Origin of the sequence: Sphingoaurantiacus capsulatus, from assembly GCF_042648405.1 — a bacterium.
Lineage (GTDB): Bacteria > Pseudomonadota > Alphaproteobacteria > Sphingomonadales > Sphingomonadaceae > Sphingoaurantiacus > Sphingoaurantiacus capsulatus.
Window position 1 is genome coordinate 275269 of record NZ_JBHRXV010000011.1, and the last position, 53688, is coordinate 328956.

Here is a 53688-nt window from a genome sequence, read left to right on the forward strand (position 1 = left end):
CAGGCAGTGATGCAGGCGGTGGCCTTCGCGTTCAGCCAGCTGAAACTGGTGGTCGAGCCGGGCGGGGCGGTGTCGCTGGCGGCGGCGCTGTCGGGTGTCGTCGACCTGAAGGGTAAGACGGCGGTGCTGACCTTGTCGGGCGGAAACGTCGACCCGGCGGTGTTCGAGCGCTGCCTGCGCGAAGGCTAGGCGGCGCGACGGCGCCGCGTGCGAACCGGCTTCAGCGTCGATTCGAGATCGGCGGCAACGATGGCGGCGCCATCGCCGAGCGTCCTTAGGTCGCGGGCATAGAGCGCGGCGGTGACGCCGGGCAGGGCGGCGGCGGCGCTGTCGAGCAGCGCATCGAGCAGGCTGACCGACGTGGTCAGCGCGGTCGCAGAAATATCCTCGGTTCGCATGACCGCTCCCATATGCGGCGCAGCTTCAAGCAAAAGCGCTTAACGCTTCGTAAACGCTGACATCCAGGCGTCGACGCGGTCGCGATCGCCGGCGTCGAGGTGCAGCCCCATCTTGGTGCGGCGCCACAGCACGTCCTCGCCGGTGCGCGCCCATTCCTGTTCGGCAAACACCCGCAGCTCCGCCTCGAACAGCCCGCCGAAATTTTCGCCGAGCGGCGCGGACAGCAGCGTCTCGGCGCGGCGGCCGTGGATTCGGGCGAGGCGGGTGACCAGCGTCGGATCATGGTCGGGATGCCGCGCCACCAGCTCGCGCAGCCAGTCGGCAAAGGCCGCCTGGCCGGTCTGGCCGCGGCGCTTCGGGACGTCGCCGCCGGGCAGCGGCACGCCCCTGGTCCACGGCTTCGACTTGGGCGCAACCAGCTTCAGCACCGCCTCGGCGAGCTTGCGATAGGTGGTGATCTTGCCGCCGACGACGGTCAGCGTCGCGTCGTCATGTGCGACGAGCCTCCAGTCGCGCGTCGTTTCCTTGGCGTCCTTGCCTTCCTCCAGCACCAGCGGGCGAATGCCGGCGAAGCGGTGGACGATGTCGGCGGCGGCGATCGGCTTGGCGAGATAGCGGTTCACCGCGTCGAGCAGATAGGCTTCCTCCGCCGCCGTGATCGCCGGCGCGTCGGGCCGGTCGACGGGCGTGTCGGTGGTGCCGATCAGCGAATAATCCTGCTCATAGGGCAGCATGAACACGATGCGGCCATCCGGCTGCTGCAGCATGAAGGCATCGTCGCTGCGGTTGATGCGGCGGATGACGATGTGGGCGCCCTGCACGAGACGCAGCTGCAGCGGGTTGGCGAGGCCGAGCAGGTCGCGCGTCACCACTTCGGCCCACGGGCCGGCGGCGTTGATCAGGTGGTTGGCGCGCAGCTTCTCGCCGCTGTCGAGCTCGACCGCCCAGTCGTCGGCGAGCCGCGTCCCCGCCACCGCGCGGGTGCGGGTGCGGATGAGGGCGCCACGCGCCGCGGCGTCGACGGCGTTCAGCACCACCAGCCGCGAATCGTCGATCCAGCCGTCCCAGTAGCGGAAGGCGCGGGTCAGCGAGCGGTCGAGCGTGCGGCCGGCCGCGTCACGATGAAGATCGATCGCCGATGATCCGGGCACCTGCCGCCGCTTCGCGAGGTGATCATAGAGAAAGAGCCCGGCCCGGATCATCCACGCCGGACGCAGCCCGGTGGCGTGCGGCAGCACGAAGGCCTGCGGCCAGCTGATGTGCGGCGCGGCGTCGAGGATCACCTCGCGCTCGGCGAGCGCCTTCGCCACCAGCGCGAAGTCGTAGAATTCGAGGTAGCGCAGGCCGCCGTGGACGAGCTTGGTGGAGGCGGAGGACGTTCCGCTGCCGAGGTCACCGGCCTCGATGAGCGCGACGCGCAAGCCGCGGCCGGCAGCGTCGCGGGCGATACCGGTCCCGTTTACGCCGCCGCCGATAATGAGGATGTCGTAGCGCTGGTCGTCGAGCACGGCTTTGCCTAGAGGAAGCCCGCTGGCTAGAAAAGCCCCATGACGGACACACCGCTTCTTCTCGCCATCGACGAGGGCACCACCTCGACCCGCGTCGTCGCCTTCGATCTGTCGGGGTGCATCGTCGCGACCGAAGGCGCGCCGATCACACAGCATTATCCGCAGCCGGGCTGGGTCGAGCATGATGCCGCCGAAATCTGGACCAAGACGGAAGCCTGCCTGACGGCGGTGGCGCAGCGGGTCGGCGTCGGGCGCATCGCCGCGATCGGCCTGACCAACCAGCGCGAGACGGTCGTGTTCTGGGACCGCCACAGCGGTGAGCCGCTGGCACCCGCCATCGTCTGGCAGGATCGGCGCAGCGCCGACCTCTGCGCGGAGCTGCGCGAGGAGGGCTTGGAGCCCGACGTGCAGGCGAAGACCGGGCTGCTGCTCGATCCATATTTCTCCGGCACCAAGATCGCCTGGGCGATCGAGAACTGGCCGGCGGTGGCGCGGGCCGCGAAGGCGGGCAGCCTGGCGATCGGTACCATCGACAGCTACCTGCTGTTCCGCCTGACCGGCGGCAAGGTCCACGTGACCGACGCGACCAACGCCGCGCGCACCCTGCTGATGGACCTCGCCACCTGCGAATGGGACGAGGGCATGATCGAGCGGCTGGGCGTGCCGCGCGCGGCGCTGCCCGAGATCGTCGATTGCGCGGGTGCGCTCGGCGAGGTCGAGCTGCTGGGCCGCAGGGTGCCGATCGCCGGCTGCGCGGGCGACCAGCAGGCCGCGGCGATCGGGCAGGGCTGCCTGACGCCGGGCCTCGTCAAGGCGACCTACGGCACCGGCGCGTTCGTGCTGGCGCAGGCGGGCGACAAACCGCCGGTTTCCGCCAACCGCCTGCTGTCGACGGTGGCCTGGCGGCTGGACGGGCAGGCGGCCTACGCGCTCGAAGGCAGCATCTTCGTCGCGGGCAGCGCCATCCAGTGGCTGCGAGATAGGTTGAATATTATCGAAGATGCCGCTGAAACTGAAGGATTAGCGCGTTCGGTACCTGACAATGGCGGGGTGCATTTCGTGCCCGCCTTCGCCGGGCTCGGGGCGCCGCACTGGCGGGCCGATGCGCGCGGGCTGCTCACCGGGCTGACCGGCGGCACGACGCGCGCCCACATCGTGCGCGCCTGCCTTGAGGCAATGAGCCAGCAGACCGCCGACCTGTTCGACGCGCTCGCCTCGGACGGCGTCGCACCGGCGCGGCTGCGCGTCGACGGCGGCATGGTCGCCAACGACTGGGTCTGCCAGGACCTCGCCGACATGCTGGCGATGACCGTCGAGCGGCCGAAGGTGATCGAGACGACGGCGCTCGGCGCGGCGATGCTTGCCGGCGTCGGTGTCGGGTTGTTCGACGATCTGGCGGCAGCGCAGGCGATGTGGCAGGCGGATCGCATCTTCACCCCCGCGCTCGACGGGAAGACGCGGCGCGAGCGGCGCGCCGGGTGGAAGAAGGCGGTGGAAAGGGTGTTGCTGTGAGCGGGATGATGCCGTTGCTGCTGTCCTTGGCAGTGCTCGCCTCGGTGCTGCTGATCGGGGCGGGGCTCAACATCCTCATCCGCAAGACCGACGCGCCGAAGCGCGGCTGGCTGATGCTCGGCGCCGGCGCGGTGACCTTAATCAACGTATGGCTGTACGCGTCCTTCCCCTCTCAGCTTTGAGCAGATTGTCGGACCCGCGAAGCAGGGTAAGCTGCCCCCAATTATAATTGGGGAGGGGCCAATGCGCCGTCGTCTGCTTCGGGCAAGCCTGCTGGCGCTTGCCGCCGCCGCGCTGTCGTCGTGCAACGTGTCGGAAAAGGAGGACGCGCCGGCGAGCGCCGCGTCGGGCGTGTCCGCCGAACGGCTGCTCAACGCCAGCGCCGAGCCGCAGAACTGGCTGACCCACGGCGGCACCTATGACGAGCAGCGCTTCAGCCCGCTGACGCAGGTCACCGACGCCAATGTCGGGCAGCTGAAGCTCGCCTGGTCCTACGATCTCGACACGAACAGGGGCCAGGAGGCGACGCCGATCGTCGTCGATGGCGTGATGTACACCACCTCGGCCTGGTCGAAAGTGTTCGCGCTGGACGCCGCCACCGGCAAGGAACTGTGGAGCTACGACCCGCAGGTGCCGGGCGAGCGCGGCTTTTCCGCCTGCTGCGACGTGGTGAACCGCGGCGTCGCGGTCTATGGCGGTCGCGTCTATTTCGGCACGCTCGATGGGCGGCTGATCGCGCTCGACGCCAAGACCGGCAAGCCGGCGTGGTCCACCGTGACCGTCGATCAGTCGCAGCCCTATACGATCACCGGCGCGCCGCGCATCGTGAAGGGCAAGGTCGTCATCGGGAACGGCGGCGGCGAATATGGCGTTCGCGGCTATGTCTCCGCCTTCGATGCCGCCACCGGCAAGCTGGCGTGGCGCTTCTATACGGTGCCCGGCGACCCGTCGAAACCCGCCGACGGCGCTGCCTCCGACACCGCGCTGAAGACGGCGGCGGCGACATGGAGCGGCGAGTGGTGGAAGGCGGGTGGCGGCGGCACCGTCTGGGACGCCATCGTCTACGACAAGGAGCTTGATCAACTCTACATCGGCGTCGGCAACGGCTCGCCATGGAACCACAAGATCCGTTCGCAGGGGAAAGGCGACAATCTCTTCCTGTCGTCGGTGGTCGCGCTCGATCCCGATACCGGCGCCTATAAATGGCATTATCAGGGCACGCCGGGCGAGACCTGGGACTTCACCCAGACGCAGCCGATCATCCTCGCCACGCTCAATATCGAGGGCGCAGCGCGCAAGGTGCTGATGCAGGCGCCGAAGAACGGTTTCTTCTATGTGATCGACCGAGCGACCGGAAAGCTGATCTCGGCGAAGAACTTCGTGCCGATGACCTGGGCGACCGGCGTCGATCTGAAGACCGGCCGGCCGATCGAGACGCCCAACGCCCGCTTCCAGAAGGGTGACGAGATGGTCGCGCCCTCGGCGCTCGGCGCCCACAACTGGCACCCGATGTCGTTCAGCCCGAAAACCGGCCTCGTCTACCTGCCCGCGCAGGAGGTGCCGTTCCTCTATTCCGACCAGAAGGGCTACACGCACCGGCAGGGCGCGTGGAACATCGCGGTCGACGCGGTAAAGAACATGCCGCCCGAGGACAAGGCGACCTTCAAGGTCATCCGCGCGATGCTCAAAGGTCAGCTCGTCGCCTGGGACCCGGTGGCGCAGAAGGAAGTCTGGCGCGCGCAATATGACGGGCCGTGGAATGGCGGCACGCTCGCCACCGCCGGAAACCTGGTTTTCCAGGGCAACGCCAAGGGCGAGTTCCAGGCCTTCCGCGCCGACAACGGCCAGAAGCTCTGGACCTTCGACGCGCAGACCGGCGTCATCGCCGGCCCGGTCAGCTACAGCGTCGGCGGCCGGCAATATGTGGCGGTGATGGCGGGCTATGGCGGCGCCTATCCGCTGTCGTCGTCGTTCGTCGACAATCCGCGGCCGATGCCTAATGGCCGGGTACTGGTGTTCAAGCTGAACGGCACCGCGACGCTGCCCGCCGCCGAGCCGATCGCCAATCCGCCGGCCAACCCGCCCGCCGAAAGCTTCCCGGCGGCGCAGGTGGCGCAGGGACTGCAGATCTACGAGAGCAATTGCGGCGTCTGCCACGGCCCGGCCGGTATCTCGTCGGGCGTGCTCCCCGACCTGCGCCGCTCGGCCGCGCTCGCCGACAAGGAGCTGTGGAACGGCATCGTCATCGGCGGCCAGTTGAAGGACCGCGGCATGATCAGCTTCGCCAAATGGCTGAGCCCCGCCGATGCCGAGGCGGTGCGCGCCTATATCGGGGGCCACGCCAAGCGGTTGAAAGCCGAAGAGGGCGTGCCGCCGGCGAACCCTTGAGCCGTCCCGCTCGTTGAGAGCGGATGGCAAAGGAACCGAAAAAGGCCCGCAAGGCCGTGAAGAAGATCGAGCGCGCCGACAAGAAGGCGGCGCGCGCCGCGGCGAAGCGGGCGGACCACCCGGTCGCCAAGGCTGTGGCGGTGGTCGGCAAGTTCGGCGACCAGCCGCCGCTGCTGGCGCTGTCGGCGGGCGTGCTGGCGATGGGCTGGTGGCGCGGGGATCGCCGCACGATGCGCGCCGGCGCCCGCATGCTGGCCGCGGAGGCGGTCAGCATCGTGCTTAAGGATCTGGTGAAGCGCGCGGTGACCCGCACGCGGCCGCATCTGCTGGTCGACAAGGGCCATTACGAGCTTCGCTTCGGTGGGCCGCATGACGGGCCGTACAACAGCTTTCCCTCGGGCCACACCGCCGGCGCCGTCGCGGTGTCGCGGGCCTTGGCGCGTGAATATCCCGAGGGCGATCTCCCCGCCTATGCCGCTGCCGCGACGATCGCCGTCGGCCAGATACCGGCCAGCGCGCATTATCCGACCGACATCACCGCTGGCGCCGCGGTCGGCTATATCTCCGAATGGCTGGTCGATCAGGCCGTGCAGGCGATCGACGCGCGGCTAGAGCGGGCGCCGCATGGCGCAGCGCTGGGCGCTGGTGGGGAAGAGACGCCGCTCGTGATCGAGCCGGTCGAACAGCCCGAGCGTCATCTCGCCATCGTCTAGCACCTTGAAGCCGAGGTGCTCGTAGAGCGGCCGGTTCCACGCAATGACCCGGTCGGTGGTCAACGTCAGCGCCGCCCAGCCGCTGGCGCGGGCGTGGTCGGCGGCGGCCTCGATCAGCGCCCGGCCATAGCCCTTGCCCTGATGGCCGAGCGCCACCGATACCTCGTGGATATAGAGCGCGTCGTCGAGCGCATGGGCGAACAGGAAGCCGGCCAGTTCGCCGCTATCCTCGGCCACCCATAGCTCGCCCTTAGCCTGCGCCGGCTCAAGCTCGGCCAGCGGCGTCGGCTCGGCATCGGCCGCCCAATCCATATGTGTCCCACGAAACCGCTCGCCCGCTGAAATCTCGATGGCGGCGATGCGCGGCAAGTCTTCGGCGCGCGCCAATCTGACTGTCATGAAGCGGCTCTAGCGATCCCAGCCGACGGCAGGGCGCCCAGCGAGCATGCCCTCGACGCTCAAATCCTCATCGACATCCGGCCAGTGGATGCCGCCGCCCGAGCCGATCAACTGCCAGTTCGCGCGCTGCTCCGGCGTGGCGTCACGAAGGCGCGGATACCAGATGATCGGCGTGGCGATGGTCCGCCCGTCGCGCAGGTCGACGACGAGCTGGTCATGGGCAAAGCGAACATCCATCGCCCGCTCATCGCGCGGGCTTGCCAGAGTGGCCATGCCAAGCATCCTCCAAACGGTGGACGTTATCTTGCACCATTCGCTCGATCTTCGCCAGATCGCGAGCATTGAAACCGTCGTTGAGCACGAGGCGAACCGGCCGAAGCAGGAATTTTACCGCCCTGCCATCGCGCTCGACATGCACATGCGGGGGCGGGTGGTCGCCCGCATAGAAGAAGAAGCGATAGGAGCCTTCGCGATGGATGCTCGGCATCCGCGTCGATCGTCCTACGCCGGGGCGAGGCCGAGCTGCCGCATGATCGACAACTGATCGAACCACACCCGCTCGCAAGCGATGCCGTCGCCATCGAAGATGAACAGCGCGGCCATGCGCACCTTGAACGACTTGCCGGTCGGCGGAATGACCTGCCCGCCGGCGCTGATCGGCCCCTTGTGGGTGCCCAGCAGCCAGAATTCCGCCAGCACGCCGTCGTCGGTGTGGTGGAGCTGGATGATTTCGTTGCGCTGGTCGGGGAAGGGGGTGCGCGACAGCTGGAAATAGCGGCGCACCTCGGCATCGCCGTCGAACACCGTGTCGGTACCGATCAGCTCGTAGCGCGGGTGGGTGAAGGTCGCCATGACGCGCTCGAAATCGAGTTCCGTCTCGGCGACCATATGCTCGCGCACCACGGCTTCGCGGTGCGCGCGGACGGTGGCCAGCTCACCCATCAGTGCGACCGCGTCAGTTCGCGCATCGCGTTCTCCAGCCCGTCGAGCGTCAGCGGGAACATGCGGCCTTCCATGATGGTCTTCATCATCTGGATCGACTGGCCATGCGCCCAATGCTTCTCGGGGATCGGGTTCAGCCACACCGCCGAATGATAGACGTCGAGCATCCGGCGCATCCAGGTCTCGCCCGATTCCTCGTTCCAATGCTCGACCGAACCGCCCGGATAGTTGATCTCGTATGGGCTCATCGAGGCGTCGCCGACGAAGATGATCTTATAGTCGTGCGGGAATTTGTGGAGCACATCGAGCATGTTGTGCCGCTCGCTCCACCGGCGCTTGTTGTCCTTCCACACCGCCTCGTAGACACAATTGTGGAAGTAGAAAAATTCGAGATGCTTGAACTCGGTGTGCGCGGCCGAGAACAGCTCCTCCATCAGCTTGATGTGCGGGTCCATCGAGCCGCCGATGTCGAGGAACAGCAGCACCTTCACCGCATTGTGCCGCTCCGGGCGCATCACGATGTCGAGATAGGCCTTCTTCGCGGTGCCGCGGATCGTCTCGTCGAGGTCAAGCTCGTCGGCGGCGCCGGTGCGCGCAAATTTGCGCAGGCGGCGCAGCGCCACCTTGATGTTGCGCGTGCCCAGCTCAACGTCGTTGTCGAGGTTCTTGAACTCGCGCTTGTCCCAGACCTTCACGGCGCGGCCATGGCGGCCTTCCTTCTGGCCGATGCGCACGCCTTCGGGGTTGTAGCCATAGGCGCCGAAGGGTGACTTGCCCGCCGTCCCGATCCACTTGTTGCCGCCCTGGTGGCGTTCCTTCTGCTCCTCAAGCCGCTTCTTCAGCGTCTCCATCAGCTCGTCCCACGAGCCGAGCTTGTTGACCTCCTCCATCTCCTCGGGGGTCAGGTACAGCTCGGCGAGCTTCTTCAGCCATTCCTCGGGGATTTCGGCGGTCTCGGTGCCGTAATTGGTTTCCAGCCCCTTGAAGACCTTGCCGAACACCTGATCGAAGCGGTCGAGCAGCCCCTCGTCCTTCACGTAGGTGGCGCGCGCGAGATAGTAGAAATCCTCGACCCGGCGGTCGATGACGCCGGCCTTCAGCGCCTCGAGCAGGATGAGGTGCTCCTTCAGCGAAGCGTTGATCTTGGCGGCGCGAAGCTCGTCGACGAAGTTCAGGAACATGAGGCTTTCCTAGCTGTCGCGCGGCACGGCGGCCAGCGCCTTCAGGGTGCGGTGGGGCGGGCTCACAGTGTCGAGGCGGCCGCCGGGGAAGAAGGCGCGGGTGTTCGCCTGCGCGGGCAGGGGATCGAGCGCGGCGGCCAGCCCTTCGGGCGTCCAGGTCGCGTCGCCGTTGCTGATCAGATGCTCGCCGTCCCACGGCGCGAACAGCACGACGTCGCCGCCTTCGACGCCGAACACGCGGCCGGTAAAGCGGCAGAGCGGCGAGGCGAGGTAGACGATCAGCGGCGCGATATGTTCGGGCAAATGCCGGTCGAAGCCGTCGCGCCTGGGCATCTGCGCCAGCACGAAGTCGGACGCCTCGACCATCCGCGTCCGCCCGCTCGGCGCGATGGCGTTGGCGCGGATGCCCAACTCGGCCAGCTCCTGCGCCGCGACCTGCGTGAAGGCGGCGATGCCGGCCTTCGCCGCGCCATAGGCGGCGCCCGCCGGCATCGGGTGGAGCCCGACCGGCGAGGTGGTGTTGATCAGCGCGCGGCCCAGTTCGGGCCCGCGGTCGCGCCAGTGGGCGGCGGCGGCGCGGGTGACGGCGGCGGTGCCCTTCAGGTGAACGGCGATCTCGAGGTCGAAATCGGCCTCGGTCATGTCGGCGATGGCGGCGGGCCGGTTGATGCCGGCGTTGTTCACGACGATGTCGAGCTGGCCGAAGGTGCGCACCGCCTGCTCGACGATGGTCGCGGCACCGTCCCAGTCGGCGACCGAGGCGAGGTTGGCGACCGCCTGGCCGCCGGCGTCGCGGATTTCCTCGGCAACGGCATTGGCCGCATCGGCGTCGCCACCTTCGCCTAGCACCGAGCCGCCGAGATCGTTGACGACGACGCGCGCACCGGCGGCAGCAAGCGCCAGCGCATGCGCGCGGCCGATGCCGCGCCCGGCCCCTGTCACAACCGCCACCTTGCCGTCGAGCAAGCTCATCGCCGATCCTTCCGATACGCAAGCTAGCGCGCCTGACGCGACCAACAAGCTAGGCAAGGGGGCAGGGTGATCGGTCTCGACTTTGCAGGGAAGACCGCGCTCGTGGTCGGCGGCTCGACGGGCATCGGCAATGCGGCCGCGCAGATGTTCCGCGAGGCGGGCGCCACCGTCCATGTTACCGGCACCCGTGCCGACGCGGCGGCCTATGAAGGCACCGACGGCGACCTGACCGGGCTGACCTACCATCGCCTCGACATCGGCGACCGCAATGCGGTGACGGCGTTCGATCCCGGTATCGCCGGCCTCGACGCGCTGGTGATCGCCGCCGGCATGGTCATGTACAAGCGCGCCGAGTTCGAGATCGAGAATTTCGAGAAGGTGATCTCGGCGAACCTCACCGGCTTCATGCAGCTGTCGACCAAATTTTTGCCACAGCTACGGGCCGCCAAGGGCTCGATCGTCAACGTCGGCTCGGTGGCGAGCTTCAAGGGTGTGGTCGGTCAGCCGGCCTATTCGGCGTCGAAGGGTGGGCTCAGGACGCTCACCAGGTCGCTGGCGATGGCCTTCGCCGGCGACGGCGTGCGGGTGAATCTTGTCGCGCCGGGGTTGATCCGCACCAAGATGACCGAGGTGACCTGGGGTAACGAGGCGCGCGCCGTCGCGACCGAGGCAGCGATCCCGCTGAAGCGCCTCGGCGAGCCGCGCGATGTTGGCGGGGCCATCCTGTTCCTGTGCAGCGATATCGCGGCCTATATCACCGGCGAATCGATCCTGATCGACGGAGGAGCCACGGCATGAGCTGGGCCAAGGGCAAGATCGTCCTCGTCACCGGCGGCAGCCAGGGCATTGGCCATGCCACCGCCGTGGCCTTCCGCAACGCCGGGGCGACGGTTCATATCACCGGCACGCGCGACGCGGCGGCCGACTATGAGGACGATCTGTCGGGCTTCACCTACCACCGCGTCGCGATGGGCGAGGCGGACAAGCGCGCCGCGCTGGCCGCGGCCATCCCGGCGCTCGACGTGCTGGTCAACAATGCCGGCATGGGTGCGCCCGATGAATATACGCTGGAGGGCTTCTCGCGCGTCATCGAGGTCAACCTCACCGCGGTGATGGACCTGTGCCTGCGCTTCCACCCGGCGCTGGCCGCCGCTAAAGGCGCGGTGATCAACGTCGGTTCGCTGTCGTCTTTCCTCGCGATCAAGGATCAGCCGGCCTACACCACCTCGAAGACCGCGATCCTCGGGCTGACGCGGGCGCTCGGCGACAAATGGTCGGCGGACGGCGTGCGGGTGAACATGGTGGCGCCGGGCTTCATCGAGACGCGGATGACCGGCCGCGCGCGGGAGAACCCCGATGTCGAGAAGCGGCTGCTGAAGGCGATCCCGATGCAGCGCTGGGGCCAGCCGGCGGAAATCGCCGACGCGATCCTGTTTCTCGCCAGCCCGGCGGCGAGCTACATCACCGGCCAGAGCCTCGCGATCGATGGCGGGCTGCTGCTGCGCTGAGAATCCCTCGCCCGCTTGCGGGAGGGAGGGGCCCGCCGCGAAGCGGTGGGAGGGTGAGGGTGATCGGCCGCCGAAGGGCTCGCTGACGCTCGCACACCCTCACCTAACCTCTCCCGCAAGCGGGAGAGGGACAAGATCAGGCGCGTTCGCCGCCCGCGTCTTCCAGCACATGCTGGATCGAGGTGCCGAACAGCAGCGCCTGCGGCGCGATCATCAGCAGCGGGGCGTAGTCGGTGAAACCGCGTAAGCCCAGGCCGTAGGCGAAGCCGCTGAAGATGATGCCGGTGGCGAGCAGCAGCAGGTGGGCCATCGAGGGCAGGCGCGGCACGAAGATGCACCAGAGCGCGCAGCCGGCCATCGCGGTCATCGTCAGCGCGCGCAGGCTCATGTCGATGAAATCGGCCTGTACCGAGGCCGAGAGCAGCATGACGAAGATCGGCGCGGCGAGCGCCACGCGCAGCGCGACCCGTTCGACGAGCGAAGACGGCAGGAACATCGAATAAACCCCCTCGGTGAACGCTCCCCCGAGCGACTCGCCGAAATGCTGCTAACCCATCCCGCGCGGCGGCGTCAGCCGCGCACGCTGTCGCAGGCGATCAGGCGTTGCCCTGGCGCCGCGACATGAAGGCCAGTCGCTCGAACAGCATCACGTCCTGCTCGTTCTTCAGGAGCGCGCCATGCAGCGGCGGGATCAGCTTCTTGGGGTCGCGCGACTGCAGGACGTCGAGCGGCAACTCCTCGTGCATCAGCAGCTTCAGCCAGTCGAGCAGCTCGCTGGTCGACGGCTTCTTCTTCATCCCCGGCACGTCGCGGATATCGTAGAAGACGGTCAGCGCCTCGCGGACCAACTCCTTCTGGATATCGGGGAAGTGGACGTCGACGATGGCCTGCATCGTCTCGCGATCCGGAAACTTGATATAGTGGAAGAAGCAGCGGCGCAGGAAGGCGTCGGGCAGTTCCTTCTCGTTGTTCGAGGTGATGACGACGATCGGCCGCTGCCTGGCGATGATATTCTCGCCGGTTTCGTAGACGTGGAACTGCATGCGGTCGATTTCGAGCAGCAGGTCGTTCGGAAACTCGATGTCCGCCTTGTCGATTTCGTCGATCAGCAGGACGGGGAGCTGCTCGCTGGTGAACGCCTCCCACAGCTTGCCCTTGCGGATGTAGTTGCGGATGTCCTTCACCCGCTCGTCGCCCAGCTGACTGTCGCGCAGGCGGCTCACCGCGTCATATTCGTAGAGGCCCTGCTGCGCCTTGGTGGTCGACTTGATGTGCCACTCGATCAAAGGCGCGTCGAAAGCCTTGGCGATCTCCTGCGCCAGCACGGTCTTGCCGGTGCCGGGCTCGCCCTTGACCAGCAGCGGGCGGCGCAACGTGGCCGCGGCGTTGACCGCCACCTTCAGATCATCGGTGGCGACATAGGCGCTGGTGCCGTCAAAACGCATGATTTCTCCCTCGCTTGGCGGGCGCAAGCTAGGGAAGGGTAATCCTCACGGCAAGCTGGCAGCTTGGCGAGCCTCGAGCAGATCCCACAGGGTGCGGTGAATCGCGGTCATCTGCGCCGCACCGAAGCCGATCGCGCGGCGCGAAGCGGGGCTATGCGCGACGGCGGCAATGGCTGTGGCGATCTCGATATCGGCATGCTCAGGCACCTCTCCGGCCAGCGCGGAGCGCAGCGCCGGCCAGTCGGCGGCGAGCGCAGCGACGGCACCGAGCGCGCAGCCGGCGCGGTCGGAGCGGGCGAGCGTCAACATCGCCTCGCGCTGCCCGCGCACCAGATGTTCGTGGCGCGACAGGTCGGTGCGGCGGGGAGCGGCGACGGTAATGGTCGATCGGCCAATCCACGCGCGCTCGGCTTCGAATCGCTCGGCGAAGGACGCTAGCCACCGGTCGGGATCGACCGAGGCGGCCATCGCCGCGACGCTGGGACGCTCGGCGTGCAGCAGCGCGAAGAAGTGCAGCGCTTCGACGCGCGAAGGATCGTCGGAGCTCGCCAGCGCGACGCTGACGGCATGGGCGTGGCTGCGCGTCGCCGCTGCGGCCGTCGCGATCAGTTCCCCGGCGAATGCGTGCGGATCATCCGCGTCCGCGTCCAGCCGAAACGCCAGCGCCGCCATGCCGACTCTCCTCCCAAAGCAACTTGAGCGAAGAGGCTAACCGAAGGACGTAAAGACCGGCTTAATGGGGGTGCGGCGGTGGCGCGCAGGGTCGAGGGGTGATCGCGCGCCTCTATCGCGGGCTAACAGCCCGGTGATCGCTGTAGGTGGTCACGGTGCGCATCGAGCCTTCCTTGCCCATCATCGACCCGTGCATCTCGCTCATCTGCTCGGCGAGCACCGGACGGCCGTCGGGCATCAGCTTGTAGCGGCTGGTCGCCTCCATGCGGTCGACCTTGGCGACCAGCATCATCCGTACCGGCTTGGTGGTGACGACATCCAGCCGCTCGACGAACGGGCGGGGGCCGTCGGCGACCAGTACCTCCGCCCGCGCGCTGGCCGACAGGTCCGATTTGCCGAGCAGCAGCGCGCCTTTGGGGAGCTTCGCGGCGAGGTAGGCCGGCTTCGCGCCCGGCTTGCGCTGTGCCCCGGCGCCGAAATAGGCGGCCACGCGGCCATAGTTCGGCACCAGCGCGTCCTTCATCGCCTTGGCGTGGTCGCGCACGTCATCGGCTGGCGGCGCCTTGCCGTCGATGCTGACCAGGGTCCAGCGCTGGCCGACGGGGCGTGACGGGTCGTAGCGCTCGACGATGGTGCGGGCCTTCACCTCGCTGCCGCTGCGCTGCTCTTGCTTCGAGGTGCGCGTCCAGGCGAAATCGTCGGGGCCGACGGTTTTCGCCTCGGCGACAAGGCGGTCGAGCAGGGGATCGGCGTGGGCGGGCGATGGAACCGCAAGCGCCGCCACCGCTCCTATCGTCATACCGGCGAAAGCCGGTATCCAGGCCGACCGCCCGACTGGATACCGGCTTTCGCCGGTATGACGGAAAGGGAGGAGGCGGCTGAAAACGGTCCTCACGGCTTCACCCGGCGATAGGTGAAGCCCGCTTCGCTGGTCTTGCCGTCCTTGCTGCCGATGCGGACGAAATGGGTGACGCTGTCCGGGCCGGTGCGGCGGATGGTCAGGCCGTTGAAATACCAGACGTCCTTCTCGACCGCGACCAGCGGGAAGCGCACCACCTGCGCCTTTTCCTCCCACGCGGTCATGTCGGGATTGAAATGCTTCACCCGATATTCGAGCGAACCATCGACCTCGGCGAGCATCACCAGTTCGTAGAAGGCGGGCTTGCCGTCGCGCAGCGAGCGGAAATGGCCGACCATCTGGCCGCCGGCGGGCGGCGAATAGCTCTCCCGCACCGCGCCGCCGAGCCCTTCGCCTTCCCAGGTGCCGACCATCCACTGGAGATCGGCGAGGGTGGCTTTCGGGGATGGCGCGCCGGGGACGGCCGAGCGCGTTTCTGCGGCATAGGCGGGTGAGGGCGCGACCAGCGCTGCTACCGCCCACATCGTCATACCGGCGAAAGCCGGTATCCAGACCGATGCTCGTGCTGGATACCGGCTTTCGCCGGTATGACGGGTGGTGGTGTGGGGAGAGAGGGCCAGCTTCATCGGCGATGAGGCTAGCCCTCCCTCGATCAGGTGTCGAGGAAGCTGCGCATCTTCCGGCTGCGCGACGGGTGCTTGAGCTTCCTGAGCGCCTTCGCCTCGATCTGGCGGATACGTTCGCGGGTCACGCTGAACTGCTGGCCGACCTCCTCGAGCGTGTGATCGGTGTTCATGCCGATGCCGAAGCGCATGCGCAGCACGCGTTCCTCGCGCGGGGTCAGCGACGCCAGCACGCGGGTCACCGTCTCCTTGAGGTTCGAGTGAATCGCGGCGTCGACCGGGATGACGGCGTTCTTGTCCTCGATGAAGTCGCCGAGGTGCGAATCCTCCTCGTCGCCGATCGGCGTCTCGAGGCTGATCGGCTCCTTGGCGATCTTCATCACCTTGCGGACCTTTTCGAGCGGCATCGACAGCCGCTCGGCGAGATCCTCGGGCGTCGCCTCGCGGCCATGCTCGTGGAGGAACTGACGACCGGTGCGCACCAGCTTGTTGATCGTCTCGATCATGTGCACCGGGATGCGGATGGTGCGCGCCTGATCGGCGATCGAGCGGGTGATCGCCTGCCGGATCCACCAGGTGGCGTAGGTCGAGAATTTATAGCCGCGGCGATACTCGAACTTGTCGACCGCCTTCATCAGGCCGATGTTGCCTTCCTGAATGAGATCAAGGAACTGCAGGCCGCGGTTCGTGTACTTCTTCGCGATGGAGATCACGAGGCGGAGGTTCGCCTCGACCATTTCCTTCTTGGCGATACGCGCCTCGCGCTCGCCCTTCTGCACCATGTTGACGATGCGGCGGAACTCGTTGAGCTCGACGCCCGTCGCATTGGCGATGTCGGCCACTTCGCGGCGGATCTTCTCGACCGCGTCGCGCTCGGTGTCGGCGAACGCCGTCCACTTCTTGTCGATGCCGCCGACGCGCGCCAGCCAGCCCTCGTCGAGCTCGTTGCCGAGATATTCGTCGAGGAAGGCCTTGCGGTTGATGCGGTGGCGCTCGGCGAGGCGAAGCGTCTGGCCGCCGAGCGACATCAGCTTGCGGTTGTAGCTGTAGAGCTGATCGACGAGGAACTCGATCTTGGCGTTGTTGAACGCGATCGCGGTGACCAGTTCGGTCAGTTCCTGGCGGAGCTTCTGATACTTCTTCTCGTCGCCATCGGAGAAGTCGCCGCCGCCGTGCAGCGCAACGAGCCGCGCTTCCTGCAGCTTGTGGAACTTCTTGTAGACGCCGCCCAGCTCGGCGAACTTCTCGATCGCCGCCGGCTTCAGCAGCTCTTCCATCGCGGCGAGCGAGAGGGTGTTGTCCTCCTCGTCGTCGTCGAAGCTCTGGCGCGGAGCGCGCCGCTCGGTAAACTCGTCCTCGTCGGACGCGGCGGGGGCCTCCTCGGCCTCCTCTTCAGCGTCTTCCTTGTAAGCCGGCGCGGCGGGAAGGTCCGACGACTCGCCGCCCTCGACCTGCTCCTCGGTCGGGTCCTTGTGCAGCATGGCGTCGAGATCGAGGATCTCGCGCAGCTGCATCCGGCCTTCGTTGAGGGCGGTCGACCAGTCGATGATAGCGTTGAAGGTGAGGGGGCTCTCGCAGAGGCCCGCGATCATAGTGTTGCGGCCGGCCTCGATGCGCTTGGCGATGGCGATTTCGCCCTCGCGCGACAGCAGCTCCACCGCGCCCATCTCGCGCAGGTACATGCGCACCGGATCGTCGGTGCGGTCGAGCTTTTCCTTGGGCGCGGCGACGGTCGGTGCGGCAGCGACCGAATCGTCGGCGTCGACGCCGGCGACATCATCGTCATCGTCGTCGTTGTTGGCGGACTCGCCGTCCTCGCCCTGTTCCTCGTTCTCGACGATGTTGATGCCCATCTCGGAAAGGGCCGACATCACATCCTCGATCTGCTCGGAGGACATCTGGTCCTGCGGCAGCGCCTCGTTCAGCTCGTCATAGGTGATGTAGCCGCGCTTCTTGGCGCGGAGGATCAGCTTCTTGACGTTGCCCTCGTTGAGATCGAGCAGGGGAGCGCCGTCGCCTTCGCCCTTCGCCTCGGGAGCATCCGTCTGAGCCGCCGTGGTCTTCGCCATTCCCGGTCACCGTCCGTTTTGGGGAACGGCGGCTGCGTCGACCGCGCCAACCGTCCCGGTTTTTATATCATGGCCTTCACGGGCCTAACGCCCGGAACGCCCCGAATGTCGCTTGCCGGCCTGTCAGAAGCGCCGGCGGAGTAGCTGCCAACACATCGGCTTCACGCGCCCGCAGCGGCGGTCGCAGCCAAATGGTTGCAGATAAAGGCTTTTCTCTTGGTCCGCCGCACCTCGTCCAGTCAGGGCGGCTAATTATACCCGGCTAATGTGTTTCCGGGCGGCGGATTGTCAAGGTTCGCGAATCACCGCTCGTCTCAGGCGGCCTTTGTGCCGGCGACATCGCGGTCGTCGGCCTGCGCCGGAGAGCCCGGCTCGGGCTCCGGCGTGTGGCCGTGCGTCGATCGGGCGCGGAGGTCGGGGTCAGGGCCGTGATCCTCGTGCCAGCGCGCCAGCCGCTCGTTGATCGCCCGCTCGGCAGCGCTCAGCTCGCGGCGCCGCTCCATCAGCGCCGCGGCGCGCTCGTCGCGGTCGGAATCCTCGCCCTCGTCGAGCTCGCGCAGCTCGTTCTGCACGACGATCTTCTCGACCGCGACGTCCTGATAGTCGGCGAGCGCCTTCAGCATCGTCGCCAGCATCGAGCGGGCGCGCGCCTCGTCGGAGCGGGCCGAGGTGAAGGAATAATGCAGCGAATAGCTGTCGCGCGCCTCGTCGATGATCGCGGCGAGCCCGTCGGCGCGCAGCGTCTCGTCGAGTTCCTCGCGGGTCAGCTCCGGGTTCCAGCCGAGCGCGCTCAGCAGGCCATCGCGCAGCCGCTGCCGTTTGCGATTGCCGATGGTGAGGCGAGCGACACTCTCCGGATTGTCGGCGGCGACCGGCGGGTGGTTGAGCAGGCCGATCAGCACCGAATGCGTCGCAGCGGCGATGTCGCGCGGCCAGCGCTGCGGCTGAGACCGCGGCGGCAGCGGCGCGGCGGCGCTGCGGCTGCCCCAGCCGAAATGCCGGAAGAACAGGTCGTCGGTGAGCAGGCGATACTGCTCGCGCACGTCCTTGTCGGCGATGGTCCCGACATGCTCGCGCAGCTTCGCCTTGATCGCCGCGCGCGTCTCGGGCGTGTCCGCGCGCGAGGCGGCGACCACCGTCTGCCAGAGATACTCATAGAGCGGCGATGCGTTGGCGAGCCGCGCCTCGAAGCCTTCCTTGCCCTCGACCTTCACCAGATCGTCGGGATCCTGGCCCTCGGGGAGCGTCAGGATACGCAGCGACTGGCCGGGGGCGAGGAGGGGGAGCGCCTTCAGGGTGGCGCGCTCGGCGGCGCGCTTGCCGGCGGCGTCGCCATCGAAGCAGAGCACCGGCTCGGGCACGACGCGCCACAGCAATTGCAGCTGCCATTCGGTCAGCGCGGTGCCCAAGGGCGCCACCGCTTCCTCGACGCCGGCCTGCGCCAGCGCGATCGTGTCCATATAGCCTTCGACGACGATCAGCCGCCCCGACTTGCGCGCCAGCGGTCCCGCCAGGTCGAGATTGTAGAGCAGCCGGCCCTTGTCGAAGAGCGCGGTATCGGGCGAGTTCAGATATTTCGGCTGCCCGTCGCCGAGGATACGCCCACCGAAGCCCACCACCCGCCCGCGCGGGTCGCGGATCGGGAACATCAGGCGGTTGCGGAAGCGGTCGTAGCTTTCGTCACGCTCCTCGGCATGGCCGATCAGCCCGACCTCGGTGAGCTTGGCCTCGCCATGCTTGGCCAGCGCCGACTTCAGCTTGTTGCCGTCGGGCGCGTAGCCGAGGAGGAAGCGCTTCTGCGTCTCGGGCGTCAGCCCGCGTTCTTCGATGTAGCGGCGGGCATTGGCGCCCGACAGGCCGCCGAGCTGCTCGGTGAACCAGGTCGCCGCCGCGCTGGTGATGTCATGGAGCCCGGCCTGCGCCTTCTGCCGCTCGCGCGCCTCAGGCGATTCCTCGGGGATGGCGAGGCCCGCTTCGGCCGCAAGGCTGCGCACGGCTTCGGGGAAGCGCAGCCCCTCCTGCTCGACGACGAAGCGGATGACGTCGCCGTGCGCGCCGCAGCCGAAGCAATGATAGAAGCCCTTGTCCTCGTTGACGTAGAAGCTCGGCGTCTTCTCGTTGTGGAACGGGCAGCAGCCCTTCCACTCGCGCCCCGCCTTGGTGAGCTTCACCCGCCGCTGGATGACCTGCACCAGCCCAACGCGGGCGCGCAGTTCGTCCAGAAAGGTTTCGGGAAAGGCCATGCTGCCTGTGTAACTCGCAGGGGCGGGGCCGCCTATCCGCATATTGTCGCCGGAAGGGGGTGCGAAACGACGTTGGAAGGGCGCTTCATGCTGCCACCCACCATCCGTCATACCGGCGAAAGCCGGTATCCAGACCGACCGTCGAGCTGGATACCGGCTTTCGCCGGTATGACGGGTTGGTTTGGTCGGGCGGCGGCGGTTCTAGCCGGCGGCCGGATGCGTCGCGCTACTGCGTCAGCGCCTGCTTCACCATCAGGCTGGCGCGACTCATGTCGATCTGGCCGGCGAAGCGCTGCTTCAGCTCGGCCATCACCCGGCCCATGTCCTGCGGCCCCTTGGCGCCCAGCTCCTCGACGAGCGAGCGCACCGCATCCTGCGCCTGCGCCGGGTCCATCTGCTGCGGCAGGAAGCTCTCGATGACCGCCAGCTCGGCGCGCTCGGCGTCGGCGAGTTCGGGGCGGTTGCCCGAGAGGTACATCTCGATCGACTCGCGGCGCTGCTTCGCCATCTTGGTCAGCACGTCGGCGACGACCTGGTCGTCATCGAGCGTGGTGGCGGCGGTGCGCAGCTCGATGTCCTTGTTCTTAATGGCGGCCGTCATCATGCGCAGCGCGCTGACGCGGCGCTCGTCGCGCGCCTTCATGGCGTCGATCGTCGCGGCCTTGATGTCGTCGCGGATCATCGGAAACTCTCTCGATTCGGAAAGCGATCACCGTAGCCGGGGCGAGCGGGAAATAATAGAATTGACCGCGAGAGGAGCGCTACCTACCTAGCGGCCGTTTACCCGCCCCCCAGCCTGAAGGAACCTCGCGTGGCCGATCCCGCCGCCCAGCCCCCGCACGGAGCGACCGGCGTGCTCGCATTGGCCGACGGGACGCTCATCTGGGGCCGTGGCCTCGGCGCCGAGGGCGAGGCGGTTGGCGAGGTGTGCTTCAACACCGCGATGACCGGCTATCAGGAGATCATGACCGATCCGTCCTACGCGGCGCAGATCATCAATTTCACCTTCCCGCACATCGGCAATGTCGGCGCGAACAACGAGGACGTCGAGGCGACCAACCCTTACGCGCTCGGCGCCATCATCCGCGAGGATGTGACCGAGCCGCAGAGCTGGCGCGCGACCCGCGGCTTCGACGAGTGGCTGAAGAGCTTCGACCGTATCGGCCTTGCCGGCGTCGACACCCGCGCGCTGACCCGCCGCATCCGCATCGCGGGCGCGCCGAACGGCGTCATCGCGCACCGCCAGGACGGCAAGTTCGACACCGAAGCGCTGATCGCCAAGGCGCGGGAATGGCCGGGCCTCGAGGGCATGGACCTCGCCAAGGAGGTGTCGACCCGCCAGACCTACAAGTGGGACGACGGCGTCTGGACCTTGGGTCAGGGCTACGCGACGCACAGCGCCAACCCGGCCGGCCCGCACGTCGTCGCCATCGACTACGGCATCAAGCGCAACATCCTCCGCAACCTCGTCAACGCCGGCGCGCGCGTGACGGTGGTGCCGGCGACGGCGACCTATGACGAGATCATGGCGCATGCGCCCGACGGCATCTTCCTGTCGAACGGCCCCGGCGACCCGGCGGCGACCGGCACCTATGCCGTCCCGGTGATCCAGCAGCTGCTCGCCGCCGCGACGCCGGTGTTCGGCATCTGCCTCGGCCACCAGCTGCTCGGGCTCGCGGTCGGCGCCAAGACCTCGAAGATGCACCAGGGACACCGCGGCGCGAACCATCCGGTAAAGCGCCTCGGCGACGGCAAGGTCGAGATCACCAGCATGAACCACGGCTTCGCGGTCGAGGTGGACACCTTGCCGGCGAACGCCAGGCCGACGCATGTCAGCCTGTTCGACGGCTCGCTCGCCGGCCTCGAATTGACCGACCGCCCGGCATTCAGCGTCCAGTACCACCCCGAGGCGAGCCCGGGCCCGCAGGACAGCCATTATCTGTTCCAGCGCTTCGTCGATCAATTGAAGGTCGGTAAGTGACCCGCCGCGCCGCCCTTGCGCTGACCTTGCTGGCCGCCGCTGCGGCCTGCTCGCGCTCGGAGCCGTCGCACGAGGAGATCGCCACCGAGCTGGTGCGCGCCAAGGACAGCGTGCTGCTCGTCGCCGGCCCGCCCGAGACGCAGGCCCGCGCGATGGCCGCCGCCGCCGACCTCGGCTGGACGGTCGAGCAGGCCGCCGAGCATGCCCGGATCAAGCCGGTCAACGTAACCAGCACCGACGAGGTGACCTCGTTCGTCGCCGACCTCGACAACGGAAAATATGGCCCGGTCACCTCGCTGAAGCTCGGCTTCACGTCGCCGCCCATGATGCCCAGGGAATAGATCGCAGCCGATGCCCAAGCGTACCGACATCTCCTCCATCCTCATCATCGGCGCCGGCCCGATCATCATCGGGCAGGCGGCGGAGTTCGATTATTCGGGGACGCAGGCCTGCAAGGTCCTGAAGGAGGAGGGGTACCGGATCATCCTGGTCAACTCGAACCCCGCCACGATCATGACCGACCCGGACATGGCCGACGCGACCTATGTCGAGCCGATCACCCCGGCCATCGTCGCCAAGATCATCGAGAAGGAGCGGCCCGACGCGGTGCTGCCGACGATGGGCGGGCAGACGGCGCTCAACACCGCGCTGGCGCTCGCCGCCGACGGCACCTTGGCGAAGTTCGGCGTGCAGCTGATCGGCGCCGATGCGGAAGCCATCGACAAGGCCGAGGACCGGCTGAAGTTCCGCGAGGCGATGGACAAGATCGGCCTCGAATCGCCGCGCTCCGCCATCGCGCATACGCTCGACGAGGCGCTCGCCGCGCTCGACCACACCGGCCTGCCGGCGATCATCCGGCCATCGTTCACCATGGGCGGGACGGGCGGCGGCATCGCCTATAACCGCGACGAGTTCGTGGCGATCGTCACCGGCGGCCTCGATGCCTCGCCGACCACCGAAGTGCTGATCGAGGAGTCGGTGCTCGGCTGGAAGGAATATGAGATGGAGGTGGTCCGCGACCGCGCGGACAACGCCATCATCATCTGCTCGATCGAGAATATCGACCCGATGGGCGTCCATACGGGCGATTCGATCACCGTCGCGCCGGCGCTGACGCTGACCGACAAGGAATATCAGATCATGCGCAACGCGAGCATCGCGGTGTTGCGTGAAATCGGTGTTGAAACAGGCGGTTCGAACGTTCAGTTCGCAGTCAACCCGAAAGACGGCCGCCTCGTCGTCATCGAGATGAACCCGCGCGTCTCGCGCTCCTCGGCGCTGGCGTCGAAGGCGACCGGCTTCCCGATCGCCAAGGTCGCGGCAAAGCTCGCGGTCGGCTACACGCTCGACGAGATCGACAACGACATCACCGGGGCGACGCCGGCGTCGTTCGAGCCGACGATCGATTACGTCGTCACCAAGATCCCGCGCTTCGCCTTCGAGAAGTTCAAGGGCGCCGAGCCCTATCTCCACACCGCGATGAAGTCGGTGGGCGAGGTCATGGCGATCGGTCGCAGCTTCGCCGAGAGCCTGCAGAAGGCGCTGCGCGGGCTGGAGACGGGGCTCACCGGGCTCGATGACGTGGTGGCGCTCAAGGGCGCCAGCCGCGACGATGTCGCCGCCGAGCTGGCCAAGCCGTCGCCCGACCGCCTGCTGGTTGCCGCTCAGGCGCTGCGCGAGGGCTGGTCGGTCGAGGATATCCACCGCATCACTCATTACGAGCCCTGGTTCCTCGAGCGCATCGCCGAGATCGTCGCGGCCGAAGCCGAGGTCGAGGCGAAGGGTGTGCCGTGGGACCCGGCGGCGTTGCGCCGCCTGAAGGCGATGGGCTTTTCCGACGCGCGGCTGGCGAAGCTGGTCGGCCTCACCGAGGCCGATGTGGCGAAGCAGCGCCGCGACCTCGGCGTCCGCCCGGTGTTCAAGCGCATCGATACCTGCGCCGCCGAGTTCGAGGCGAAAACGCCCTATATGTACTCGACCTACGAGGCGCCGAGCTTCGGTGTGCCCGAAGACGAGAGCCAGCCGAGCGACCGCCGCAAGGTCGTCATCCTCGGCGGCGGCCCCAACCGCATCGGGCAGGGCATCGAGTTCGACTATTGCTGCTGCCATGCCTGTTTCGCGCTCGGAGACGCCGGGTTCGAAACGATCATGATCAACTGCAACCCCGAGACGGTCTCGACCGATTATGACACCTCCGACCGGCTCTATTTCGAGCCGCTGACGCAGGAGGATGTGCTCGAAATCCTGACGCTCGAACAGTCGAAGGGCACCCTGGTCGGCGTGATCGTGCAGTTCGGCGGCCAGACGCCGCTGAAGCTGGCGCAGGGGTTGGAGGATGCAGGCATCCCGATCCTCGGCACCACGCCCGACGCCATCGATCTTGCCGAGGATCGTGAGCGCTTCGCCGAGCTGATCGACCAGTTGGGGCTGAAGCAGCCGGCGAACGGCACCGCGCGCTCGGCGGAAGAGGCCGTGCGTATCGCCGAAGGCATCGGCTACCCGGTGCTGCTGCGCCCGAGCTATGTGCTCGGCGGCCGCGCCATGGAGATCGTCGACTCGACGGCGCAGGTGCTGACTTACATCCGCGAGGCGGTGCAGGTGTCGGGAGATTCGCCGGTGCTGGTCGACCAGTATCTGCGCGACGCGATCGAGGTCGACGTCGACGCGCTCGCCGACGGCACCGATGTCTATGTCGCCGGCGTGCTGCAGCATATCGAGGAGGCGGGCGTCCATTCGGGCGACAGCGCCTGCTCGCTGCCGCCCTACAGCCTGCCGGCCGAGATCATTGCCGAGATCGAGCGGCAGACGCATGAGCTGGCGAAGGCCCTGAACGTCCGCGGCCTGATGAACGTGCAATATGCGGTGAAGGACGGCGAGGTGTACCTGATCGAGGTCAACCCGCGCGCCAGCCGCACCGTGCCGTTCGTCGCCAAGACCATCGGCCAGCCGATCGCCAAGATCGCCTCGCGCATCATGGCCGGCGAGAGCCTGGCGTCGTTCGGGCTCGTCCGGCCGGAGCTGCCGTACATCGCGGTCAAGGAAGCCGTGTTCCCCTTTGCGCGCTTCCCTGGCGTCGATCCCGTTCTCGGGCCGGAGATGAAGTCGACCGGCGAAGTCATGGGAATCGACAGCGATTTCGCCACCGCCTTTGCCAAGTCGCAGCTCGGTGCCGGCACCGTACTGCCGATGCAGGGCACGGCCTTTGTGTCGGTGAAGGACGGCGACAAGGTCATCATCGCCGAAGGCGTGAAGGGGCTGCTCGACGCCGGATTCCGCGTCGTCGCTACCTCGGGCACCGCCGACTATCTGGCGGGGCAGGGGCTGAAGGTCGAGCGCATCAACAAGGTGCTCGAAGGCCGGCCGCACATCGTCGACAAGATCAAGGACGGCGACATCGCGCTGATCTTCAATACCACCGAGGGTCAGCAGTCGCTGAAGGACAGCCAGTCGATCCGCGCCTCGGCGCTGTACGGCAAGGTTCCGTACTTCACGACGGCGGCGGCTTCGAACGCGGCGGTGCGCGCCATCGCCGCGATGAAGCAGCAAAGCCTTGAAGTACGCTCGCTGCAGTCATACTATTCGTCTCTCACGTAAGAGCTCCCCAGCACAAGCCAGCGCCATCAGGTGGGATCGACTCCCACCGCGCAGAACTTGTCTCGGAACGGAAGGAATGAGGTTATGGCGACCGTCGACAAGATGCCCATGCTGGCCGAGGGCCATCAGCATCTGATGTCGGAGCTGCATCGCCTGAAAAGCGTCGAGCGGCCGCAGATCGTCGAGGACATCGAAGAGGCAAGGGCTCACGGCGATCTTTCCGAGAACGCCGAATATCACGCCGCCAAGGAGCGGCAGGGCCATAACGAAGCCCAGATCATGGACTATGAGGACAAGCTGGCGCGCGCGCAGGTCATCGACCCCAAGTCGCTGAGCGGCGACCGCGTGGTCTTCGGCGCCACCGTCCATCTGCTCGACGATGCCGACAAGCCGGTGCGCTACCAGATCGTCGGCGAGATCGAGGCTGACGCTAAAGGCGGCCGCATCTCCTACAACTCGCCGCTGGGGCGCGCGCTGATCGGGCGCAGCATCGGCGACGAGGTCGAGGTGGTGACCCCGTCGGGCGAAAAATATTACGAGATCAAGAAGGTCGAGTTCATCTAGGGCCTCGGCCCTGATCCGCGACCTTTCGGCTCATTCCGGCTTCTGAGCAGCGCCGGCCGCTTGTCGTGGCCGGCGTCGCCGCCTAGCTAAGTCTCGTGAGACCCTTCCAGCCGCCCAAGCCCGCCCGCGCTACGATCGGCCTTGCCATCGCTTGTGCGGTTATTCAGCTATTGGCGGCACTCGCCGGGCCCGACGTGCTGGTGCAGATGGCGATCCGCGGCGGGCTGATTCCCGCACGGCTGACCGGCATCGTCGATATCGGCATGGCCGCCGTGCCGGCGCCGCTGACTCTCGTTACCTCGCTGTTCGTCCACGGTGGCTGGCTTCACCTCATCCTCAACATGCTGTTCCTGCTCATCGTCGGCCGCATGGTCGAATGGGTGGTGGGGCCGGTGAAGCTGCTGCTGATCTTCGCGGCGGGCGGCATCGCCGGCGGGCTGCTGCAGGTGCTGGTGACGCCGGGGTCGACCCTGCCGGTGATCGGCGCCAGCGGCGCGGTCGCGGCGGTGTTCGCCTGCTACGCCACGCTGTTCGCGCGCAAGCGGCCGGGGGCGCGCCGCATCCTCGGCATCAACGTATCGAGCGAGCTGCTGACCGCGCTGTGGTTCGCAGCCGCCTGGATCGGATTGCAACTGATGACCGGCGCCGCTTTCAACGCGGGCGGCGGCGGCATCGCCATCTGGGCGCACATCGGCGGCTTCATCGCCGGCCTGCTGATCGCGCAGCCGCTGGCGCGTCGCCCGAAGTCGAACGCGCTTTAGCCACCGCCTTCCCGCGGAGGCGGGAACCCAGGACGGAAAAATGCGCCCGCGGTAGCGGGCATTTCCTTTTGTATGGACTGGGTCCCCGCCTTCGCGGGGATGACGGGAAGGGGATGCTTTAAGCGTCCGGTTCGAGCAGCCGGTGCAGGTGGACGATGACGTACTTCATCGCCGCGTCGTCGACGGTGCGCTGCGCGTTCGAGCGCCACGCGACTTCCGCCGACTTGTAATCGGGGTAGACGCCGACGAGGTCGAGCTTGCTCAAATCTTCGAATTCGAGCCCGCGGGGGTCGGTGACCCGGCCGCCGAACACGAAGTGCATCTTCTGCTGATCAGTCATGGGGCGCGCCCTATAGCGGATCGCGCCGGCGGGCAAGGGGAGGGTGCGCTCAGTTGCCTTGCAAAGCGGCGAACTCGCCTTGCAGCCGCTGGATCTGCTCGCCCATCCACGCCTCGAACTCCGGCCCGTCCCAGGCGCGGTGATCGCCCTGCGCATAGGCCAGCGCGTTGCGGTGGTAGAACAGGGCGTTCATCCGGTTGGCGATCCAGCTGTTCTGGGTGCGGATCACCTTCGCCGGGGAGCCGATGACGATCGAGTTGGGCGGCACGATGGTGCCGTCCTTCACATAGGCATGCTGCCCGACGATCGAATTGTCGCCGATCACCGCCCCGCCGTAGACGGTGGCGTTGATGCCGATCAGCACATTGTTGCCGATGGTGCAGCCGTGGAGCGTCGCGTGATGAGTGATCGAGCAATGATCGCCGACCACGACCGGGCGGCCGGGGTCGGTGTGGATCATCACGAAGTCCTGGACATTGGAATAGGCGCCGATCTCGACGTGCGCCGCCTCCGACCGGATTACCGCGTTGCACCAGATCGAGCTGCCCTCGTGCATCGTCACGCGCCCGTAGATGAGCGCGCTCGGATGCACGAAGGCAGCCCGACCTGTGTCGATCACGCGGCGGCGTCCTTCATGAACTGGACGAGCGCGTCGAAGCCCTTGCGCTGGATGAACGACGTGAAGTCGGCCTCCTGCGTCAGCGCCAGGTTGACGCCCGCCACGCTGAGGTTGTGGATCTGATATTTGCCGGTCGGCAGCTTGCGCACCGTCCAGGTCGAATCGATCGGCTTGCCGCCGCTCGCCAGCGTGATGCGCGTCATCACGTCGATGTCGCCGCGGGTGCCGCGCGGCAGCGTGCGCACGACCTTCAGGCTGGAGTTCGAATATTCGTACAGCCGGTCGGCGTAGGTGCCGACGACATAGTCGGGGAACGCCGCCATATAGGCGCTGTACTGCGCCGGGGTAACCGCCGCGCGGTGGCGGCGGATCAGCCGCTCGCCGATCTCCTTCACCGCGAAATTCTCGCGCAGCATGCTGCGGAACTTGGCGCGCGCCTGCGGCTTGGTCACCGACTTGTCGCGCAGGATGGTGAAGGCCTGACCCGACAGCGTCTCGATGAAGGCGCCGGCGGCCTTGGCGTCCGCCGCGCTGGCCGGGGCGGCGGCGGGGGCCGCCGTCTGCGCCACCGACGCGGTGACCGGCGCGGCGAGCAGCGCGAGCACGGCGAAGGACTGAATGAACTTACGCATCTTATTCTCCTGAAAGGAAATCCGGTCGGCGGCTCAGCGTGGCTTCTTCAGATAGGCCACGACGGCGGCTCGCTCCTCCGGCTTCTTCAACCCAACGAAGGCCATGTTCGTTCCCGGCACCGTTTTCCGCGGATTCTCGAGATAGCTGGCGAGCAGCGCCTCGCTCCACGGCTTGCCGAAATCCTTCATGCCTTTTGAATAGCGAGTGAACTTCGGATGCGTGCCGGCCTTGCGCCCGACGACGCCCGAAAGGCTCGGCCCCATGCGGGCCTGCTCGCCGGGTTTCGCCGGATCCCAGTGGCAAACCCCGCAGCGCGAGGTGAACAGCTTCTTGCCGTCCACGACTTGCGCCGCGGCGGGCGTCGCGACGATCATCGCCGCCAGCGCAGCCACCGCCAAAGCCTTCATTTCCAAAGCTCCCTGTTCGTTACGGCCCAACATCTAATCGCTGGCGGGCCGTTCCGCCATCCTCCTGTAACATAGTGCGACATCGATGAACGGCGGATGCACGAAGCCCGCGAACGCCGGGTGGCGCCGCGGGCTTCCTGTTGCTCGCAGATGCGATCAGTCGTCGAGCTTGCGCGCCCGATCCGCCGCCGCCTTGCTGGCGCTGCGCGCGACATCCTTGGCGTGGTTGCCGACCTCGTCGAGCTTTGCCTTGGCGGCGTTCAAAGTCAGGCCGCGCTCGCCGAGTTCGGCCTTGGCGGTATCGACCGCCGCCTTCGCCGCCGCCTTGCCGGCACCGACCAGTCTGTCACGCTGCTCGCCGAGCAATTCGTCTTCACGGCGGGTGCGCGGCAGGAGCGCACCGATCAGCGCGCCGGCGGCCACGCCGACCAGGGCGACCGCCAGCGGATTCTCCTTGACGCCTTCGCCCGCGGCGCGGCGGGCCTTGCTCGCCTTGGCCTTGGCGCGGCTGGCATAGTCCGAGGTGCGCTCGCGCGCCGCCGCCAGCTTCTCCGACGCATAGTCGCGCGCCTCGCCGGCGCGGTCACGGGCGCGGTTCAGCACGCCGGTCTGCTCGCCCTTGGCGGGAGTCGAAGCCGTCTCAACACCGTCGTTCATGTCATCTCCATACACATCGTCATACGCATCGAATTTATAGTCGCCGTCCTTGCCGAGCTTGCGGCGGCCGAACATCGCGGCGCCCGCGGCGGCGGCGACCACGGCGGTCACCACCGGATGCTGCTTCACGCGCGCCGTCGCGCCGTCGACGAGGTCGCGGCCCTTGTCCTGCAGCGCCTCGACCGCCTCGGTAGCGAGGTTGCGCGGGCTCAGTTTCTCCTGAAGATCGTCGAAGGTCTGGGCGATCCGCTCACGCGCCTGCTCGGCGTCGTTCTCGTAGATCGCCGTCTTCATCTCCTCGGGCTTCATCCCGTCACTCCCCTGCGTCCTTCAACGCCTGCACATCCTGCTCCATCCGCGCCACGACGCGCGCCGGTGCGAGCGAAACGTTCTTCAGCTCGCGTTGTGCCGCGCGGATCAGCGCGAAACCGCCGCCGCCCGTCACCACCGCGACCAGCAGCGCCGCGCCCGCCACCCCGATCAGCGGCGCCAGCGCGGCAACGAGGAAGGCGATGAACACCAGCCCCGACGCCAGCGCCAGCATCAGCCCCAAGGTGAGGAGCATCAGCGGGCGTTTCGCCCGTTCGACATTCTCCCCGACCTCGGCCTGCGCCAGCTTGATCTCGGTGCGGATCAGCTGCGTCACATCGAGCAGCAGACTCCGCACCATGTCGCCGATGCTCGGGCCCTTTTCGCGCGCCTTCCGATCCGGCTTTTCCATCTATCCCCCGACGAAGACGGTTCAGGCGTCGTAGCGCGGCTTGGCCTTGCGGCCCTTGGGCGCAGCCTTCGCCTTGCGCGGCTTCGCCTCGGCGTTGCTCGCCTTCAGGAAGCGGGACAGCGCGAAGCCGACCGCGACGGCGGCGCCGATGGCGATTGCCGGGCTGCGGCGCACGAAGCCGCGCGCATCGTCGACCAACTCGTCGACGCTCTTGTTGCGCAGGTTCGCCGAAATCTCGTCGAGCTTGTCCGCCGCGCTGTGCGCGTACTGCGCGAGCTGCGGGCCGACCTGCTCCTCGAAATTGCCCGCCATATCGTGGATCGAGCGGGCGAAGCCGTCGAGCTTGTCGGTGGCGATCGCCTTGCCGTCCTCGGCATAGCCACGGGCGCGGCCGGTGGCCTCTCCCTTCAGGCGTGAGGCCTCCTCGCGGACGCGGGCGAAGCGGCCGGTGCCGGCATCGTCATCGCCAAAACCGCCCGAGGCGGCCGGATCGACGACGGCGGTCGACGCGCCGAGCGCGGTGCCGGTCGGATCGCTGCTGCCGATGTTGCCGTTGGGGCCGGTGGAAGCGGTCATGACTGTTCCTTTCACGGGGAAGCTTACGAGAAATTCGCTGGCGTCCAACGAGGCAGACTAGCCTCTGTTCCGGTCGTCAACCGAAACGCGCCACACGCACCACAACGAACGACAGGCCGCCAGCTTTCCCGACAGCGTTGCGACGATCCGGACGACTGGCTAGAAGCGCCGCCATTCTACGCCACCCGAGCCGGAGAAGCCAATGACCGCGATCATCGACATCCATGCCCGCCAGATCCTCGACAGCCGCGGCAATCCGACGGTCGAGGTCGACGTGTTGCTGGAGGACGGCAGCTTCGGCCGCGCCGCCGTGCCGTCGGGCGCCTCGACCGGTGCGCATGAAGCTGTCGAGAAGCGCGATGGTGACAAGTCGCGCTACCTCGGCAAGGGGGTCACGCAGGCGGTCGCCGCGGTCAACGGCGAGATCGCCGACGCCATCCTCGGCCTCGATGCCGAGGACCAGGTCGAGCTCGACCAGATGATGATCGAGCTCGACGGCACGGCGAACAAGAGCCGCCTCGGCGCCAATTCGATCCTCGGCGTCAGCCTGGCGGCGGCGAAGGCCGCGGCGGATGCTCGCGGCCTGCCGCTCTACCGCTATGTCGGCGGCGTGTCGGCGCTGACGCTCCCGGTGCCGATGATGAACATCATCAACGGCGGCGCGCACGCCGATAATCCCATCGATTTCCAGGAATTCATGATCATGCCGGTCGGCGCCGAGACGCTGGCCGAGGCGGTACGCGTCGGCGCCGAGATTTTCCACACGCTGAAGAGGGGCCTGCACGACAAGGGCCTTGCCACGGCGGTCGGCGACGAAGGCGGCTTCGCGCCGAACCTCGCCAGCGCGCCCGAAGCGCTCGACTTCATCATGCAGTCGATCGAGAAGGCCGGCTACAAGCCCGGCGACGACGTCATGCTGGCGCTCGACTGCGCCGCCACCGAATTCTTCAAGGACGGCAAATATGTCCTTGAAGGGGAAGGGCGTTCGCTCTCGCCGGTCGAGATGGCCGACTATCTCGCCGACCTCGCCGGCCGCTACCCGATCATCTCGATCGAGGACGGCATGTCGGAGGATGATTTCGAGGGCTGGAAGGCGCTGACCGACAAGATCGGCAACAAGGTGCAGCTGGTCGGCGACGACCTGTTCGTGACCAACCCGGCGCGCCTGCGCGACGGCATCGGCCGCGGCCTGGCCAACTCGATCCTCATCAAGGTCAACCAGATCGGTACGCTGACCGAGACCCTGGAAGCGGTCGAGACGGCGCACCGCGCCCGCTACACCTCGGTGATGTCGCACCGCTCGGGCGAGACCGAGGATTCGACGATCGCCGACCTCGCGGTCGCCACCAACTGCGGACAGATCAAGACCGGCTCGCTGGCACGCTCCGACCGGCTTGCCAAGTACAACCAGCTGATCCGCATCGAGGAGCAGCTCGGCGATGCGGCGCGCTATGCCGGCCGTTCGATCCTGCGCGGCTGATCCGATCTGCTTATGCTTTTGCCCGCGGGACCGGCGAAACTGAGTCTCGCGGGCAACACCATCAGGAAAGTTGAAAATCCGCTTGAATCCAAGACTCAAGCGTGATTCATGGTGTTCATGAGCGAACGGACGGGTGCCTTTGATCTACTGCGCGGCGCGATGGTGCCGACGCTGTGCATCCTCGTCGCCGGCTACTTCGCCTATCATGCGTTCGCCGGCCGCACCGGCGTGTTCGCGCTCGGCGACTACAAGGCCGAGCAGGTCGAGATGGCGGCAAAGGCGGAAGCCGTCGCCGAGCGCAAGGCGCATCTCGAGCGCCGCGTCGCGCTGCTCGACCCGCGCCGGGTCGATCCCGACCTTGCCGACGAGCTGGTTCGCGGCAACCTTGGCGTGGTCCGTCCCGACGAAGTCGTGGTGAAGCTGCCGAAAGCTGGTTGAACGAAGAGGGTCTAGGCTCGTATAGCCAGCCCAAGTTCAATCACGAGAGGGCCTTCCCCCGTGGCCAAATCGCCTGCTCGCAAGACCGCGTCCGCCGAACCGCCGATCCCGAATCGCGAGCGCCCGGCGCAACCGGATCGGTACAAGGCGTCGGCGGAGGAGCTGACCGAATTCTACCGGCAGATGCTGCTGATCCGCCGCTTTGAGGAGAAGGCGGGCCAACTGTACGGCATGGGCCTGATCGGCGGCTTCTGCCACCTGTACATCGGCCAGGAAGCCGTTGCCGTCGGCCTGCAGTCGGCGCTGACCATCGGCAAGGACAGCGTGATCACCGGCTATCGCGACCATGGCCACATGCTCGCCTACGGCATCGACCCGAAGGTGATCATGGCCGAGCTGACGGGCCGGGCCGCCGGCATTTCGCGCGGCAAGGGTGGTTCGATGCACATGTTCAGCGTCGAGCACGGCTTCTACGGCGGCCACGGCATCGTCGGCGCCCAGGTGTCGCTCGGCGCCGGCCTGGGCTTTGCGCACAAGTACAAGGACGATGGCGGCATCTGCCTCGCCTATTTCGGCGATGGCGCCGCGAACCAGGGCCAGGTGTACGAGAGCTTCAACATGGCGGAGCTGTGGAAGCTGCCCGTCGTGTTCGTCATCGAGAACAACCAGTACGCCATGGGCACCAGCGTCAACCGCTCGAGCGCCGAGGACCAGCTGTACCGGCGCGGTGAATCCTTCCGCATCCCCGGCATCCAGGTCGACGGCATGGACGTGCTCGCGGTGCGCGGCGCCGCCGAGGTGGCGATCAACTGGGCGCGCGAGGGCAAGGGCCCGGTGCTGCTCGAGATGAAGACCTACCGTTACCGCGGCCACTCGATGTCCGACCCGGCGAAATACCGGTCGCGCGAGGAAGTGCAGGCGATGCGCGACAAGTCGGACCCGATCGAGGGCGCCAAGCGCGAGCTGGAGAAGCTCGGCGTCGGCGAGGATGCGCTGAAGGCGATCGAAAAGGAGATCAAGGCGGTGGTCGCCGAATCCGCCGACTTCGCCGAGCAGAGCCCTGAGCCGCCGCTCGACGATCTTCATACCGACGTTCTGGTGGGGACCTACTGATGGCGACCGAGATCAAGCTGCCCGCCATGTCGCCGACAATGGAGGAGGGCACCCTCGCCAAATGGCTGGTCGAGGAAGGCGCCACGGTAAAGCCGGGCGACGTCATCGCCGAGATCGAGACCGACAAGGCGACGATGGAGCTGGAAGCCGACGAGGGTGGCACCGTCACCAAGATCCTCGTCCCTGGCGGCACCGACAATGTGAAGGTCGGCACCCTGATCGCGATCATCGCGGCCGAGGGCGAAGAGGCCGAGGCGCCCGCCGCCAAGGCGGAAGCGCCGAAGGAGGAAGCGCCGAAGGCTGAGGCGAAGGCCGAAGAATCTGCCGCCGCGACGCCGACCGAGACCAAGACCGACGCCAAGCCCAAGGAAACGCCGGCATCGCTCGCCGTCGAGCCCGATGTGCCCGCCGGCACCGAGATGGTCCGACAGACCGTTCGCGAGGCGCTGCGCGACGCGATGGCCGAGGAGATGCGCTCCGACGACCGCGTGTTCGTGATGGGCGAGGAAGTCGCCGAATATCAGGGTGCCTACAAGGTCACGCAGGGCCTGCTCGACGAGTTCGGGCCGAAGCGCGTCATCGACACGCCGATCACCGAGTATGGCTTTGCCGGCGTCGGCACGGGCGCCGCGATGGGCGGCCTGCGCCCGATCATCGAGTTCATGACGTTCAACTTCGCCATGCAGGCGATCGACCACATCATCAACTCGGCGGCGAAGACCAACTATATGTCGGGCGGCCAGATGCGCTGCCCGATCGTGTTCCGCGGCCCCAACGGCGCGGCCAGCCGCGTCGCCGCGCAGCACAGCCAGAACTACGCGCCCTGGTACGCCAGCGTCCCCGGCCTGATCGTCATCGCGCCGTACAGCGCCGCCGACGCCAAGGGGCTGCTGAAGGCGGCGATCCGCTCGCCCGACCCGGTGGTGTTCCTCGAGAACGAGCTGCTCTACGGCCAGCAGTTCGATGTGCCGAAGCTCGACGACCATGTCCTGCCGATCGGCAAGGCGCGCGTCGTGCGCGAGGGCAAGGACGTGACGCTCGTCTCCTATTCGATCGGCGTCGGCATCGCGCTCGACGCGGCGTCGAAGCTGGAAGGCGAGGGGATCAGCGCTGAGGTCATCGACCTGCGCACCCTGCGTCCGCTCGATCGCGGCACCGTGCTGAAGAGCCTTTCGAAGACCAACCGTATCGTGGTGGTCGAGGAAGGCTGGCCGACCTGCTCGATCGCCTCGGAGATCGCGGCGATCGCGATGGAAGACGGTTTCGACGACCTCGACGCGCCGGTCTTGCGCGTGACCAACGTCGATGTGCCGCTGCCCTATGCCGCCAATCTGGAGAAGGCGGCGCTCATCAAGGTCGAAGATGTCATCGCCGCCGCCAAGAAGGTGTGCTACCGCTAGCCCTCGAGGGGAAGGCGTGCCGGGTAGACTTCTTCTAGGCTTCATCGCGCTGTGCACGGCGCTGTTGGCGCTGACCGCGCCGGCGGCGGCGCAGCCGTGGCCGACCGTCGAGCTTCGCGACAAGCTGTGCACGGCGCAGACCGCGCGCGAGCTGTCGGTCGCCGAAGTGTTCGAGATGACGCCCGACTGCGTCGGCGAGCCGCGCGACTATCAGCATGAATGGCTGTGGCTGTTCGCCGACCCGAAGGACTTCAAGCTGGTCGCGGGCGAGCAGCCGGCGCATCTGCTGATCGACCAGACCCGCTTCGATCGCATCCGTGTGCTGCTGCGCTACGCCGACGGGTCGATCGTCCCCTACGACTTCCACGACGGCGAGCTCGGCCGCAGCTGGGGCCTCGGCGGGCACCTCGATTTCGACGTCCCCTATAACGGTCAGCAGCTTACCGGCGTCGCCATCGGCTTTGAGAACATGGTGCACTACCCGCTGATGCGGAAAGTGCGGCTGATGCACGACCCGGCGTTCGACAGCATGCAGCATGCGTGGATCATGACGCTCGGCCTCGTGCTCGGCGCGATGGGCGCCACACTCATGTACAATCTTTTCCTCTACGCCGGCGTCGCCGACGCCTTTCAGCGCATCTACGTGCTGTGGGCGATCAGCGCCTTCGTCTACGCGCTCTGCTGGTCGAACCTGATCTTCTACGTGTTCCCCGGCCTCGCCGGCACCACCGGCGTGCGGCTCAACATGGTGGCGGCGAGCGGCGTGCTCACCTTCGGCACCCTGTTCTTCACGCTGTTCATCGAGCCCGGGCGGCTGCCGCGCTGGTACCGGCGCACGCTCGACGGCATCGCCATCGGCATCCTCTTCGCCGGCCTGCTGGCGGCGCTCGATCCGCTCGGCCTCGCGCCCGAGATGGACAAGGCGTTCAATCTCCTCGCCACCGTCAATCTCGCGCTGTTGCTGTCGGGCATCGCCATCGCCTGGGTGGGGCAGAGCCGCGCGGTCACCTTCTATGCGCTCGCCTGGGCGGCGCCGCTGTTCGTCGTCGGCGCGCGGCTGGCGCGCAATTTCGGCTATGTCGGGCAGAACGACCTCGTCGACATGGCGACCTTCCTGTCGATCACCGTGCAGACGGTGCTGCTGTCGCTCGGCATCGCCGACCGGCTCGGGCGGCTGAAGGGCGAGCGCGATCAGGCGACGGCCGAGCGCGAGGAGATGCGGCTGCTCGCCGAGACCGACCTGCTCACCGGCCTCTACAATCGCCGCGGCTTCGTCACCCGCGCACAGGCGCTGCTGGCCCGGCCCGGCCCGTTCGGGCTGCTCGTCACCGACCTCGATCATTTCAAGGCGATCAACGACCGGCTCGGCCACAACGCCGGCGACAATGTGCTCGAGCGGGTGGGGCGGATCATCGCCGAGGCAACCGAGGGCACCTATGTTGCCGGGCGGCTGGGTGGCGAGGAATTTGGCGTCGCGGCGCGATTGGACGGCCCCGAACTGGAAGCGCTCGCCGAGCGGCTGCGCCTCGCCATCGCCGACGCCGACATGACCGATCTGCTCGGCCCCGCCGCCAGCCTCACGATGAGCGTCGGCCTTACCGACCGCCGCGCCGACCCGGAGATCAGCTTCGAGCGGCTCTACAACCTCGCTGACCAGGCGCTCTACCGCGCCAAGCAGCTCGGCCGGAACCGGATCGCGGCGCCCGGAATCGCCGCCTAGGTACGCGATTCGGCGTATCGTGTACCAGACAGGTTCATATGGGCGGCGGCGGCTTGTCGCAGGCATTGGGCGGGCGTAAGAACCGCTCAGTCCGTGCACTCAACGCAAGGTCCGTACATGCCCATCGACATCACCATGCCCGCGCTGTCCCCCACCATGGAAACGGGGACGCTCGCGAAGTGGCTCGTGAAGGAAGGGGACACGATCAAGCCCGGCGACGTGATCGCCGAGATCGAGACCGACAAGGCGACCATGGAGGTCGAGGCGGTCGACGAGGGCACCATCGTCAAGCTGCTGGTCGCCGAAGGCACCGACGAAGTGCCGGTCGGCAAGGTGATCGCGGTGCTGGCCGAAGAGGGCGAGGAGGTTTCCGCCGCGGCTGCGCCGAAGGAAGAGACGAAGGCCGAACCGAAGGCCGCCGAGAAGCCGGCCGAGCCCGCCAAGGCGGAAACCCCTGCCGAGACAAAGGCTGAGCCGAAGCCCGAACCCAAGGCCGAGGAAGCGCCGAAAGCGGCTGCTCCGGCCCCGGCACCTGCGCCCGCCAAGTCGTCCGGCGACCGCGTGAAGGCCTCGCCGCTCGCCCGCCGCCTCGCCGAGGCGAAGGGCGTCGATCTCGCCTCGCTGACCGGCTCCGGCCCCAACGGCCGCATCGTCAAGGCCGACCTCGACAAGGCGCCCGCTGGCGCCGGCGCGCCCGCTACCGCCGGTGCCGCACCATCGGCTGCCGCAGCCCCGGTCGCCGCGCCGATCCACGGCGCGCCCGAGGGCGTGCCGGCCGAGACGATCAAGCTGTCGAACATGCGCAAGACCATCGCGCGCCGCCTCGCGGAATCGAAGCAGACCGTCCCGCACTTCTATCTGACGATCGACGTTCGCCTCGATCCGCTGCTGAAGCTGCGCAGCCAGCTCAACGCCGCGCTCAGCGAGGACAAGAAGCTGTCGGTCAACGACCTCGTCATCAAGGCGCTGGCGCTGGCGCTCATTGAAGTGCCCGACGCCAATGTCCAGTTCGCCGGCGATAATCTCTACAAGTTCGGCCGCGCCGACATCTCGGTGGCGGTTGCCATTCCGGGCGGCCTGATCACCCCGGTGATCCGCGACGCCGACAACAAGCGCCTTAGCCAAATCGCCGTCGAGATGAAGGATCTCGCCGCCCGCGCCCGCGACGGCAAGCTGAAGCCGGAAGAGTTCAGCGGCGGCACCGCCTCGCTGTCCAACCTCGGCATGTTCGGCATCAAGCAGTTCGACGCGGTCATCAACCCGCCGCAGGCGATGATCCTCGCCGTCGGCTCGGGCGAGAAGCGGCCCTATGTCGTCGACGACGCGCTCGCCATCGCCACGGTGATGTCGGCCACCGGCAGCTTCGACCACCGCGCCATCGACGGCGCCGTCGGCGCGCAGCTGATGGCCGCTTTCAAGCGGCTGGTCGAGAACCCGCTGGCGATGCTGGCTTGATCGAAACCAGGCAGCTCTGGAAGGTCCCAGCGACTGCCGTGTTTGGAACGTTTGCCGGAGCGGTCCTGATGTTTGTGGCAGACGGGGCGTTCAGGAATGCGCCGAACGGCGGCTTCGGCTGGCTTATTAGTTTGCCTACCCTGCTTCTGTTGGGTTTCGTTGCTGCGCTTCCCATCGCTGTCGAAGCGCTGCCGTGGGTTTCTGCGGGAACGATCCTGTCCTTCTGGCCATTGTGTCGCTTTTTTCGCGAGCGCACTGCCCGCAATCTGCTGATCGTCCTGCTGTGGGGCGCGACCATGGGGGCGGTGTTCGGGCTTTATGCGGTCGGCACGCGGGATTTGGGCGGCGGTGAGGGGCCGGTCGGACCTTGGGTAGGCGCGTTCTTCGGATTGGTTACCGCCGCCTTCGGGCGTGGGCTTATGGGCCAAGATGTAGAGGATGAAGACAATGGCTGACAAATTCGACCTCGTCGTTCTTGGTTCGGGCCCGGGCGGCTATGTCGCGGCCATCCGCGCGGCGCAGCTCGGGATGAAGGTGGCGATTGTCGAGCGGGAGCGGCTGGGCGGCATCTGCCTCAACTGGGGCTGCATCCCGACCAAGGCGCTGCTGCGCACTTCGGAAATCTATCACTACATGACACATGCCGACGCCTATGGGCTGAAGGTCGAGAAGGCGAGTTTCGATCTCGCCAAGGTCGTCGACCGCTCGCGCAAGGTCGCGGGGCAGCTCAATGCCGGCGTCAAAGGCTTGATGAAGAAGAACAAGGTCACTGTCGTCGAGGGCGAGGGGCGGCTGACGGGCAAGACGCAGGTCACGGTGAAGGGCGCGCAGGGCGAGCAGCTGCTCGATGCGAAGAATGTCATCGTCGCCACCGGCGCCCGCGCCCGCGAGCTGCCGCACCTGAAAGCCGACGGCCAGCGCGTCTGGACCTATCGCCACGCGATGACGCCGGCCGAGATGCCGACCAAGCTGCTGGTCATCGGCTCGGGCGCGATCGGCATCGAGTTCGCCAGCTTCTACAACGACATGGGCGCCGAGGTGACGGTCGTCGAAATGCTCGACCGCATCGTGCCGGTCGAGGACGCCGACGTCTCCGCCTTCATGGAAAAGGCCGTCACCAAGCAGGGCATCAAGATCCTGACCAAAGCTTCGGTCGAGAAGATCGAGACCGGGCTCGACGGCGTGAAGGCGACCATCAAGGGCAGCGACGGCAAGTCGGCGACCGACAGCTACAGCCACGTCATCCTCGCCATCGGCATCGCGCCGAACACCGAGAATCTCGGGCTGGAATCATTGGGCGTGAAGCTCGACCGCGGCCACATCGTCACCGACGGCTATGGCCGCACCGGTGTCGAGGGGCTGTGGGCGATCGGCGACGTCACCGGCGCGCCCTGGCTGGCGCACAAGGCGAGCCATGAAGGCATCATCGCCGTCGAGACGATGGCCGGGGTGAAGGGCGTCCACCCGATGGACAAGTCGAACATCCCGGGCTGCACCTATGCCCGGCCGCAGATCGCCAGCGTCGGCCTGACCGAGGCGAAGGCGAAGGAAGCGGGCCGCAAGGTGAAGGTCGGCAAGTTCCCCTTCGTCGGCAACGGCAAGGCGATCGCGCTCGGCGAGGCGGAGGGCTTCGTGAAGACGGTGTTCGACGCCGATACCGGCGAGCTGCTCGGCGCGCACATGATCGGCGCCGAGGTTACCGAGCTGATCCAGGGCTATGTCATCGCCCGCAGCCTCGAGACCACCGAGGCCGAGCTGATGCACACGGTGTTCGCGCACCCGACCTTGAGCGAGATGATGCACGAGAGCGTGCTCGACGCTTACGGACGCGCGCTGCACTATTAACCGGGAAGGAGAGGGGCCATGTTCGCGGGGATCAACGTCGTCTCGATCACGGTTGCCGACCTCGACGAGGGCCGCGCCTTCTATCGCGACAAGCTCGGCTTGGGCGAACCGCTCTACGATCTGCCCGACGACGGCTGGATCGAGTTCGGCACCGGCGGCGGCGGCAATGTCTCGCTGGTCCCGGCGGGCCCCGGCTGGCATCCCTCGACCGGCACCACCATCGTGCTCAACGTCGCCGATTGCCACGCGGCGGTCGCCGAACTGCGCCGGCGCGGGGTGATGTGCGAGGAGCCGCAGGTGTTCCCGGGCTTCGTCACCTTCGCCAGCTTTCACGATCCGTTCGGCAACCGGCTGCAGATGTGCAGCCCGGCGCCCGCTGAATAGCGTCGGTCGAGCTTACACTTGCCGGTCGCGCCGGCGGCGCGCTTCTGCCTAACGTCTTCAGCGAGATAAGCTTTCGCCGCTTGGCCCGGATGCTGCTATCATCGTGGCAGATGCCGCGTGGGGGCGGCGAGGGGGTTTTGGATATGCGTGTTGTGACCAAGCTGGCGATGGCCGCGACGCTTGCCCTGTCGGCGGCGATGCCCGCGACGGCGAGTCAGATCCTGTGGCAGTCGCGCGCCGGCAGCGGCGGTGGCTTCAACAACGCCGAGGCGTTCCGCACCGCGGTCAACGCCTCGATGGCGACCGCGGCGACGCCGGGCTATGGCGACGCGACCATCGGCCTGTTCCAGGGCATCACCAACGGCACGCTGTTCGGATCGAACAGCAACATTGTCCACCGCACCACCATCAACTTCGCGGTCGCGACGCCCAGCGTCTGGGATTTCCGCTTCAGCTATGACTTCGGCGGCGGCGGCGCGATCTTCATCGACGGCGCCGCCTCGATGTTCCGCAGCTACGACAGCTGGGCCGGCGGCGACATCGGCGGGCCGGACGCGTTCGCCGCGTTCAACCAGAACCTCGGCGCCGGCGTGCACCAGCTCGTGGTCTATGGCTATGAGGGCTGTTGCGACGGCCCGGTCAGCGGCCAGTACCGCGCCGACGGCGGTAACTGGACGACCTTCGGCGCGAACGACGGCCTGACGCCCGAAGAGGTGCCCGAGCCCGCCGCGCTGGCCTTCCTCGGCCTCGGCGTCGCCGGCCTCGCGCTGCGGCGCCGCCGGCGTCAGGGCTAAAGCGCGGGCTTGCTCCGGAAGCAGGCCTCGATGTTGTTGCCGTCGGGATCGAGCACGAACGCGCCATAGTAGTTCGGCACGCCGTCACGCGGCCCCGGCGGGCCGTTGTCGCGGCCGCCTGCCTGCAGTGCTGCTTCGTAGAAGGCGTCGACCGCCACCTCATCCTTTGCGACGAAGGCGACATGCGTCTGGTTGAGGCCGGCGCGCGATCCCTCCGCCCAATAGGAGGGGCGGCTGATGCCGATCCAGAGATAGGGATACTCATCGACGCTGCGGCCGAGCAGGAAGGCCTCGTCGCCATTGTCCACGGTGAGGAGGCCGAGCGGCCGGGCGATCGCCTCGTAGAAGCGGCGGGCCGCGGCGAGGTCGGTGACCACGAATCCGGTATGATCGAGCATGGCGGACCAATGCGCGAACTGGGCAGGCGTTCCGAAAAAAGGGGCGCGGCAACGGCCGCGCCCAGGCAGCTCGAAAACTTAGTTGTAGGCGACCGTCACGTTGAAGGTGCCGGTGTAGTTGCCGCTCACCGTGGTGTTCGCCACGGTGATCGCGCCGCCGACGCCGATGGTGACGTTGCCCGCGGTGCCGATAGTGCCGCCGATCGTGCCGGTCGCGGCCGCAGCGGTGGTGACGGCGAGCGTCTCGGAGCCGCCGGTACGCGTCATGCTGAAGTTCGGCGCCGTGATCGAAAAGGTCTGACCGCCTTCGCCCGCCACGGTGAACGCCGCGCGGCCTGAGGTCGAGGTGGCAAGCGCGCCGCCGCCTGCGCCGGTGATCGCGCGCGCGCCGGTGGTCTGGTCGATGGTGATGGTGTTGGTGCCGGCGGTCGCCGCCTTCACGATCGAACCGAAGGCCAGATCCGAGGTCTTGGTCAGCGTGATCGCCTGGAGAATGCGCGTCGTGCCGGTGGTCGATTGAGTGGCCGACGCCTGCGCCAGCGCCGCACCCGAGGTGCCGACCATCGTCAGCGCCGCCACACCGAAAAGGATCTTCCTGATCATCGTTTCCGCTAAGCCCCTGTTGCGCACCTGCCCCCAGGTACCGTTTGATTACGGTAAAGCAATTGTCGTGCCGAGCCTGCAAGATGCTGTGTGCAGGGTGTTTTTTTGTAAATTGGCAGTAGCGCTGTCACCAGTTTGTAAAATCGGTCGACACTGGATGTATCGTTGTTCGCGCGGCCGCAAATCCACGGAATCGACACAGGGTTCGACCAAGGGCGTTGCCTCGCCCGTCCGGCGGCTCGACACTCGCGGTTCTTTGATACGCCGCAGGTGAGCCCGAATGACCGACCGTGATGCCAACCTCGTCATTGAGCCGGGCGAGGGCCGTCCCTATGCGATGGGGACGATGCAGGCGCTGTTCCTCGCCGACGAGGCGGAGACCGACGCGAGCTACAGCATTTCCGAATGGTGGCTCGATCCGCATAGCGCCGGGCCGGGCGCGCACAGCCACGAGACGCACGACGACATCTTCTACGTGATCGAGGGCGAGATGAGCTTCCTCGTCGGCGATCAATGGCGCGTGGTGGGCAAGGGCGGCTTCGTCCGCGTCGGCCGCGGCACCACGCATGATTTCCGCAACGACGGCGACGTGCGCGCCGGCATGCTCAACATCTACATCCCCGGCGGCTTCGAGCGCGACATGGCGGGGATCGTCAAATGGTTCGCCGAGAACAGCTGACGACAGCGCGGCGCGGCGAAGCAAAATTCCTGGGGAGGCAGATATGCAGTTGAGTTCGACGCTTCGGCTGATCGGTATCGCGAGCGTCGCGATGATTGCCGCCACGGCGGCCGTCGCGCAGGCGCCCGCGACGACGGCGCAAGTCACGCCGCCGCAGGCCAAGGCGGAGCCGCTGTTCGCAATCATCTATCGCGCCGGCCCGGCGTGGAAGGCGAATGTCCCGATGCGCGATCAGGGGCTGCTCGAGCATTTCTACTACATCCGCGACCAGCATCGCGCCGGGCGCATCATCGTCGCCGGCCCGCTCGGCGCGGAGGGCGGACTGGTGCTGGTGCGCGCGGCGGATCAGGCGGCGGCCGAGGCGCTGATGAAGGCCGACCCGGCGGTGACCGCGGGCAAGTTCGTCGGCACGGTCAGCCCCTTCACCGCCCGCTTTCCCGGCACGGTCGGCTGAATTTTCCCCTTACGGAGCCATTTTTATGACCCGAACCGACCTGAGCTGCGCCTGCGGCGGCGTGCGGCTCGCGGCCGACGGCGCGCCGATCGCCAGCGTCGATTGCTGCTGCACGAGCTGCCGCGCCGCCGCCGAGCGGATACAGCGGCTTCCCGGCGCACCGGCCACGGTCGACGCCCATGGCGGCACGCCGTTCGTGCTCTTCCGCAAGGACCGGGTGCGCTTCACGCAGGGCGCCGACCAGCTCGCCGGCTTCCGCCTGACGCCCGACGCGCCGACCCGCCGCGTGGTCGCCGCCTGCTGCAACACGCCGGTGTTTCTCGAATTCCAGTCGGGTCACTGGCTCAGCCTCTACGCCCATCTCTGGCCGGCCGGCGCGCGGCCGAAGACGGAGATGCGCACGATGACCGGCGACATGGAGAGCCGGCTGAGCCTGCCCGACGATATCCCCAACCCGAAGACGCATCGCGCCTCCTTCTTCGCCAGGCTGCTCTGGGCCTGGGTGGCGATGGGCTTCCGCGTCCCGAAGGTCGCGGTGGCGCGGGAAATCGAGGTCTAGGGCGCGGCGGCGGATCGGCCTATCGTCGCGGCATGGCAAAGGCCGATCAGACCGAGATCAGGCTGCGGATCGTGATCGAGCGACCCGTCGCCGGAGTCCTGCACAGCCTGCAAGGCAAGGATGACGCGCCGCTCGACCCGAAGACCTCGAAAGCGGGCGAGCCGCTCAGCTTCGATTTCCCGATCCGTGTCGGCCCCGGCCCGAGCTTCTTCGGCGATCAGGTACGGCGCGAGGGGCCGGTGCGGCGCTTCGTCTATATCCGCATCGGCGAGCTGGCCGGCGACCCGTCCTCGCCCTGGTCGCGGCGCATGAAGATCGACATCCACGACATCGGCGCCGAGATGATCGCCGCAGCGGTGCGTGGCGGCATCATCGAGATGGTCATCGACGGTACCGGCGTCGATGGCACGCCGGCCTGCGCGACCCTGAAGCCGATCGCGCGACGGGTGGTCCCGGCGGGCTGAGCAGGAGCGGGCAGCGAAGATGCAGATTGCAGCAACAAGGCCGATCGAGCCGACGCCCGCCCTCTGGTGGGCCGCGGCGGCCGCGGCGACATGGTCGACCTATGTCCTCATCTTCCTGCTGACGACGACGGAATCACCAGGCTGGGCCCTGCAGGCGGCGCTCGCCAACACCGCGCCGCTGCTGGCGCTGGCGATCGGAACGCGGCAGTTGCTGCGCGCGCTGCCGGTGACGCGGCCTTCGTTGCAGGCGTTGCGGCATCTGCTGTTCGCGATGTGCTTCGCGCTGTTCTGGTACGGCGGCACGCTGCTGATGATCGCGGCGCTGCGCGGCCTTGCCGGACGCGGCTTCGAGATCGTTGCCTTCCACCCGACCGCCTTTGCTTGGCAGAGCTTCCAGAGCGTGGCGCTCTATGCGCTGATCGCCGTGACGGCTGGCCGCCCCGCGCGCGAGGGAAGGGCGCCGACACCGGCGGAGCCGAAGCGCTATTTCCTCAGCGCCGGCAAGAGCATCCGTCCGGTCTCCGAGAGCGAGATCGTGTCGATCGCCGGCGCCAAGGGCTATTCGGAGGTGGTCACGGTGCAGGGCGAGCGCTGCCTGTCGCGGGTCAGTCTCGACAGCTTCGAAAGCGACCTCGGCGCGCGCTTCCTGCGCCTGCACCGCTCGATCCTCGTCAACCCCGCGCACCTCGTTCGCCTCGAGCCGGCAGCCGGCGGACGGATGACCGCGCTGCTGGCCAGCGGCGAGACGGTCCCGGTCAGCCGTTCGGGCGCGGGGCTGGTCCGCGCGTTGATGGTCTGAGGCGGCGCGTTCGTCGCAGCCAATGTCCGTTGATTGAGAATGCCCGGTGAGGCGCTTGCCGCGCCCGCCGCCGCGCGCCAGCTTCGCCGCGATGCGGGAGAAACACATGCTTCGATCGATCTGGCACCTCGGCGCGCTGGCTGCGCTGCTTGTCCTTACCCATCCGGCAACGGCGGTCGCGCAGCCAGCGCCGACCGAAGCCGCGCCAGCACCCGCCGAACTCACCGTCGCCGACGTCGGCTTCGCCGCCCGCTATTGGGAGCCGGCAACGGGACCGCGAAAGGCGCCGGTACTCGTGCTGCCGGGCTCCAACGGCGGCTATCCGTCGGCGCGGGTCGGCCGGTCGCTGGCGGCGGCCGGGCATCCGGTGGTGGGGCTGGCCTACTTCTCGGCCGCGCCCGCTATCCCCGGCCTGCCGACGCGCCTGCGCGAGATCCCGCTCGAATATGTCGACCGCGCCATCGGCTGGCTGGCGGCGAAGAGCGGCCGGCCGGTCGTGCTGATGGGAGAATCGCGCGGCGCCGAGCTGGCGCTGCTGCTCGGCAGCCGCCGGCCGAAACTGGCCGGCGTCATCGCCTTCGCGCCGACCACCGCCGTCTGGCGCGCGCCGCCGGCCGAGGCGAACGAGAAGCCCGCCGCGGCGTGGACCGAGAAGGGGAAGGGTGTCGCCTGGCTCTCAGACGACGACGCACCGGGCCTGACCTCCAACCAGCGCTTCGATCGCGCGCTGGCTCGCGGGAAGGGTGCCGCGCGCATCCCGGTCGAGCGCATCAAGGCACCCTTGCTGCTGATCGCCGGCGGCGACGACCGCATCTGGTCCTCAACCCCGGCCGCCCGCAGCATCCAAGCCAAGGTACCCAACGCGACCGTGCTGCACTATCCGGACGCCGGCCATCTACTGATGGGACCGGGCGCCGGCGTCAGCCGCTTCGAGGCGCCGGGCTTCGTCGTCGAGTTCGGCGGCACCGACGCCACCAACCTTGCCGCGCGCGAGGATGCCTGGGCGAAGACGCTGGCGTTTCTGGAGAAGGTTTCGGCGCGCTAAGGCCAAATGGCGGAGAGGGTGGGATTCGAACCCACGGTGAGCTTGCACCCACGGCGGTTTTCAAGACCGCTGCCTTAAACCACTCGGCCACCTCTCCGCGCTGGCGCTTCATTGCGGAAAAGCGCCGCAGTCCGCAAGGGCGGGCGGTTAGGGGATTCACACCCGAGTCCCGATGTGGCAAGACTGGTTAACAGCTCGCCCTGGGGGTTCATGTACAAGCGTATCGCTCTTCTGCTCGCGGCGGTGGCCGCGTCACCGTCCTTCGCGCAGAACGGGCTCGACCCGACCCCCGTCGCCCCCGATCCGGTTCCCGGCATCGTCGCCGTTCCGGCGCCCGCGCAGCCGCCGCTGCCGCCTGTCGAGGCGCCGCCGGCGATCATCGATCCGCACCAGACGGCGTTTCAGGCGTGGCTGACCGGCCCGTTCCGCCAGCAGGCGTTTACCGCTGGCGTGCGGCCCGAAACGCTCGACCGCGAGCTGGGCGGGCTCACCTATAACCCGCGCGTCGTGCAGCTCGATCAGGCGCAGCCCGATCGCAGCGCCACCTCGCAGCTCACCTATGCGACCTATCTGTCGCGCCACATCAACAACAACCGCATCAACGGCGGCCGCCGCCGCTACGGCGATCTGTTCGCGACCTTGCAGGGCATCGAGGGGCGCTATGGCGTGCCGCCCGAGGTGCTGGTCGGTTTCTGGGGCATCGAGACCAGCTATGGCGCGGTGACCGGCAATTTCGACCTCGTGCGGTCGTTGGCTACTTTGGCCTTCGAGGGGCGGCGGCGTGATCTGTTCAGCCGCGAGCTGGTCGCGGCGCTGCAACTGATCGAGCGGGGCTACATAAACCGCGGCGCGCTGGTCGGGTCGTGGGCCGGCGCGACGGGGCAGCCGCAGTTCCTGCCGAGCTCGGTATTGGCGCATGCCGCCGATGGCGATGGCGACGGCCGCGCCGACATCTGGAACAGCCAGGTCGATGCGCTCGCCTCGATCGCCAAGTTCATCGCGGACAAGGGCTGGAAAAAGGGTCAGCCCTGGGCGCAGCGCGTCTACGTGCCGCCGACGCTCGACCGCGAGCGGGTGCGCAATCTGACGCCGGTCGGCGAATGCGGCGGCATGAACTGGCGGCACAGCCGCTGGCTGACCGTCAAGGACTGGAAGGCGCTGGGCATCGTGCCGATGGGGCAGGTGTTTCCGGCGGAAACCATGCTCGCGACGTTGATCGAACCCGACGGAACGGGAACCGGGGGGTACCTGACCTATGGCAATTATCGCGCGATCCTTCGGTACAATTGCACCAATTTCTACGCGCTCACCGTCACGCATCTCGCCGATGCGATACGCGCCGCTCCTGGCGCTGGGGCTGCTGGCGGCCTGCGCCGGTAGTCCGGATCGCGGCGTCGGCACCGCCTCGGGCGCGGTCAAGGTCGGCAAGCCGTACCAGATCGCCGGTAAATGGTATCATCCGAAGGACGATGCCGGTTACGACGAAAGGGGCATTGCGTCGTGGTACGGCCCCGGCTTCCACGCCAAGGCGACCGCGACCGGCGAGACCTATGACCAGGACGCGCTGACCGCCGCGCACAAGACCTTGCCGATGCCGAGCTATGTCGAGGTGACCAACCTCGACAACGGCCGCCGCGCGACGCTCCGCATCAACGACCGCGGGCCGTTTGTCGACAAGCGGATCATCGACCTGTCGCGGCGTTCGGCGCAGCTGCTCGGCGTCGACAAGGTCGGGCTCGCGAAGGTGCGGGTGAAGCGGGTGCATCTCACGGAGCGCGAGATCGCGCGGCTCGGGCTGAACCCGACGGGCAGGGGACGTGGCCAGCAGCAGGCGGTGCAGGTGGCGGTGGCGACCCCGCCGCCGGTGCCGGTCCCCGTGCCGCAGCGCATCACCATCCCGCCGCGCCAGATCGTGGTGACGCCACCGCCCGCCACGGTGATGGTGCCGCCGGGGCAGCTTTACGTGCAGGTCGCGGCGCTGTCCGACCGGGTCCGCGCCGCCGATCTTGCCACCGCGCTCGAAAGCCTCGCCACGCCCAATATCGAGGCGACGCCGATGGGCCTGTTCCGCGTCCGCCTCGGGCCGTTCGCCGATGCCGCTTCCGCCGCCAAGGTGCTGGATGAGCTGCAGGCGGCGGGCTATAGCGACGCGCGGGTCGTCGGCCTTCCCGTCAGTTGATCTAAACCGGAGTTCTGTCTCATGCGTCAGTTCGCGCGCCTTCCGCTTCTCGCTCTCCTCGTGGCGGCCGTTCCGGCGGTGGCGCAGCCGACGCACCAGACCGTCGCGCCCTTCGCCTATATGAAGGACCTGTCGTCGGGGCAGGTGCTCTATTCCAAGGGCGCCGATCAGCGCATCCCGCCGGCCTCGATGGGCAAGATGATGACGGTCTATGTCGTCTTCGACCTCATCAAGAAGGGCGAGGTGAAGCTCGACCAGAAGATCCGCGTCCGGCCCGAGACCTGGCAGCAGTGGCATGGCCCGAAGGCCGGTTCGACGATGTTCCTGTCGGCGAACGAGGAAGTGTCGGTCGAGGATCTGCTGCACGGTATCGTGACGCTGTCGGGCAACGACGCCTGCGTGGTGCTGGCCGAAGGGCTGGCCGGCACCGAGCCGGCGTTCGCGCAGATGATGAACCAGGTGGCGAAGCGCATCGGCCTCAAGGGTTCGAACTTCGCCAATTCGAACGGCTGGCCCGACGACATGGAATATGTGACCGCGCGCGACCTCGCGGTGATCGGCGAGCGGACGATTCTCGATTTCCCCAACCTCTACAAGAAGTTCTACGGGCAGCCGAGCTTCACCTGGGGCAAGACCCTCGGGTCGGGCGCGCCGATCACGCAGGGCAACCGCAACCCGATCCTCGGCCGCGTCCGCGGTGCCGACGGCCTCAAGACCGGCCATACCGAAGCCGCGGGCTATGGCTTTACCGGTTCGGCGGTGCAGGATGGGCGTCGCCTCGTCATGGTGCTCGGCGGGCTCAACTCGATGAACGAGCGCGTCAAGGAATCGGTCGCCTTCATGGAATGGGGCTTCGGCGCGTGGAAGGCGCAGCCGCTCGCCAAGGCGGGAACGGTGATCGAGACCGCCGAGGTGCACCTCGGTGACAAGGCCACCGTCGGCCTGACCGCGCCGCGCGACTACAGCATGACCGTGCCGCGCCTCGGCGGCGGCGAGGTCAAGGTGAAGGTCGTCTATAACGGCCCGATCCGCGCCCCGATCGCCAAGGGCCAGCGCGTCGCCGAGCTGCAGGTCAGCCGCCCCGGCATGCCGACCGCCACCCTACCGCTGGTCGCCGCCGAAGCGGTGGGCGAGGCGGGGCCGTTCGGGCGTCTTTCGTCCAACTTCCGCAACCTGTTCTTCGGCAACTAGGGCCTGAACTCACAAAGGATATCATTCGGGATGGCACGGAGAAGCCCAAGGACCAGGAGTGGCCGCGCAGGCGGGCCTATCGGCCCCCGGCAAGCGGACGCGACGACGTTCTTGGGCTTCTCCGTGCCACGCGAAGCGCGGCGTCAGGAAGGCCGAATCAGCGCGCCGCTCGCTTGCCAGCTACCACTTGGTAGCTGGCCGCACTCGCTCACTCGCTCCGGCCTTCCTGACGCCGTCCCGAACGACATCCTTTGTGAGTTCAGGCCCTGATGACCGGCCGCTTCGTCAGCTTCGAAGGCGGGGAGGGGGCCGGCAAGTCGACGCAGCTCCGCCGCCTCGCCGAGCGGCTGCGCGAAGCGGGGCAGGAGGTTGTCACCACGCGTGAGCCCGGTGGCACGCCCGGCGCCGATGCGATCCGCCAGCTCATCCTGACCGGCGATGCCGACCGCTGGGGCGTGCGCGCCGAAGCGCTGCTGATGAACGCATCGCGCGCGGATCATGTCGAACGGCTGATCCGGCCGACCGTCGCGCGCGGCGCCTGGCTGATTACCGACCGCTATGCGGATTCGACGTTGGTCTATCAGGGCGTCGGCGGCGGGTTGCCCGAGGACGAGTTGCGGGCGCTGCATCAGGTGGCAACCGATGGCCTGTGGCCCGATCTGACCCTGATCCTCGATATTCCCGAGGGTGAGGGGCTGGCGCGGGCCACCGCGCGCGCCGGCGCCGAGATGCGCTTCGAATCGAAGGGGGCCGCGTTCCATGCCGCTGTGCGCGACGGCTTCCGCCAGCGAGCCGCCGCCGAACCCGATCGCTGCAAGCTGATCGATGCCAGCGGCAGCGTCGAAGACGTCGCCACGCGCATCTGGGCGGCCGTGCAGCCGCTGCTTTAGGCCCCTGCAATTTCACGTCATCCTGACGAAAGTCAGGATCTCCGCGTGGAGGGCACTGCCCATCGCAGATCGCGCCACCTCATCCACGAGATCCTGACTTTCGTCAGGATCTCCGCGTGGAGGGCACTGCCCATCGCAGATCGCGCCACCTCATCCACGAGATCCTGACTTTCGTCAGGATGACGACCTAGGATAGGTGGCGCCGCACTTTCGTCGGGATGACCGCTTCGGGGAAGGTGACGCCGCCACCGCCAACCGCTAATCGTTTGTCATGCTCGCCGGTCACCTCGAACCGCAGAAATCCTTCCTCGACGCCTGGGCGTCGGGCCGCATCCACCATGCGTGGCTGCTCGCCGGGCCGACCGGGATCGGCAAGCGGACTTTCGCCGATGCCGCTGCCGCGCATGTGCTGGCGAGCGCCGGCGGGCCACCCGAGGGCATTGCCGCTGACCGGCTCGCGGTCTCGCCCGAGCACCGCATCGCCAAGCTGATCGCCGCCGGCAGCCACCTCGACCGCCGTGTGCTGACCCGCGAGGAGCGCGACAGCGGTGGGCTCGCGGCCAACATCAGCGTCGATCAGGTGCGTTCGCTGCAGCCGATCTTCCGCTCGACGCCCGGCCTGTCGCCGTGGCGGGTGGTGATCGTCGATGCGATCGACGACATGAACCGCGCCGCCGCCAACGCCTTCCTCAAGAACCTCGAGGAGCCGCCGGCCAACACCTTGTTCCTGCTGATCAGCCATGCGCCGGGACGGCTGCTGCCGACCATCCGCTCGCGCTGCCGCATCCTGCGCTTTCAGCCGCTAAGCCAGGGCGAGGTGCGTGAGGTGCTGACCGGGCAACTGCCCGAGAGCGATCCGCGCGAGATCGAGACGCTGGCCGCACTTTCCGAAGGCAGTCCGGGCCGCGCGCTGCGCTTCGCCGGGCTCGATATCGACGGATTGCAGAAGTCGCTCGCCGACTTGGCCGGCGCGGCACCGTCGCAGCGGCAGCCGCTGGCGCTGGCGTTGGCCAAGTCGCTCGCCGGCAAGACCGCGCAGCCGCGCTACGAGGCGTTCCTCGAGCTGGCGCCCGCCTTCCTCGCCGAAAAGGCGCAGCGGCAGACGGGGAGGGCGCTCGCCCGCACGCTCGAGCGCTGGGAGCGGGCGCACACGCTTGGCGCGCAGGCGCAGGGGCTGTCGCTCGACGCGCAGAGCGTCACCTATGAGCTCGCCAACCTCGTTGCCTCCGCGGAGGGGTGACGGAGGCTTCCGCGCCGTGTAATCCCGCGCCCATGTCGACGCGCGAAAAATTCTACATCACCACCGCCATCGCCTATCCGAACGGCCGCCCGCACATGGGCCATGCCTATGAGGCGATCGCCACCGACTTCATCGCCCGCTTCCATCGGCTGGAAGGGCGCGACGTCACCCTGCTGACCGGCACCGACGAGCATGGGCTGAAAATGGTGAAGACCGCGCGCGAGGCCGGGATGGACACGCGCGCCTTCGCCGATTCCATGATGCCGCACTTCACCGCGATGATGGAGAAGCTGAATATCGGCTACGACCGCTTCATCCGCACCTCGACCGAGGCGCATTATCGCGGCGTCACCGAGCTGTGGAAGCGCATGGCGGCGGCGGGCGACATCTACCTCGACCGCTACGAGGGCTGGTACTCGATCCGCGACGAGGCCTATTACGACGAGAGCGAAATCGTCACCGCCGACACCGGCGAGAAGCTGTCGCCGCAGGGCACCGCGGTCGAGTGGACCGTCGAGGAGAGTTATTTCTTCAAGCTCTCAGAGTATGCCGACAAGCTGCTCGAACTGTACGAAAAGAACCCCGATTTCATCCAGCCGGCGAGCCGCCGCAACGAGATCCTGAACTTCGTGCGAGGCGGTCTCAAGGACCTGTCCGTCTCGCGCACCAGCTTCGACTGGGGCGTGCCGGTTCCGGGCGACGAGCGCCACGTCATGTATGTCTGGGTCGATGCGCTCACCACCTACATGACCGGCATCGGCTGGGCCGAGGACATGGCGCAGTGGCAGCGCACCTGGCCGGCCGATGTGCATATCATCGGCAAGGACATCGTGCGGTTTCACACCGTCTACTGGCCGGCGTTCCTGATGTCGGCGGGCCTGCCGCTGCCCAAGTCGGTGTTTGGCCACGGCTTCGTACTCAACCGCGGCGAGAAGATGTCGAAGTCGCTCGGCAATGTCGTCGAGCCGCTGGCGCTTGCCGATGCCTATGGCGTCGACCAACTCCGCTACTTCCTGCTGCGCGAGGTGCCGTTCGGGCAAGACGGCAGCTACAGCCATGACGCCATCGTCGCGCGCACCAACGGTGACCTCGCCAACGGTCTCGGCAATTTGACCCAGCGCTCGCTGTCGATGATCGCCAAGAACCTCGACGGCGTGCTGCCGACGCCGGGGCCGCGCACGCCTGAGGACGACGCGCTGTTTGCCGCCGCCGACGCGCTGCTGCCGCAGGTCCGCGCCGCCATGACGTCACTCTCCATCCACACCGCGCTGGAGGCGATCTGGCGGACGGTGACCGAGGGCGATGTCTATATCTCGGCGCAGGCACCGTGGGTGCTGAAGAAGAGCGATCCCGAGCGGATGGCGACGGTGCTGTACAACGTCGCCGAACTGGTGCGGCGCTTGGCGATCCTCGCGCAGCCGGCGATGCCGGCGGCGTGCGCGGCGTTGCTCGACCAGCTCGCGGTGCCGGCCGATGCGCGCGACTTCGCGAGCTACGACAAGGCCTTGCAGCCGGGGACTCAGCTCCCATCTCCGCAGGGCGTGTTCCCGCGCTGGTCCGAGCCGACCGAGGCCTGATGCTGATCGCCAATGTTGATAGATAGCCATTGCCACCTCAACTACGCCGGGCTCGTCGAGCAGCAGGGTGAGGTGCTGGCGCGCGCCCGCGCGGCGGGGGTGACGGGCATGCTCGGCATCGCCACCAAGAAGCATGAATGGCCCGACGTCATCGCCGTCGCCGAGCGCGAGGCCGATGTCTGGGCGACGATCGGCATCCATCCGCATGAGGCGGACAGCCATGTCGAGGTCGATACCGCCGCGCTGGTCGCGGCTGCCGCGCATCCGAAAGTCGTCGGCATCGGCGAGACCGGGCTCGACTATTATTACGACCATTCCGATCGCGGGCAGCAGCAGCGCTCCTTCCGCAGCCATATCGCCGCCTCGCGCGACACCGGGCTGCCGCTGATCGTCCATACCCGCGACGCCGAAGCCGATACCGCGGCGATCCTGCGCGAGGAGATGGGGAAGGGGGCCTTCCCCGGCGTCATCCACTGCTTCACCGCCAGCAAGGCCTTCGCGCAAGTGGCGCTCGATCTCGGCTTCTACATCTCGCTGTCGGGCATCGTGACCTTCAAGAGCGCCGCCGACCTGCAGGAGACGGCAAAGTCGATCCCGGCCGAGCGGCTGCTGGTCGAGACGGACTCGCCGTTCCTCGCGCCGGTGCCGATGCGCGGAAAGGTCTGCGAGCCGGCGTTCGTGGCGCACACCGCGCG

At 67.6% G+C, this 53688-nt stretch carries 60 protein-coding genes and 1 tRNA gene (2 of these 61 cut by a window edge); 35 read left to right on the plus strand and 26 right to left on the minus strand.

Annotated features, from left to right (window positions below):
* Positions 1 to 189: the end of a threonine ammonia-lyase gene (locus tag ACFOMD_RS13540; protein ID WP_380862243.1), read on the plus strand. It extends 717 nt beyond the left edge of the window; only the last 189 of its 906 coding nucleotides appear in the window; its start codon lies beyond the left edge, outside the window; its stop codon occupies positions 187 to 189.
* Here the strand turns inward: ACFOMD_RS13540 and ACFOMD_RS13545 are convergent.
* Together ACFOMD_RS13545 and glpD are read right to left on the minus strand one after the other, a co-directional pair.
* On the minus strand, positions 186 to 398 hold the full coding sequence (locus tag ACFOMD_RS13545) for a hypothetical protein (protein WP_380862245.1): 213 nt from the start codon (positions 396 to 398) through the stop codon (positions 186 to 188). The genes ACFOMD_RS13540 and ACFOMD_RS13545 overlap by 4 nt on opposite strands.
* Positions 399 to 437: 39 nt before the next feature.
* Entirely contained in the window at positions 438 to 1907 is a 1470-nt protein-coding gene (gene glpD, locus ACFOMD_RS13550; RefSeq protein WP_380862247.1) for a glycerol-3-phosphate dehydrogenase, read from the minus strand.
* A 39-nt stretch (positions 1908 to 1946) separates the two neighbouring features.
* On the opposite strand from glpD, the gene glpK reads away from it, so the two are divergent.
* The 4 genes from glpK (at position 1947) to ACFOMD_RS13570 (ending at position 6520) form a co-directional block, all read left to right on the plus strand.
* A complete protein-coding gene (gene glpK / locus ACFOMD_RS13555) occupies positions 1947 to 3419 on the plus strand; it encodes a glycerol kinase GlpK (protein WP_380862249.1) in 1473 nt (490 codons plus the stop codon).
* A complete protein-coding gene (locus tag ACFOMD_RS13560) occupies positions 3416 to 3601 on the plus strand; it encodes a hypothetical protein (protein ID WP_380862251.1) in 186 nt (61 codons plus the stop codon). Before glpK ends, ACFOMD_RS13560 begins: the two co-directional genes overlap by 4 nt.
* A gap of 61 nt (positions 3602 to 3662) precedes the next feature.
* The gene (locus ACFOMD_RS13565; RefSeq protein WP_380862253.1) at positions 3663 to 5807 is read left to right on the plus strand and encodes a PQQ-dependent dehydrogenase, methanol/ethanol family; all 2145 of its coding nucleotides are present in this window, start codon (positions 3663 to 3665) and stop codon (positions 5805 to 5807) included.
* A gap of 23 nt (positions 5808 to 5830) precedes the next feature.
* On the plus strand, positions 5831 to 6520 hold the full coding sequence (locus tag ACFOMD_RS13570) for a phosphatase PAP2 family protein (protein ID WP_380862255.1): 690 nt from the start codon (positions 5831 to 5833) through the stop codon (positions 6518 to 6520).
* Here ACFOMD_RS13570 and ACFOMD_RS13575 read toward each other — a convergent pair.
* Genes ACFOMD_RS13575 through ACFOMD_RS13600 form a run of 6 tightly spaced genes read right to left on the minus strand, consistent with a single transcriptional unit; the run spans position 6416 to position 10014 of the window.
* A complete protein-coding gene (locus ACFOMD_RS13575) occupies positions 6416 to 6919 on the minus strand; it encodes a GNAT family N-acetyltransferase (RefSeq protein ID WP_380862257.1) in 504 nt (167 codons plus the stop codon). The two genes, ACFOMD_RS13570 and ACFOMD_RS13575, sit on opposite strands and share 105 nt — an antisense overlap.
* 9 nt (positions 6920 to 6928) lie before the next feature.
* Positions 6929 to 7192 carry a DUF2442 domain-containing protein gene (locus ACFOMD_RS13580; protein WP_380862260.1) on the minus strand — a complete coding sequence of 88 codons (264 nt, stop codon included), beginning with the start codon at positions 7190 to 7192 and terminating at the stop codon, positions 6929 to 6931.
* Positions 7164 to 7406, minus strand: coding sequence for a DUF4160 domain-containing protein (locus ACFOMD_RS13585; protein WP_380862261.1), 243 nt, complete (start codon positions 7404 to 7406; stop codon positions 7164 to 7166). Before ACFOMD_RS13585 ends, ACFOMD_RS13580 begins: the two co-directional genes overlap by 29 nt.
* Positions 7407 to 7420: 14 nt before the next feature.
* Positions 7421 to 7861: an ester cyclase gene (locus ACFOMD_RS13590; protein ID WP_380862267.1), complete on the minus strand. Its 441-nt coding sequence runs from the start codon at positions 7859 to 7861 to the stop codon at positions 7421 to 7423.
* Positions 7861 to 9042, minus strand: coding sequence for a vWA domain-containing protein (locus ACFOMD_RS13595; RefSeq protein WP_380862269.1), 1182 nt, complete (start codon positions 9040 to 9042; stop codon positions 7861 to 7863). The genes ACFOMD_RS13590 and ACFOMD_RS13595 overlap by 1 nt, the downstream gene beginning before the upstream one ends.
* Positions 9043 to 9051: 9 nt before the next feature.
* Positions 9052 to 10014: an SDR family NAD(P)-dependent oxidoreductase gene (locus ACFOMD_RS13600; protein WP_380862271.1), complete on the minus strand. Its 963-nt coding sequence runs from the start codon at positions 10012 to 10014 to the stop codon at positions 9052 to 9054.
* 66 nt (positions 10015 to 10080) lie between these two features.
* On the opposite strand from ACFOMD_RS13600, the gene ACFOMD_RS13605 reads away from it, so the two are divergent.
* Together ACFOMD_RS13605 and ACFOMD_RS13610 are read left to right on the plus strand one after the other, a co-directional pair.
* On the plus strand, positions 10081 to 10812 hold the full coding sequence (locus tag ACFOMD_RS13605; protein ID WP_380862273.1) for an SDR family NAD(P)-dependent oxidoreductase: 732 nt from the start codon (positions 10081 to 10083) through the stop codon (positions 10810 to 10812).
* On the plus strand, positions 10809 to 11522 hold the full coding sequence (locus tag ACFOMD_RS13610) for an SDR family NAD(P)-dependent oxidoreductase (RefSeq protein ID WP_380862275.1): 714 nt from the start codon (positions 10809 to 10811) through the stop codon (positions 11520 to 11522). Before ACFOMD_RS13605 ends, ACFOMD_RS13610 begins: the two co-directional genes overlap by 4 nt.
* 136 nt (positions 11523 to 11658) lie before the next feature.
* Here the strand turns inward: ACFOMD_RS13610 and ACFOMD_RS13615 are convergent, their stop codons facing one another.
* From ACFOMD_RS13615 to ACFOMD_RS13650, 8 genes are all read right to left on the minus strand, one after another.
* Complete coding sequence (locus ACFOMD_RS13615; RefSeq protein ID WP_380862277.1) at positions 11659 to 12018, minus strand: hypothetical protein; 360 nt, start codon at positions 12016 to 12018, stop codon at positions 11659 to 11661.
* A 100-nt stretch (positions 12019 to 12118) separates the two neighbouring features.
* Positions 12119 to 12967 (minus strand): AAA family ATPase, encoded by an 849-nt coding sequence (locus ACFOMD_RS13620; protein WP_380862279.1) that lies wholly within the window; start codon positions 12965 to 12967, stop codon positions 12119 to 12121.
* 45 nt (positions 12968 to 13012) lie between these two features.
* A complete protein-coding gene (locus ACFOMD_RS13625; RefSeq protein WP_380862281.1) occupies positions 13013 to 13639 on the minus strand; it encodes a DUF6975 family protein in 627 nt (208 codons plus the stop codon).
* 112 nt (positions 13640 to 13751) lie between these two features.
* Entirely contained in the window at positions 13752 to 14438 is a 687-nt protein-coding gene (locus ACFOMD_RS13630; protein ID WP_380862283.1) for a hypothetical protein, read from the minus strand.
* A 92-nt stretch (positions 14439 to 14530) separates the two neighbouring features.
* Positions 14531 to 15028 carry a DUF6265 family protein gene (locus tag ACFOMD_RS13635; RefSeq protein WP_380862285.1) on the minus strand — a complete coding sequence of 166 codons (498 nt, stop codon included), beginning with the start codon at positions 15026 to 15028 and terminating at the stop codon, positions 14531 to 14533.
* Positions 15029 to 15150: 122 nt separating this feature from the next.
* Positions 15151 to 17190 carry an RNA polymerase sigma factor RpoD gene (gene rpoD, locus ACFOMD_RS13640; RefSeq protein ID WP_380862287.1) on the minus strand — a complete coding sequence of 680 codons (2040 nt, stop codon included), beginning with the start codon at positions 17188 to 17190 and terminating at the stop codon, positions 15151 to 15153.
* A 314-nt stretch (positions 17191 to 17504) separates the two neighbouring features.
* Positions 17505 to 19433 carry a DNA primase gene (gene dnaG / locus ACFOMD_RS13645; RefSeq protein WP_380862289.1) on the minus strand — a complete coding sequence of 643 codons (1929 nt, stop codon included), beginning with the start codon at positions 19431 to 19433 and terminating at the stop codon, positions 17505 to 17507.
* A 226-nt stretch (positions 19434 to 19659) separates the two neighbouring features.
* On the minus strand, positions 19660 to 20115 hold the full coding sequence (locus tag ACFOMD_RS13650) for a GatB/YqeY domain-containing protein (protein ID WP_380862291.1): 456 nt from the start codon (positions 20113 to 20115) through the stop codon (positions 19660 to 19662).
* A 129-nt stretch (positions 20116 to 20244) separates the two neighbouring features.
* Here ACFOMD_RS13650 and carA point away from each other — a divergent pair, with 129 nt between their 5' ends.
* The 5 genes from carA (at position 20245) to ACFOMD_RS13675 (ending at position 26333) form a co-directional block, all read left to right on the plus strand.
* A complete protein-coding gene (carA, locus tag ACFOMD_RS13655; protein ID WP_380862293.1) occupies positions 20245 to 21414 on the plus strand; it encodes a glutamine-hydrolyzing carbamoyl-phosphate synthase small subunit in 1170 nt (389 codons plus the stop codon).
* Positions 21411 to 21755, plus strand: a complete 345-nt coding sequence (locus tag ACFOMD_RS13660; RefSeq protein ID WP_380862295.1) for a hypothetical protein — start codon at positions 21411 to 21413, stop codon at positions 21753 to 21755. Before carA ends, ACFOMD_RS13660 begins: the two co-directional genes overlap by 4 nt.
* Positions 21756 to 21765: 10 nt before the next feature.
* Complete coding sequence (gene carB / locus ACFOMD_RS13665; RefSeq protein ID WP_380862297.1) at positions 21766 to 25008, plus strand: carbamoyl-phosphate synthase large subunit; 3243 nt, start codon at positions 21766 to 21768, stop codon at positions 25006 to 25008.
* Between the two features lie 84 nt (positions 25009 to 25092).
* Positions 25093 to 25572 (plus strand): transcription elongation factor GreA, encoded by a 480-nt coding sequence (gene greA / locus ACFOMD_RS13670; protein ID WP_380862299.1) that lies wholly within the window; start codon positions 25093 to 25095, stop codon positions 25570 to 25572.
* A 170-nt stretch (positions 25573 to 25742) separates the two neighbouring features.
* A complete protein-coding gene (locus ACFOMD_RS13675) occupies positions 25743 to 26333 on the plus strand; it encodes a rhomboid family intramembrane serine protease (RefSeq protein ID WP_380862301.1) in 591 nt (196 codons plus the stop codon).
* 118 nt (positions 26334 to 26451) lie between these two features.
* Here ACFOMD_RS13675 and ACFOMD_RS13680 read toward each other — a convergent pair whose 3' ends face one another.
* The 7 genes from ACFOMD_RS13680 to ACFOMD_RS13710 all read right to left on the minus strand — a co-directional run bounded on the left by ACFOMD_RS13680 (position 26452) and on the right by ACFOMD_RS13710 (position 30286).
* On the minus strand, positions 26452 to 26673 hold the full coding sequence (locus tag ACFOMD_RS13680) for a DUF4170 domain-containing protein (protein ID WP_380862303.1): 222 nt from the start codon (positions 26671 to 26673) through the stop codon (positions 26452 to 26454).
* A 49-nt stretch (positions 26674 to 26722) separates the two neighbouring features.
* Positions 26723 to 27292: a gamma carbonic anhydrase family protein gene (locus tag ACFOMD_RS13685; protein WP_380862305.1), complete on the minus strand. Its 570-nt coding sequence runs from the start codon at positions 27290 to 27292 to the stop codon at positions 26723 to 26725.
* The gene (locus ACFOMD_RS13690; RefSeq protein ID WP_380862307.1) at positions 27289 to 27924 is read right to left on the minus strand and encodes an MlaC/ttg2D family ABC transporter substrate-binding protein; all 636 of its coding nucleotides are present in this window, start codon (positions 27922 to 27924) and stop codon (positions 27289 to 27291) included. Before ACFOMD_RS13690 ends, ACFOMD_RS13685 begins: the two co-directional genes overlap by 4 nt.
* A 33-nt stretch (positions 27925 to 27957) precedes the next feature.
* Entirely contained in the window at positions 27958 to 28332 is a 375-nt protein-coding gene (locus ACFOMD_RS13695) for a c-type cytochrome (protein ID WP_380862309.1), read from the minus strand.
* Between the two features lie 156 nt (positions 28333 to 28488).
* A complete protein-coding gene (locus tag ACFOMD_RS13700) occupies positions 28489 to 29298 on the minus strand; it encodes a DUF3618 domain-containing protein (protein WP_380862311.1) in 810 nt (269 codons plus the stop codon).
* A gap of 4 nt (positions 29299 to 29302) precedes the next feature.
* On the minus strand, positions 29303 to 29710 hold the full coding sequence (locus ACFOMD_RS13705; RefSeq protein WP_380862313.1) for a phage holin family protein: 408 nt from the start codon (positions 29708 to 29710) through the stop codon (positions 29303 to 29305).
* Positions 29711 to 29731: 21 nt separating this feature from the next.
* Positions 29732 to 30286: a hypothetical protein gene (locus ACFOMD_RS13710; protein ID WP_380862315.1), complete on the minus strand. Its 555-nt coding sequence runs from the start codon at positions 30284 to 30286 to the stop codon at positions 29732 to 29734.
* 202 nt (positions 30287 to 30488) lie between these two features.
* Between ACFOMD_RS13710 and eno the strand changes: the two genes are divergently transcribed.
* The 10 genes from eno (at position 30489) to ACFOMD_RS13760 (ending at position 40915) form a co-directional block, all read left to right on the plus strand.
* Positions 30489 to 31766, plus strand: a complete 1278-nt coding sequence (gene eno, locus ACFOMD_RS13715; protein ID WP_380862317.1) for a phosphopyruvate hydratase — start codon at positions 30489 to 30491, stop codon at positions 31764 to 31766.
* 117 nt (positions 31767 to 31883) lie between these two features.
* Entirely contained in the window at positions 31884 to 32204 is a 321-nt protein-coding gene (locus tag ACFOMD_RS13720) for an FtsB family cell division protein (protein WP_380862319.1), read from the plus strand.
* A gap of 60 nt (positions 32205 to 32264) precedes the next feature.
* The gene (pdhA, locus tag ACFOMD_RS13725) at positions 32265 to 33317 is read left to right on the plus strand and encodes a pyruvate dehydrogenase (acetyl-transferring) E1 component subunit alpha (protein ID WP_380862321.1); all 1053 of its coding nucleotides are present in this window, start codon (positions 32265 to 32267) and stop codon (positions 33315 to 33317) included.
* On the plus strand, positions 33317 to 34717 hold the full coding sequence (locus tag ACFOMD_RS13730) for a pyruvate dehydrogenase complex E1 component subunit beta (RefSeq protein WP_380862323.1): 1401 nt from the start codon (positions 33317 to 33319) through the stop codon (positions 34715 to 34717). Before pdhA ends, ACFOMD_RS13730 begins: the two co-directional genes overlap by 1 nt.
* 16 nt (positions 34718 to 34733) lie before the next feature.
* Positions 34734 to 36437, plus strand: coding sequence for a sensor domain-containing diguanylate cyclase (locus ACFOMD_RS13735; protein WP_380862325.1), 1704 nt, complete (start codon positions 34734 to 34736; stop codon positions 36435 to 36437).
* Positions 36438 to 36554: 117 nt separating this feature from the next.
* Complete coding sequence (locus tag ACFOMD_RS13740) at positions 36555 to 37892, plus strand: pyruvate dehydrogenase complex dihydrolipoamide acetyltransferase (RefSeq protein ID WP_380862327.1); 1338 nt, start codon at positions 36555 to 36557, stop codon at positions 37890 to 37892.
* Positions 37893 to 37960: 68 nt separating this feature from the next.
* Positions 37961 to 38347 (plus strand): hypothetical protein, encoded by a 387-nt coding sequence (locus ACFOMD_RS13745; RefSeq protein ID WP_380862329.1) that lies wholly within the window; start codon positions 37961 to 37963, stop codon positions 38345 to 38347.
* Complete coding sequence (gene lpdA, locus ACFOMD_RS13750) at positions 38340 to 39737, plus strand: dihydrolipoyl dehydrogenase (protein WP_380862331.1); 1398 nt, start codon at positions 38340 to 38342, stop codon at positions 39735 to 39737. The genes ACFOMD_RS13745 and lpdA overlap by 8 nt, the downstream gene beginning before the upstream one ends.
* Before the next feature lie 18 nt (positions 39738 to 39755).
* The gene (locus tag ACFOMD_RS13755) at positions 39756 to 40121 is read left to right on the plus strand and encodes a VOC family protein (protein ID WP_380862333.1); all 366 of its coding nucleotides are present in this window, start codon (positions 39756 to 39758) and stop codon (positions 40119 to 40121) included.
* 143 nt (positions 40122 to 40264) lie between these two features.
* Positions 40265 to 40915 (plus strand): CCXG family PEP-CTERM protein, encoded by a 651-nt coding sequence (locus ACFOMD_RS13760; RefSeq protein WP_380862335.1) that lies wholly within the window; start codon positions 40265 to 40267, stop codon positions 40913 to 40915.
* Here the strand turns inward: ACFOMD_RS13760 and ACFOMD_RS13765 are convergent.
* Both ACFOMD_RS13765 and ACFOMD_RS13770 read right to left on the minus strand, forming a co-directional pair.
* On the minus strand, positions 40912 to 41313 hold the full coding sequence (locus ACFOMD_RS13765; protein WP_380862337.1) for a VOC family protein: 402 nt from the start codon (positions 41311 to 41313) through the stop codon (positions 40912 to 40914). The two genes, ACFOMD_RS13760 and ACFOMD_RS13765, sit on opposite strands and share 4 nt — an antisense overlap.
* Positions 41314 to 41391: 78 nt before the next feature.
* Positions 41392 to 41916 (minus strand): DUF4402 domain-containing protein, encoded by a 525-nt coding sequence (locus ACFOMD_RS13770; RefSeq protein ID WP_380862339.1) that lies wholly within the window; start codon positions 41914 to 41916, stop codon positions 41392 to 41394.
* A 280-nt stretch (positions 41917 to 42196) separates the two neighbouring features.
* Here ACFOMD_RS13770 and ACFOMD_RS13775 point away from each other — a divergent pair, with 280 nt between their 5' ends.
* The 6 genes from ACFOMD_RS13775 (at position 42197) to ACFOMD_RS13800 (ending at position 45916) form a co-directional block, all read left to right on the plus strand.
* Positions 42197 to 42595, plus strand: coding sequence for a cupin domain-containing protein (locus ACFOMD_RS13775; protein ID WP_380862341.1), 399 nt, complete (start codon positions 42197 to 42199; stop codon positions 42593 to 42595).
* A gap of 43 nt (positions 42596 to 42638) precedes the next feature.
* The gene (locus tag ACFOMD_RS13780) at positions 42639 to 43049 is read left to right on the plus strand and encodes a YciI family protein (RefSeq protein ID WP_380862343.1); all 411 of its coding nucleotides are present in this window, start codon (positions 42639 to 42641) and stop codon (positions 43047 to 43049) included.
* 25 nt (positions 43050 to 43074) lie between these two features.
* Positions 43075 to 43608 (plus strand): GFA family protein, encoded by a 534-nt coding sequence (locus tag ACFOMD_RS13785; protein ID WP_380862345.1) that lies wholly within the window; start codon positions 43075 to 43077, stop codon positions 43606 to 43608.
* Positions 43609 to 43640: 32 nt separating this feature from the next.
* Positions 43641 to 44072, plus strand: a complete 432-nt coding sequence (locus ACFOMD_RS13790) for a DUF5990 family protein (RefSeq protein WP_380862347.1) — start codon at positions 43641 to 43643, stop codon at positions 44070 to 44072.
* A gap of 19 nt (positions 44073 to 44091) precedes the next feature.
* Positions 44092 to 44871, plus strand: coding sequence for a LytTR family DNA-binding domain-containing protein (locus ACFOMD_RS13795; protein WP_380862349.1), 780 nt, complete (start codon positions 44092 to 44094; stop codon positions 44869 to 44871).
* A 106-nt stretch (positions 44872 to 44977) separates the two neighbouring features.
* Positions 44978 to 45916, plus strand: coding sequence for an acyl-CoA thioester hydrolase/BAAT C-terminal domain-containing protein (locus ACFOMD_RS13800; RefSeq protein WP_380862351.1), 939 nt, complete (start codon positions 44978 to 44980; stop codon positions 45914 to 45916).
* A gap of 7 nt (positions 45917 to 45923) precedes the next feature.
* Here the strand turns inward: ACFOMD_RS13800 and ACFOMD_RS13805 are convergent.
* Positions 45924 to 46013, minus strand: a tRNA-Ser gene (locus ACFOMD_RS13805).
* Positions 46014 to 46090: 77 nt separating this feature from the next.
* On the opposite strand from ACFOMD_RS13805, the gene ACFOMD_RS13810 reads away from it, so the two are divergent.
* The 7 genes from ACFOMD_RS13810 to ACFOMD_RS13840 form a co-directional block, all read left to right on the plus strand.
* Entirely contained in the window at positions 46091 to 47296 is a 1206-nt protein-coding gene (locus ACFOMD_RS13810) for a lytic murein transglycosylase (protein ID WP_380862353.1), read from the plus strand.
* Positions 47244 to 48095: a septal ring lytic transglycosylase RlpA family protein gene (locus ACFOMD_RS13815; RefSeq protein ID WP_380862355.1), complete on the plus strand. Its 852-nt coding sequence runs from the start codon at positions 47244 to 47246 to the stop codon at positions 48093 to 48095. The genes ACFOMD_RS13810 and ACFOMD_RS13815 overlap by 53 nt, the downstream gene beginning before the upstream one ends.
* Positions 48096 to 48116: 21 nt before the next feature.
* On the plus strand, positions 48117 to 49286 hold the full coding sequence (locus ACFOMD_RS13820; RefSeq protein WP_380862357.1) for a D-alanyl-D-alanine carboxypeptidase family protein: 1170 nt from the start codon (positions 48117 to 48119) through the stop codon (positions 49284 to 49286).
* Between the two features lie 266 nt (positions 49287 to 49552).
* Positions 49553 to 50176 (plus strand): dTMP kinase, encoded by a 624-nt coding sequence (gene tmk, locus ACFOMD_RS13825; RefSeq protein ID WP_380863449.1) that lies wholly within the window; start codon positions 49553 to 49555, stop codon positions 50174 to 50176.
* A gap of 271 nt (positions 50177 to 50447) precedes the next feature.
* A complete protein-coding gene (locus ACFOMD_RS13830) occupies positions 50448 to 51416 on the plus strand; it encodes a DNA polymerase III subunit delta' (RefSeq protein ID WP_380862359.1) in 969 nt (322 codons plus the stop codon).
* A 32-nt stretch (positions 51417 to 51448) separates the two neighbouring features.
* Positions 51449 to 52993 carry a methionine--tRNA ligase gene (gene metG / locus ACFOMD_RS13835; RefSeq protein WP_380862361.1) on the plus strand — a complete coding sequence of 515 codons (1545 nt, stop codon included), beginning with the start codon at positions 51449 to 51451 and terminating at the stop codon, positions 52991 to 52993.
* Positions 52994 to 53005: 12 nt separating this feature from the next.
* On the plus strand, positions 53006 to 53688 hold the 5' portion of the coding sequence (locus ACFOMD_RS13840) for a TatD family hydrolase (RefSeq protein ID WP_380862363.1). Its footprint extends 94 nt past the window's final position; the window shows 683 of its 777 coding nt (coding positions 1–683); its start codon is at positions 53006 to 53008; its stop codon lies beyond the right edge, outside the window.

Excerpts from the sequence above, each read along its gene's own strand:
- ACFOMD_RS13570 (WP_380862255.1), top strand. The coding sequence starts at position 5,831 with ATGGCAAAGGAACCGAAAAAGGCCCGCAAGGCCGTGAAGAAGATCGAG.
- ACFOMD_RS13630 (WP_380862283.1), bottom strand. The coding sequence starts at position 14,438 with ATGACGATAGGAGCGGTGGCGGCGCTTGCGGTTCCATCGCCCGCCCAC.
- ACFOMD_RS13740 (WP_380862327.1), top strand. The coding sequence starts at position 36,555 with ATGCCCATCGACATCACCATGCCCGCGCTGTCCCCCACCATGGAAACG.
- ACFOMD_RS13730 (WP_380862323.1), top strand. The coding sequence starts at position 33,317 with ATGGCGACCGAGATCAAGCTGCCCGCCATGTCGCCGACAATGGAGGAG.
- ACFOMD_RS13565 (WP_380862253.1), top strand. The coding sequence starts at position 3,663 with ATGCGCCGTCGTCTGCTTCGGGCAAGCCTGCTGGCGCTTGCCGCCGCC.
- ACFOMD_RS13760 (WP_380862335.1), top strand. The coding sequence starts at position 40,265 with ATGCGTGTTGTGACCAAGCTGGCGATGGCCGCGACGCTTGCCCTGTCG.
- glpK (WP_380862249.1), top strand. The coding sequence starts at position 1,947 with ATGACGGACACACCGCTTCTTCTCGCCATCGACGAGGGCACCACCTCG.
- ACFOMD_RS13755 (WP_380862333.1), top strand. The coding sequence starts at position 39,756 with ATGTTCGCGGGGATCAACGTCGTCTCGATCACGGTTGCCGACCTCGAC.
- metG (WP_380862361.1), top strand. The coding sequence starts at position 51,449 with ATGTCGACGCGCGAAAAATTCTACATCACCACCGCCATCGCCTATCCG.
- rpoD (WP_380862287.1), bottom strand. The coding sequence starts at position 17,190 with ATGGCGAAGACCACGGCGGCTCAGACGGATGCTCCCGAGGCGAAGGGC.
- ACFOMD_RS13790 (WP_380862347.1), top strand. The coding sequence starts at position 43,641 with ATGGCAAAGGCCGATCAGACCGAGATCAGGCTGCGGATCGTGATCGAG.
- greA (WP_380862299.1), top strand. The coding sequence starts at position 25,093 with ATGGCGACCGTCGACAAGATGCCCATGCTGGCCGAGGGCCATCAGCAT.
- ACFOMD_RS13690 (WP_380862307.1), bottom strand. The coding sequence starts at position 27,924 with ATGCGTAAGTTCATTCAGTCCTTCGCCGTGCTCGCGCTGCTCGCCGCG.
- ACFOMD_RS13720 (WP_380862319.1), top strand. The coding sequence starts at position 31,884 with ATGAGCGAACGGACGGGTGCCTTTGATCTACTGCGCGGCGCGATGGTG.
- dnaG (WP_380862289.1), bottom strand. The coding sequence starts at position 19,433 with ATGGCCTTTCCCGAAACCTTTCTGGACGAACTGCGCGCCCGCGTTGGG.
- ACFOMD_RS13575 (WP_380862257.1), bottom strand. The coding sequence starts at position 6,919 with ATGACAGTCAGATTGGCGCGCGCCGAAGACTTGCCGCGCATCGCCGCC.
- ACFOMD_RS13765 (WP_380862337.1), bottom strand. The coding sequence starts at position 41,313 with ATGCTCGATCATACCGGATTCGTGGTCACCGACCTCGCCGCGGCCCGC.
- ACFOMD_RS13585 (WP_380862261.1), bottom strand. The coding sequence starts at position 7,406 with ATGCCGAGCATCCATCGCGAAGGCTCCTATCGCTTCTTCTTCTATGCG.
- ACFOMD_RS13745 (WP_380862329.1), top strand. The coding sequence starts at position 37,961 with ATGTTTGTGGCAGACGGGGCGTTCAGGAATGCGCCGAACGGCGGCTTC.
- ACFOMD_RS13770 (WP_380862339.1), bottom strand. The coding sequence starts at position 41,916 with ATGATCAGGAAGATCCTTTTCGGTGTGGCGGCGCTGACGATGGTCGGC.
- ACFOMD_RS13705 (WP_380862313.1), bottom strand. The coding sequence starts at position 29,710 with ATGGAAAAGCCGGATCGGAAGGCGCGCGAAAAGGGCCCGAGCATCGGC.
- ACFOMD_RS13695 (WP_380862309.1), bottom strand. The coding sequence starts at position 28,332 with ATGAAGGCTTTGGCGGTGGCTGCGCTGGCGGCGATGATCGTCGCGACG.
- ACFOMD_RS13635 (WP_380862285.1), bottom strand. The coding sequence starts at position 15,028 with ATGACGATGTGGGCGGTAGCAGCGCTGGTCGCGCCCTCACCCGCCTAT.
- carB (WP_380862297.1), top strand. The coding sequence starts at position 21,766 with ATGCCCAAGCGTACCGACATCTCCTCCATCCTCATCATCGGCGCCGGC.
- ACFOMD_RS13785 (WP_380862345.1), top strand. The coding sequence starts at position 43,075 with ATGACCCGAACCGACCTGAGCTGCGCCTGCGGCGGCGTGCGGCTCGCG.
- ACFOMD_RS13820 (WP_380862357.1), top strand. The coding sequence starts at position 48,117 with ATGCGTCAGTTCGCGCGCCTTCCGCTTCTCGCTCTCCTCGTGGCGGCC.
- ACFOMD_RS13615 (WP_380862277.1), bottom strand. The coding sequence starts at position 12,018 with ATGTTCCTGCCGTCTTCGCTCGTCGAACGGGTCGCGCTGCGCGTGGCG.
- ACFOMD_RS13625 (WP_380862281.1), bottom strand. The coding sequence starts at position 13,639 with ATGGCGGCGCTGGCGTTTCGGCTGGACGCGGACGCGGATGATCCGCAC.
- ACFOMD_RS13595 (WP_380862269.1), bottom strand. The coding sequence starts at position 9,042 with ATGTTCCTGAACTTCGTCGACGAGCTTCGCGCCGCCAAGATCAACGCT.
- ACFOMD_RS13600 (WP_380862271.1), bottom strand. The coding sequence starts at position 10,014 with ATGAGCTTGCTCGACGGCAAGGTGGCGGTTGTGACAGGGGCCGGGCGC.
- ACFOMD_RS13780 (WP_380862343.1), top strand. The coding sequence starts at position 42,639 with ATGCAGTTGAGTTCGACGCTTCGGCTGATCGGTATCGCGAGCGTCGCG.
- ACFOMD_RS13775 (WP_380862341.1), top strand. The coding sequence starts at position 42,197 with ATGACCGACCGTGATGCCAACCTCGTCATTGAGCCGGGCGAGGGCCGT.
- eno (WP_380862317.1), top strand. The coding sequence starts at position 30,489 with ATGACCGCGATCATCGACATCCATGCCCGCCAGATCCTCGACAGCCGC.
- ACFOMD_RS13795 (WP_380862349.1), top strand. The coding sequence starts at position 44,092 with ATGCAGATTGCAGCAACAAGGCCGATCGAGCCGACGCCCGCCCTCTGG.
- ACFOMD_RS13590 (WP_380862267.1), bottom strand. The coding sequence starts at position 7,861 with ATGGGTGAGCTGGCCACCGTCCGCGCGCACCGCGAAGCCGTGGTGCGC.
- ACFOMD_RS13650 (WP_380862291.1), bottom strand. The coding sequence starts at position 20,115 with ATGATCCGCGACGACATCAAGGCCGCGACGATCGACGCCATGAAGGCG.
- ACFOMD_RS13830 (WP_380862359.1), top strand. The coding sequence starts at position 50,448 with ATGCTCGCCGGTCACCTCGAACCGCAGAAATCCTTCCTCGACGCCTGG.
- ACFOMD_RS13620 (WP_380862279.1), bottom strand. The coding sequence starts at position 12,967 with ATGCGTTTTGACGGCACCAGCGCCTATGTCGCCACCGATGATCTGAAG.
- ACFOMD_RS13545 (WP_380862245.1), bottom strand. The coding sequence starts at position 398 with ATGCGAACCGAGGATATTTCTGCGACCGCGCTGACCACGTCGGTCAGC.
- ACFOMD_RS13610 (WP_380862275.1), top strand. The coding sequence starts at position 10,809 with ATGAGCTGGGCCAAGGGCAAGATCGTCCTCGTCACCGGCGGCAGCCAG.
- ACFOMD_RS13710 (WP_380862315.1), bottom strand. The coding sequence starts at position 30,286 with ATGACCGCTTCCACCGGCCCCAACGGCAACATCGGCAGCAGCGATCCG.
- ACFOMD_RS13580 (WP_380862260.1), bottom strand. The coding sequence starts at position 7,192 with ATGGCCACTCTGGCAAGCCCGCGCGATGAGCGGGCGATGGATGTTCGC.
- lpdA (WP_380862331.1), top strand. The coding sequence starts at position 38,340 with ATGGCTGACAAATTCGACCTCGTCGTTCTTGGTTCGGGCCCGGGCGGC.
- ACFOMD_RS13700 (WP_380862311.1), bottom strand. The coding sequence starts at position 29,298 with ATGAAGCCCGAGGAGATGAAGACGGCGATCTACGAGAACGACGCCGAG.
- ACFOMD_RS13680 (WP_380862303.1), bottom strand. The coding sequence starts at position 26,673 with ATGACTGATCAGCAGAAGATGCACTTCGTGTTCGGCGGCCGGGTCACC.
- ACFOMD_RS13815 (WP_380862355.1), top strand. The coding sequence starts at position 47,244 with ATGCGATACGCGCCGCTCCTGGCGCTGGGGCTGCTGGCGGCCTGCGCC.
- ACFOMD_RS13800 (WP_380862351.1), top strand. The coding sequence starts at position 44,978 with ATGCTTCGATCGATCTGGCACCTCGGCGCGCTGGCTGCGCTGCTTGTC.